Source organism: Streptomyces sp. NPDC018026 (genome assembly GCF_044327745.1).
GTDB classification, from domain to species: domain Bacteria; phylum Actinomycetota; class Actinomycetes; order Streptomycetales; family Streptomycetaceae; genus Streptomyces; species Streptomyces rubrogriseus.
This window is the reverse complement of the sequence record NZ_JBIRFY010000015.1, coordinates 1-55,869: the sequence shown is the minus strand read 5'-3', so window position 1 is coordinate 55,869 and position 55,869 is coordinate 1. Positions and strand designations below refer to the sequence as shown.

At 72.5% G+C, this 55,869-nt stretch carries 55 protein-coding genes and 1 riboswitch (1 of these 56 only partly in view); of the genes, 20 read left to right on the top strand and 35 right to left on the bottom strand.

What is annotated here, in order from left to right; all coding sequences use genetic code 11:
• Positions 1-231 carry the 3' end of an FxSxx-COOH system tetratricopeptide repeat protein gene (gene fxsT, locus ACH4D3_RS33720; RefSeq protein WP_398330212.1) on the top strand. 4,227 nt of this gene lie to the left of the window's left edge, so 231 of the gene's 4,458 nt are visible here — the last part of the coding sequence; its start codon lies off the left edge, out of view; its stop codon occupies positions 229-231.
• Here fxsT and ACH4D3_RS33715 read toward each other — a convergent pair.
• The 4 genes from ACH4D3_RS33715 to ACH4D3_RS33700 form a co-directional block, all read right to left on the bottom strand.
• Positions 162-2,018 carry an aKG-HExxH-type peptide beta-hydroxylase gene (locus ACH4D3_RS33715; protein ID WP_398330209.1) on the bottom strand — a complete coding sequence of 619 codons (1,857 nt, stop codon included), beginning with the start codon at positions 2,016-2,018 and terminating at the stop codon, positions 162-164. The two genes, fxsT and ACH4D3_RS33715, sit on opposite strands and share 70 nt — an antisense overlap.
• Positions 2,015-3,214, bottom strand: coding sequence for an FxsB family cyclophane-forming radical SAM/SPASM peptide maturase (locus ACH4D3_RS33710; protein WP_398330206.1), 1,200 nt, complete (start codon positions 3,212-3,214; stop codon positions 2,015-2,017). Before ACH4D3_RS33710 ends, ACH4D3_RS33715 begins: the two co-directional genes overlap by 4 nt.
• A complete protein-coding gene (locus tag ACH4D3_RS33705) occupies positions 3,177-3,347 on the bottom strand; it encodes a hypothetical protein (protein ID WP_385351481.1) in 171 nt (56 codons plus the stop codon). Before ACH4D3_RS33705 ends, ACH4D3_RS33710 begins: the two co-directional genes overlap by 38 nt.
• Positions 3,348-3,506: 159 nt before the next feature.
• Entirely contained in the window at positions 3,507-3,827 is a 321-nt protein-coding gene (locus tag ACH4D3_RS33700) for a CU044_2847 family protein (protein WP_398330203.1), read from the bottom strand.
• 95 nt (positions 3,828-3,922) lie between these two features.
• Here ACH4D3_RS33700 and ACH4D3_RS33695 point away from each other — a divergent pair, with 95 nt between their 5' ends.
• The gene (locus ACH4D3_RS33695; RefSeq protein WP_398330200.1) at positions 3,923-4,813 is read left to right on the top strand and encodes a deoxyribonuclease IV; all 891 of its coding nucleotides are present in this window, start codon (positions 3,923-3,925) and stop codon (positions 4,811-4,813) included.
• A 61-nt stretch (positions 4,814-4,874) separates the two neighbouring features.
• On the opposite strand, the gene ACH4D3_RS33690 is transcribed toward ACH4D3_RS33695, so the two are convergent.
• Positions 4,875-5,522 carry a sulfite oxidase-like oxidoreductase gene (locus tag ACH4D3_RS33690; protein ID WP_398330198.1) on the bottom strand — a complete coding sequence of 216 codons (648 nt, stop codon included), beginning with the start codon at positions 5,520-5,522 and terminating at the stop codon, positions 4,875-4,877.
• A gap of 191 nt (positions 5,523-5,713) precedes the next feature.
• Here ACH4D3_RS33690 and bfr point away from each other — a divergent pair, with 191 nt between their 5' ends.
• Positions 5,714-6,217: a bacterioferritin gene (gene bfr, locus ACH4D3_RS33685; RefSeq protein WP_007448529.1), complete on the top strand. Its 504-nt coding sequence runs from the start codon at positions 5,714-5,716 to the stop codon at positions 6,215-6,217.
• Between the two features lie 14 nt (positions 6,218-6,231).
• On the opposite strand, the gene ACH4D3_RS33680 is transcribed toward bfr, so the two are convergent.
• Positions 6,232-6,465 (bottom strand): bacterioferritin-associated ferredoxin, encoded by a 234-nt coding sequence (locus ACH4D3_RS33680; RefSeq protein ID WP_164883559.1) that lies wholly within the window; start codon positions 6,463-6,465, stop codon positions 6,232-6,234.
• Positions 6,466-6,631: 166 nt separating this feature from the next.
• Positions 6,632-7,984: a class II 3-deoxy-7-phosphoheptulonate synthase gene (locus tag ACH4D3_RS33675; RefSeq protein WP_398330195.1), complete on the bottom strand. Its 1,353-nt coding sequence runs from the start codon at positions 7,982-7,984 to the stop codon at positions 6,632-6,634.
• 104 nt (positions 7,985-8,088) lie between these two features.
• On the opposite strand from ACH4D3_RS33675, the gene ACH4D3_RS33670 reads away from it, so the two are divergent.
• Together ACH4D3_RS33670 and ACH4D3_RS33665 are read left to right on the top strand one after the other, a co-directional pair.
• A complete protein-coding gene (locus tag ACH4D3_RS33670; RefSeq protein ID WP_398330599.1) occupies positions 8,089-8,145 on the top strand; it encodes a trp operon leader peptide in 57 nt (18 codons plus the stop codon).
• Positions 8,146-8,250: 105 nt separating this feature from the next.
• A complete protein-coding gene (locus ACH4D3_RS33665; RefSeq protein WP_398330192.1) occupies positions 8,251-10,155 on the top strand; it encodes an anthranilate synthase family protein in 1,905 nt (634 codons plus the stop codon).
• On the opposite strand, the gene ACH4D3_RS33660 is transcribed toward ACH4D3_RS33665, so the two are convergent.
• From ACH4D3_RS33660 to ACH4D3_RS33640, 5 genes are all read right to left on the bottom strand, one after another.
• Positions 10,107-11,102, bottom strand: a complete 996-nt coding sequence (locus ACH4D3_RS33660) for a 2-hydroxyacid dehydrogenase (RefSeq protein ID WP_398330189.1) — start codon at positions 11,100-11,102, stop codon at positions 10,107-10,109. The two genes, ACH4D3_RS33665 and ACH4D3_RS33660, sit on opposite strands and share 49 nt — an antisense overlap.
• Before the next feature lie 83 nt (positions 11,103-11,185).
• The gene (locus tag ACH4D3_RS33655) at positions 11,186-12,214 is read right to left on the bottom strand and encodes a 6-phosphofructokinase (protein ID WP_165287451.1); all 1,029 of its coding nucleotides are present in this window, start codon (positions 12,212-12,214) and stop codon (positions 11,186-11,188) included.
• A 56-nt stretch (positions 12,215-12,270) separates the two neighbouring features.
• Entirely contained in the window at positions 12,271-12,978 is a 708-nt protein-coding gene (locus tag ACH4D3_RS33650) for a response regulator (RefSeq protein WP_398330186.1), read from the bottom strand.
• Positions 12,971-14,212, bottom strand: a complete 1,242-nt coding sequence (gene macS / locus ACH4D3_RS33645; protein ID WP_398330183.1) for a MacS family sensor histidine kinase — start codon at positions 14,210-14,212, stop codon at positions 12,971-12,973. The genes ACH4D3_RS33650 and macS overlap by 8 nt, the downstream gene beginning before the upstream one ends.
• Positions 14,213-14,240: 28 nt before the next feature.
• Positions 14,241-14,972, bottom strand: coding sequence for a lysophospholipid acyltransferase family protein (locus ACH4D3_RS33640; protein WP_398330181.1), 732 nt, complete (start codon positions 14,970-14,972; stop codon positions 14,241-14,243).
• Between the two features lie 150 nt (positions 14,973-15,122).
• On the opposite strand from ACH4D3_RS33640, the gene ACH4D3_RS33635 reads away from it, so the two are divergent.
• Entirely contained in the window at positions 15,123-15,926 is an 804-nt protein-coding gene (locus tag ACH4D3_RS33635; RefSeq protein WP_398330179.1) for an alpha/beta hydrolase, read from the top strand.
• Positions 15,919-16,536 carry a hypothetical protein gene (locus ACH4D3_RS33630; protein WP_398330176.1) on the top strand — a complete coding sequence of 206 codons (618 nt, stop codon included), beginning with the start codon at positions 15,919-15,921 and terminating at the stop codon, positions 16,534-16,536. Before ACH4D3_RS33635 ends, ACH4D3_RS33630 begins: the two co-directional genes overlap by 8 nt.
• Positions 16,537-16,561: 25 nt before the next feature.
• Here ACH4D3_RS33630 and ACH4D3_RS33625 read toward each other — a convergent pair whose 3' ends face one another.
• The 6 genes from ACH4D3_RS33625 to ACH4D3_RS33600 form a co-directional block, all read right to left on the bottom strand.
• On the bottom strand, positions 16,562-17,323 hold the full coding sequence (locus tag ACH4D3_RS33625; protein ID WP_398330173.1) for an endonuclease/exonuclease/phosphatase family protein: 762 nt from the start codon (positions 17,321-17,323) through the stop codon (positions 16,562-16,564).
• A 156-nt stretch (positions 17,324-17,479) separates the two neighbouring features.
• Positions 17,480-18,433 (bottom strand): ROK family glucokinase, encoded by a 954-nt coding sequence (locus ACH4D3_RS33620; protein ID WP_019327958.1) that lies wholly within the window; start codon positions 18,431-18,433, stop codon positions 17,480-17,482.
• Positions 18,434-18,487: 54 nt separating this feature from the next.
• Positions 18,488-19,063 carry a carbon catabolit repression protein gene (locus ACH4D3_RS33615; protein ID WP_398330169.1) on the bottom strand — a complete coding sequence of 192 codons (576 nt, stop codon included), beginning with the start codon at positions 19,061-19,063 and terminating at the stop codon, positions 18,488-18,490.
• A 71-nt stretch (positions 19,064-19,134) separates the two neighbouring features.
• On the bottom strand, positions 19,135-20,307 hold the full coding sequence (locus ACH4D3_RS33610) for an ArsA family ATPase (RefSeq protein WP_398330166.1): 1,173 nt from the start codon (positions 20,305-20,307) through the stop codon (positions 19,135-19,137).
• A gap of 154 nt (positions 20,308-20,461) precedes the next feature.
• On the bottom strand, positions 20,462-20,896 hold the full coding sequence (locus ACH4D3_RS33605) for an SRPBCC family protein (RefSeq protein ID WP_003976686.1): 435 nt from the start codon (positions 20,894-20,896) through the stop codon (positions 20,462-20,464).
• A 137-nt stretch (positions 20,897-21,033) separates the two neighbouring features.
• Positions 21,034-21,831: a metallophosphoesterase gene (locus ACH4D3_RS33600; RefSeq protein WP_398330163.1), complete on the bottom strand. Its 798-nt coding sequence runs from the start codon at positions 21,829-21,831 to the stop codon at positions 21,034-21,036.
• Positions 21,832-22,141: 310 nt separating this feature from the next.
• Here ACH4D3_RS33600 and ACH4D3_RS33595 point away from each other — a divergent pair, with 310 nt between their 5' ends.
• Positions 22,142-23,938, top strand: coding sequence for an AMP-dependent synthetase/ligase (locus tag ACH4D3_RS33595; protein ID WP_398330160.1), 1,797 nt, complete (start codon positions 22,142-22,144; stop codon positions 23,936-23,938).
• 119 nt (positions 23,939-24,057) lie between these two features.
• Here the strand turns inward: ACH4D3_RS33595 and ACH4D3_RS33590 are convergent, their stop codons facing one another.
• The gene (locus ACH4D3_RS33590; protein WP_398330157.1) at positions 24,058-25,200 is read right to left on the bottom strand and encodes a glycosyltransferase family 4 protein; all 1,143 of its coding nucleotides are present in this window, start codon (positions 25,198-25,200) and stop codon (positions 24,058-24,060) included.
• A 157-nt stretch (positions 25,201-25,357) separates the two neighbouring features.
• On the opposite strand from ACH4D3_RS33590, the gene ACH4D3_RS33585 reads away from it, so the two are divergent.
• Complete coding sequence (locus ACH4D3_RS33585) at positions 25,358-26,623, top strand: glycosyltransferase 87 family protein (protein WP_398330154.1); 1,266 nt, start codon at positions 25,358-25,360, stop codon at positions 26,621-26,623.
• Between the two features lie 36 nt (positions 26,624-26,659).
• Here ACH4D3_RS33585 and ACH4D3_RS33580 read toward each other — a convergent pair whose 3' ends face one another.
• From ACH4D3_RS33580 to ACH4D3_RS33560, 5 genes are all read right to left on the bottom strand, one after another.
• A complete protein-coding gene (locus ACH4D3_RS33580) occupies positions 26,660-27,853 on the bottom strand; it encodes a hypothetical protein (RefSeq protein ID WP_398330151.1) in 1,194 nt (397 codons plus the stop codon).
• Between the two features lie 94 nt (positions 27,854-27,947).
• On the bottom strand, positions 27,948-28,964 hold the full coding sequence (locus tag ACH4D3_RS33575; protein WP_398330148.1) for an NlpC/P60 family protein: 1,017 nt from the start codon (positions 28,962-28,964) through the stop codon (positions 27,948-27,950).
• A gap of 236 nt (positions 28,965-29,200) precedes the next feature.
• Positions 29,201-30,244 (bottom strand): NlpC/P60 family protein, encoded by a 1,044-nt coding sequence (locus ACH4D3_RS33570; RefSeq protein ID WP_398330596.1) that lies wholly within the window; start codon positions 30,242-30,244, stop codon positions 29,201-29,203.
• Positions 30,245-30,475: 231 nt separating this feature from the next.
• Complete coding sequence (locus ACH4D3_RS33565) at positions 30,476-31,819, bottom strand: NYN domain-containing protein (protein ID WP_398330145.1); 1,344 nt, start codon at positions 31,817-31,819, stop codon at positions 30,476-30,478.
• Positions 31,820-31,881: 62 nt separating this feature from the next.
• Positions 31,882-32,121: a hypothetical protein gene (locus ACH4D3_RS33560; RefSeq protein ID WP_398330142.1), complete on the bottom strand. Its 240-nt coding sequence runs from the start codon at positions 32,119-32,121 to the stop codon at positions 31,882-31,884.
• A gap of 156 nt (positions 32,122-32,277) precedes the next feature.
• Here ACH4D3_RS33560 and ACH4D3_RS33555 point away from each other — a divergent pair, with 156 nt between their 5' ends.
• From ACH4D3_RS33555 to ACH4D3_RS33525, 7 genes are all read left to right on the top strand, one after another.
• Entirely contained in the window at positions 32,278-33,048 is a 771-nt protein-coding gene (locus ACH4D3_RS33555; RefSeq protein ID WP_398330139.1) for a rhomboid family intramembrane serine protease, read from the top strand.
• The gene (locus ACH4D3_RS33550) at positions 33,045-33,326 is read left to right on the top strand and encodes an Lrp/AsnC family transcriptional regulator (protein WP_003976675.1); all 282 of its coding nucleotides are present in this window, start codon (positions 33,045-33,047) and stop codon (positions 33,324-33,326) included. The genes ACH4D3_RS33555 and ACH4D3_RS33550 overlap by 4 nt, the downstream gene beginning before the upstream one ends.
• A 179-nt stretch (positions 33,327-33,505) precedes the next feature.
• On the top strand, positions 33,506-33,802 hold the full coding sequence (locus ACH4D3_RS33545) for a small secreted hydrophilic protein (protein ID WP_398330135.1): 297 nt from the start codon (positions 33,506-33,508) through the stop codon (positions 33,800-33,802).
• Positions 33,803-33,860: 58 nt separating this feature from the next.
• Positions 33,861-35,225 carry an ATP-binding protein gene (locus ACH4D3_RS33540; protein WP_398330593.1) on the top strand — a complete coding sequence of 455 codons (1,365 nt, stop codon included), beginning with the start codon at positions 33,861-33,863 and terminating at the stop codon, positions 35,223-35,225.
• Entirely contained in the window at positions 35,222-35,887 is a 666-nt protein-coding gene (locus tag ACH4D3_RS33535) for a response regulator transcription factor (RefSeq protein WP_398330132.1), read from the top strand. The genes ACH4D3_RS33540 and ACH4D3_RS33535 overlap by 4 nt, the downstream gene beginning before the upstream one ends.
• A gap of 82 nt (positions 35,888-35,969) precedes the next feature.
• Positions 35,970-37,385, top strand: coding sequence for an SLC13 family permease (locus ACH4D3_RS33530; protein WP_398330129.1), 1,416 nt, complete (start codon positions 35,970-35,972; stop codon positions 37,383-37,385).
• 11 nt (positions 37,386-37,396) lie between these two features.
• A complete protein-coding gene (locus ACH4D3_RS33525) occupies positions 37,397-38,680 on the top strand; it encodes a glycerate kinase (RefSeq protein WP_398330127.1) in 1,284 nt (427 codons plus the stop codon).
• Here ACH4D3_RS33525 and ACH4D3_RS33520 read toward each other — a convergent pair.
• The 6 genes from ACH4D3_RS33520 to ACH4D3_RS33495 form a co-directional block, all read right to left on the bottom strand.
• The gene (locus ACH4D3_RS33520) at positions 38,572-39,987 is read right to left on the bottom strand and encodes an aminotransferase class V-fold PLP-dependent enzyme (RefSeq protein WP_398330125.1); all 1,416 of its coding nucleotides are present in this window, start codon (positions 39,985-39,987) and stop codon (positions 38,572-38,574) included. The two genes, ACH4D3_RS33525 and ACH4D3_RS33520, sit on opposite strands and share 109 nt — an antisense overlap.
• A 148-nt stretch (positions 39,988-40,135) precedes the next feature.
• Positions 40,136-40,252: riboswitch (SAM riboswitch) on the bottom strand.
• Between the two features lie 88 nt (positions 40,253-40,340).
• Complete coding sequence (gene trpD, locus ACH4D3_RS33515; RefSeq protein ID WP_398330122.1) at positions 40,341-41,405, bottom strand: anthranilate phosphoribosyltransferase; 1,065 nt, start codon at positions 41,403-41,405, stop codon at positions 40,341-40,343.
• A 133-nt stretch (positions 41,406-41,538) separates the two neighbouring features.
• Positions 41,539-43,176, bottom strand: coding sequence for a cytochrome bc complex cytochrome b subunit (locus ACH4D3_RS33510; RefSeq protein ID WP_398330119.1), 1,638 nt, complete (start codon positions 43,174-43,176; stop codon positions 41,539-41,541).
• A complete protein-coding gene (locus ACH4D3_RS33505) occupies positions 43,173-44,234 on the bottom strand; it encodes a ubiquinol-cytochrome c reductase iron-sulfur subunit (RefSeq protein WP_003976666.1) in 1,062 nt (353 codons plus the stop codon). Before ACH4D3_RS33505 ends, ACH4D3_RS33510 begins: the two co-directional genes overlap by 4 nt.
• A complete protein-coding gene (locus ACH4D3_RS33500; RefSeq protein ID WP_030186380.1) occupies positions 44,231-45,040 on the bottom strand; it encodes a c-type cytochrome in 810 nt (269 codons plus the stop codon). Before ACH4D3_RS33500 ends, ACH4D3_RS33505 begins: the two co-directional genes overlap by 4 nt.
• 74 nt (positions 45,041-45,114) lie before the next feature.
• The gene (locus tag ACH4D3_RS33495) at positions 45,115-45,735 is read right to left on the bottom strand and encodes a heme-copper oxidase subunit III (RefSeq protein ID WP_003976664.1); all 621 of its coding nucleotides are present in this window, start codon (positions 45,733-45,735) and stop codon (positions 45,115-45,117) included.
• Between the two features lie 209 nt (positions 45,736-45,944).
• Here ACH4D3_RS33495 and ACH4D3_RS33490 point away from each other — a divergent pair, with 209 nt between their 5' ends.
• Positions 45,945-46,346, top strand: coding sequence for a hypothetical protein (locus ACH4D3_RS33490; RefSeq protein ID WP_398330115.1), 402 nt, complete (start codon positions 45,945-45,947; stop codon positions 46,344-46,346).
• 106 nt (positions 46,347-46,452) lie between these two features.
• On the opposite strand, the gene ACH4D3_RS33485 is transcribed toward ACH4D3_RS33490, so the two are convergent.
• The 4 genes from ACH4D3_RS33485 to coxB form a co-directional block, all read right to left on the bottom strand.
• Positions 46,453-47,730 (bottom strand): Ig-like domain-containing protein, encoded by a 1,278-nt coding sequence (locus ACH4D3_RS33485; RefSeq protein ID WP_398330112.1) that lies wholly within the window; start codon positions 47,728-47,730, stop codon positions 46,453-46,455.
• 146 nt (positions 47,731-47,876) lie between these two features.
• Positions 47,877-48,275 carry a cytochrome c oxidase subunit 4 gene (locus ACH4D3_RS33480; RefSeq protein WP_398330109.1) on the bottom strand — a complete coding sequence of 133 codons (399 nt, stop codon included), beginning with the start codon at positions 48,273-48,275 and terminating at the stop codon, positions 47,877-47,879.
• Positions 48,272-50,008: a cytochrome c oxidase subunit I gene (ctaD, locus tag ACH4D3_RS33475; RefSeq protein WP_003976660.1), complete on the bottom strand. Its 1,737-nt coding sequence runs from the start codon at positions 50,006-50,008 to the stop codon at positions 48,272-48,274. Before ctaD ends, ACH4D3_RS33480 begins: the two co-directional genes overlap by 4 nt.
• Positions 50,005-50,964, bottom strand: coding sequence for a cytochrome c oxidase subunit II (gene coxB, locus ACH4D3_RS33470; RefSeq protein WP_271158602.1), 960 nt, complete (start codon positions 50,962-50,964; stop codon positions 50,005-50,007). The genes ctaD and coxB overlap by 4 nt, the downstream gene beginning before the upstream one ends.
• A 305-nt stretch (positions 50,965-51,269) precedes the next feature.
• On the opposite strand from coxB, the gene ACH4D3_RS33465 reads away from it, so the two are divergent.
• Positions 51,270-52,652, top strand: a complete 1,383-nt coding sequence (locus ACH4D3_RS33465) for a cysteine desulfurase/sulfurtransferase TusA family protein (RefSeq protein WP_398330105.1) — start codon at positions 51,270-51,272, stop codon at positions 52,650-52,652.
• Between the two features lie 97 nt (positions 52,653-52,749).
• Here the strand turns inward: ACH4D3_RS33465 and ACH4D3_RS33460 are convergent, their stop codons facing one another.
• On the bottom strand, positions 52,750-53,724 hold the full coding sequence (locus tag ACH4D3_RS33460) for a carbohydrate kinase family protein (protein WP_398330102.1): 975 nt from the start codon (positions 53,722-53,724) through the stop codon (positions 52,750-52,752).
• Between the two features lie 132 nt (positions 53,725-53,856).
• Here ACH4D3_RS33460 and ACH4D3_RS33455 point away from each other — a divergent pair, with 132 nt between their 5' ends.
• Positions 53,857-54,069: a hypothetical protein gene (locus ACH4D3_RS33455; RefSeq protein WP_398330099.1), complete on the top strand. Its 213-nt coding sequence runs from the start codon at positions 53,857-53,859 to the stop codon at positions 54,067-54,069.
• A gap of 113 nt (positions 54,070-54,182) precedes the next feature.
• Positions 54,183-55,724: a hypothetical protein gene (locus tag ACH4D3_RS33450; protein WP_398330096.1), complete on the top strand. Its 1,542-nt coding sequence runs from the start codon at positions 54,183-54,185 to the stop codon at positions 55,722-55,724.
• Positions 55,725-55,869: the final 145 nt, after the last annotated feature.

Genomic DNA, 55,869 nt, shown 5'->3' with positions numbered 1-55,869 from the left:
CACCTGGAGGCGCTGCGGGCCACCGTCGGGCCGGATCACCCGGTGACCCTGGTCTGCGGCGGCAACCTGGCGCACGACCTGCGCGCGCTGGGCCGGGGCGAGGAGGCCGAGGCGCTCCTCGACGACGTCCTGACCCGATTCGCCCGGACCCTGGGACGGGACTACCCGGTCGCCGAGGTCTTCGCCAGGGGCGAGCGGGCGTTCTGCGACATCGAGACCCCGGTCTTCTGACCGGTCCTCCGACCGGTCTTCTGATCGGCCTCGGCGGCATCGTCCGCCAGCCAGGCCGCCAGGGACAGTGGGTCGGGTGCGCGGGGCGGTGCCGTGCCGGGCGGAGGTGCCGTGCCGGGCGGCGGCTCCGTCCGCCGTGCGGTGAGCCGCAGGAGGAGGGCGCGGACGAGTTCGGTGCGTGTGCGCAGGACTTCCGCGCCGGGCCGGCCCTCCTCGGCGGCCGCGGCGGCGAGTTCCGCCCACCCCTGCGCAGGGTGCGGCGCGGCGAGCACCGCGTCCGCGGCCTCCCGGGCCGGCCGGGCCCGCTCGGCGCCACGCTGCCGTGCCGCCCACCGTCCGAACTCCGGCCCGGGTCCGGCCACCGCGCCGGTGGCCGCCCCTACGTCCGTCGCGGGCAGCGGTCCGGCGGGGCGGCCGGACCGCCACAGGGCGGCCAGCCGGTCGGTCCCGGCGTCGTCGGCGGCCGCCCAGCGCAGCCGCCAGACGGCCTCGTCGCCCGCCTGTACCCGGGCGACCGCCCGCGCGAGCCGCTCGGCCCCGCCCCCGCCTCCGTCCCCCACCGCGTCCGTGTCCCGCACGGTCCGGGCGAGCCGGTCGAGGAAGCGGGCGCCGAGGGCGGTGAGCCGGACGTGGGCCGCCGCCTCCGCGAGGCCGCGCTCGACGTGGGCCCGGGTCTGTGCCAGGCGCCAGGCGGCGTCGGCCTGGGCGGGCCCGTGCCGGCTGCCGCTGCGGTCCTGCCAGAACGCCAGGTCGCCGAGGTGGGCGTAGATGCCCTGGAGCAGCCCGCCGGGGGGCCGCGGGTCGGGCCGCCAGGGCGCGTACAGCCGGGGGCCGCCGCCGGGCTCGTACAGGGTGACCAGGTCGCTCAGCGCGCTGAGTTTGCTGTGCTGGAACTCGTGCAGCAGCGTCAGCGCCAGCCGCTCGGGATCGGCCGGCCAGGAGGTGAGGACGGTGCCGAAGGCGTGCCGTGAGGTGGCGGAGGCCACGCCGCGCGCCGGGGCGGGCAGCGGCACGATGCCGTTCAGCCCGGCGGCGAGCTCCTCGGCCCGGCGCGGATGGTTCTCGACGAGCAGTTCCCAGGCCTGCCGCAGGAGTTCCCGCCAGGCCGCGGGACCGGCGCTGGCCGTCTCCAGCGCGGGCAGTTCCGGTGCGGCGGTCTCCAGCGGCAGCCGGAGCGTCAGCCCCCGGTGCCGGGCGTCGAGCACGGCGACGGGCTGCCAGCCGTGTCCGGGCCGGGACGGGTCGCGCGGCAGGACGCGTTCCCCGGCGGCGGTCAGGACGCGTACCCGGCAGCCTCCGGCCGAGGCGCCCGGGGCTCCCTCGAAACCCGCCGCCTCGACGACGACCAGGGCCTCGCGCGCCTCGCCGAGCCCGGTGACCGTGCCGAGGCCGGGCAGGGCCAGCCGTCCCTCGCGCACCGGCACGGTGATCCGGGCCGGGTGGGCCGCGCGGACCGCGGCGAGGACCGCCAGGGCGGCGAGGTCCCGGCCGGCGCACCCGCCCCGGCGGTGTACCGGGCAGTCGCGCAGGGTGCGGGCCGCCCAGGTGCCGAAGGCGGGGCCGTCGACCACCGACCGGGCCGCCGCGGGGGCGACACGTTCGACGCCCGCCAGCAGGTCCGCGGCCGCTTCGGCGGTCCCGCCGCACGGTCCGTCCAGCGCGCGGCGCAGCAGCAGGAGGTTGCGGCTGCGCCGGGCGCGCCGCAGCAGAAGCACCGCGGACCGGCCGCCCTCCCCCGCGGCGAGGGCGTCGAAGACGTCGTCCGGCAGGACGCAGGGGCCGATCACGTCGGCGCCACGGTGCGGGCGAGCCGGCCTCTGATGTGCCCGATGAGCAGGAGCAGGTCGGCGCAGTACACGGTGGGCGCGCGGTAGCCGGAGCCGGGCCGGTAGCGGTGCCCGTACTCGCCGCCGCCGCACACGGACAGCTCCGGACAGCGCAGGCACTGCTCGGACAGGGCACGCTCCCCGGCCTGCCGGGCGGCGAACCCCGGGTGCAGCAGGACCTCGTCGAAGGAGTTCCGGAAGACGTCCAGGCCGCTCTCGGAGGAGCCGTCGGGTCCGGTGCGCAGCGTGTCGTTCTGGTGGACGGAGCCGTCGGCCTCGACGAACACGGAGACGCTGCTGGTGACGCCGACCCAGTCGAGCCTGCTGTGCCCGCCGAGCACCGTGTGCAGCAGCTCGTCGAGGATCCGCACCGAGGTCTCCTTGCGCGGCGCGCCGGCCCAGCGGTCGAAGACGGCGGCCAGCCAGCGCCCGTACGCCCCGGCCGGTGCGGGTGGCGGGGCGCCCCAGTGGCCGTGCGGCAGCAGGAAGTCGATCAGCGGCGGCCGGGTCGCCAGCAGCGACTCGTAGACGGCGACCGGGTCCCTGGCCGCGTCCACGGTGCACAGCAGCCCGGCGTACAGCTGCGGATAGGAGCCGGAGAGCAGCCGCAGTCCCGCCAGCACGTCGTCGTAGGAGCCCCGTCCGCCGCGGGTGCGGCGGTGGGCGTCGTGCGCCTGCCGGTCGCCGTCCACGCTGACGCCGACCCGCACCCGGTGCTCGGCCAGGGTGTCCAGCATGCGGGTGTCGAGGAGGGTGCCGTTGGTCTGGACGGTGAACTCGGCCTCGGTGCCGGTCTCCTGGAGGGTGCCGCGGACGGTGTGCACGGCCTCGGCGACGCCCTGGGGTCCGGCCAGCAGGGGTTCGCCGCCGTGCAGCACGATCCGGACCCGCGGCAGCCCGTGGTCCCGCGCGTGCTCCGCGATCCGCTCGGTCGTACGGCGCAGGGTCGCGGGGCTCATGGCGCGGGGCTGGCGCCGCCAGGTGCGGTCGCCGTGCTCGTAGATGATGCAGTAGTCGCAGGCCAGGTTGCACCGGCTGCGGGTCTTGAGGACGAACTGGCGCAGCGGGACCGGCCGCCAGCCCTCGTCCAGGAGTGCCGCGACGTCGACCGCGGGCCGGTCAGGCGCTCGCCTGCCAGCTGGTGTATTCGTCGTCATGGGACTGAGCGGCCTCCGTCTGCAGCCGCTCCAGGGCCACCGCGAGTACGGAACCGGGAAGCGCGCGCAGTTCGTCGACGGTGCATTCGGCGATGTCGGGCAGTGCGCACTCGACCCCCGTGGTCTCTTCCACGCCTCGGCCCCCTCCTGCGTCCGGGACGTCCGGCATCCGGCCCCGCGCCGCGGCACACCGCCGCCAGTGCATGGTAGGCGGATCCGGGTGCGGTGCGGGAGAGGGCCTCACTCCCCCGCGGCCGGATCCGGACACCCGGCCCCCCGGGCTGGGCGCCGCCTAGCTCTCCCACACGGCACGCACGATCAGGTGGGCCTCTCCCGTCGCCTTGGCCACGACGGCACCGGCCTCCCCGCTCAGCTTCACCCCGAACTCCAGTTCCAGCCGTTTCGGGGCGACGTCGAGGGACGTCATGCGGGTGTGCGCCTCGGCGGCCATGCGCCGGATGCCGTCGAGGGCCTCGCCGAGTCCCTCCTGGGCCCGCCGGACGACCGTGCTCCCGTTGACCGAGATCTCCTGCAGGCCGTAGACGTCCTCGTCGGCCGGTTCGACCATGACCCGGCCGCCGTCCGGCAGCGCGAAGCTGACGACGTCCCCCATGTGCACCCTCCCCTGGCTCGGCAGCGCCGGTGCGCTGGTGCAGTCGTACCCTGATCCGGGGCCCGTCCACACGTCCTGGCATCCTTGGTGCGGACATGAGCACCGCATCTTCCGCATCTTCCTCCCCCCTGCCGCGCAATCCCGTCGGCGGCCACGTCCCGGTGGCGGGCGGGCTGCACTCCGTCGGCCTGTCCTACGCCCGTGAGCTGAAGGCGGAGACCGTGCAGGTCTTCGTCGCCAACCCGCGCGGCTGGGCCACCCCGGCCGGCAACCCGAAGCAGGACGAGGCCTTCCGCGAGGCCTGCGCGGCCGGATCGGTCCCGGCGTACGTGCACGCGCCGTACCTGATCAACTTCGGCTCGCACACCGAGGCGACCGTGGAGCGGTCAGTCGAGTCGCTGCGGCACTCGCTGCGGCGGGGGCGGGCCATCGGGGCGCTCGGCGTGGTGGTGCACACCGGGAGCGCGACCGGCGGACGGGAGAGGTCGGTGGCGCTGAAGCAGGTGCGCGAGCACCTGCTGCCGCTGCTCGACGAGCTGACCCACGACGACGACCCGTACCTGCTGTTGGAGTCGACGGCGGGGCAGGGCGCCTCGCTGTGCTCGCGGACCTGGGACTTCGGGCCGTACTTCGAGGCGCTGGACGCCCATCCGAAGCTGGGCGTGTGCCTGGACACCTGCCACATCTTCGCGGCGGGGCACGACCTGACCGGGCCGTCCGGCATGCACCAGACCCTCGATCTGCTGGTGGACACCGTCGGCGAGGGGCGGCTGAAGCTGATCCACGCCAACGACTCCAAGGACGTGGCGGGCGCGCACAAGGACCGGCACGAGAACATCGGCGCCGGTCACATCGGCGAGGACCCGTTCCGCGCGCTGATGACGCACCCGGCGACCGAGGGCGTGCCGCTGGTCATCGAGACGCCCGGCGGCAAGGAGGGGCACGCGGCGGACGTGGCGCGGCTGAAGAAGCTGCGCGACGGCTGACCCGCGAGGGCCCGCGACGGCTGACCCGCGGGGGCCGTACGGCGGGTCGCGGCTCGGCGGGTCACGGCTCGGGGCCGTCTCCCGGCTCCTCCTGGTAGGAGTAGCGCTGCTCCCGCCAGGGGTCGCCGATGTTGTGGTAGCCGCGCTCCTCCCAGAAACCGCGCCGGTCGGCGGTCATGTACTCGATGCCGCGCACCCACTTCGGGCCCTTCCAGGCGTACAGGTGGGGCACGACCAGCCGCAGCGGGAAGCCGTGCTCGGCGGTGAGCAGCTCGCCGTCCTTGTGGGTGGCGAAGAGGGTGCGCTCGGCGGCGAAGTCGGACAGCCTGAGGTTGGAGCTGAAGCCGTACTCGGCCCACACCATCACGTGGGTGACGGCGGGCGCGGGCGGGGCCAGCTCCAGGATCGTGGCGGCCGGGACGCCGCCCCACTCGGCGCCGAGCATGCTGAACTTCGTGACGCAGTGCAGGTCGCCGACGACCGTGGTGTAGGGCAGGGCGCCGAACTCGTCGTGGGTCCAGCCGTGCTTCTCGTCGTCGGTGGTGGCGCCGAAGACCCGGAACTCCCAGCGCTCGGGACGGAACTTGGGAACCGGTCCGTAGTGCGTGACGGGCCAGCCGCGCTGCAGTCGCTGCCCGGGCGGGAGCTCGAACCGCGACGCTCCTTGCGAACCGTCCGCTCCCGATCCGTGTTCCACCGGCTGACCCATGCCTCCATCCTGACAGACCCGGACCGATGCCCCTGACCCACCCCACTTACATTCGGGCAAAAGCCCACAATGCCCACTAAACCAACTAAGCCTGTACTTACTTACTAAGTCGAGACTTACTGGACGATTTTCGATGCCGGTGCAATCATGCCGCGCAACACGCCTGTTCCCGTTCGAAGGAGCGTCAAGCGATGCAGGGCGACCCGGAAGTCATCGAGTTCCTCAATGAGCAGCTGACCGCCGAGCTCACGGCCATCAACCAGTACTTCCTGCACGCGAAGCTGCAGGACCACAAGGGCTGGACCAAGCTCGCGAAGTACACGCGCGCGGAGTCCTTCGACGAGATGCGCCACGCCGAGGTGCTCACCGACCGCATCCTGCTCCTGGACGGCCTGCCGAACTACCAGCGGCTCTTCCACGTGCGGGTCGGCCAGAGCGTGACCGAGATGTTCCAGGCCGACCGGGAGATCGAGCTGGAGGCGATCGACCGGCTGCGCCGGGGCATCGAGGTGATGCGGGCCAAGCACGACATCACGTCGGCCAACGTCTTCGAGGCGATCCTCGCCGACGAGGAGCACCACATCGACTACCTGGAGACCCAGCTCGACCTGATCGAGAAGCTGGGCGAGTCGCTGTACCTGTCGACGGTCATCGAGCAGACCCAGCCGGACCCGTCGGGACCGGGCTCGCTCTAGGGCGGGGCAGGCCCTCAGGCCGCCTCGGGAAGCTCCGAGAGGACCGGGGCGCCCTGGTCGGCCAGCTGCCGGCGGGGGCAGGCGCCGCGCCCGAGCAGGGCCTGGATGCGCCGCACGCAGCCGCCGCAGTCGGTGCCCGCCTTGCAGGCGGAGGCGATCTGCCGGGGAGTGCACGCACCGGCCTCCGCGTGGCTCTTCACCTGTTCCTCGGTGACACCGAAGCAGCTGCAGACGAACACGCGGTTCACCTCCCGGGCGGGGTACAAAGGTCGTGCCGTACCGACGACCGGAGGGCCCGACTGATCGGTGAGGCAAACCTAACCTTACCCATCGCGCAAGGCCGGCAAAAGTGGGAGGGGCGCGGATCCCGTGTGACCCGCGCCCCATTTCACCCGCCCGCCCGGGGGCGGACCGTCACTGGTCCCGGTACATCTCCGCCACCAGGAACGCCAGGTCGAGCGACTGGCTGCGGTTGAGCCGCGGGTCGCAGGCCGTCTCGTAGCGCTGGTGCAGGTCGTCGACGAAGATCTCGTCGCCGCCGCCCACGCACTCGGTGACGTCGTCGCCGGTCAGCTCCACGTGGATGCCGCCCGGGTGGGTGCCGAGCGACTTGTGCACCTCGAAGAAGCCCTTGACCTCGTCGAGCACGTCGTCGAAGCGGCGGGTCTTGTGGCCGGAGGCCGCCTCGTAGGTGTTGCCGTGCATCGGGTCGGTGATCCAGGCGACGGTGGCGCCGGAGGCGGTGACCTTCTCCACCAACTCCGGGAGCTTGTCGCGGATCTTGTCCGCGCCCATCCGGACGATGAAGGTCAGCCGCCCGGGCTCGCGCTCCGGGTCCAGCCGCTCGATGTACTGCAGCGCCTCCTCGGCCGTCGTCGTCGGGCCGAGCTTGATGCCGATCGGGTTGCGGATCCGCGAGGCGAACTCGATGTGCGCGTGGTCCAGCTGCCGGGTGCGCTCACCGATCCACACCATGTGACCGGAGACGTCGTACAGCTGCCCGGTGCGCGAGTCGACGCGGGTGAGGGCCGACTCGTAGTCGAGCAGCAGCGCCTCGTGCGAGGAGAAGAACTCGACGGTCTGGAACTCGGCCGGGTCCGTCCCGCAGGCCCGCATGAAGTTCAGCGCGTTGTCGATCTCCCTGGCGAGCTGCTCGTAGCGCTGGCCGGAGGGGGAGGACTTCACGAAGTCCTGGTTCCAGGCGTGCACCTGGCGCAGGTCGGCGTAGCCGCCGGTGGTGAAGGCGCGCACCAGGTTCAGCGTGGACGCCGAGGCGTGGTACATGCGCTTGAGCCGCTCGGGGTCCGGGATCCGGGCCGCCTCGGTGAAGTCGAAGCCGTTGACGGAGTCGCCGCGGTAGGTCGGCAGCGTCACGCCGTCGCGGGTCTCGGTCGGCTTGGAACGGGGCTTGGAGTACTGCCCGGCGATCCGGCCGACCTTCACCACGGGCACGGACGCGGCGTAGGTGAGGACGGCGCCCATCTGGAGGAGGGTCTTGAGCTTGCTGCGGATGTGGTCCGCGGACACCGCGTCGAAGGCCTCGGCGCAGTCGCCACCCTGGAGGAGGAACGCCTCTCCCTTGGCGACGGCCGCCATCCGGGCACGCAGCTGGTCGCACTCGCCCGCGAAGACGAGCGGCGGATACGACTCGAGGTCCGCGATCACTGCGCGCAGAGCCTCGGTGTCGGGGTACTCGGGCTGCTGCGCCGCGGGCAGGTCTCGCCAGGTGTTGCCAGCGCTCGGGCTGGTCTTAGCGTTCACGGTCACGGCCCCAACACTACGGGGTCGGGTAGGTGCTCAGGCCCGATGCCCAGAGAGTGAGACGGGCGTAACGCCCTGTGGACGGGGCGCGGTGGGGTAGGCTGCGCCCCATGTTCGCGCACTCGATCCAGAACTGGTGGTGGACCGCTCGTTTGGCGGCCCACTGACTGCGCGTACGCAAGACTTCGCGAAGGCCGCCCGAGGGGCGGCCTTCGGTGTTTTCGAGCCCGGGTCCGTTCCTCCTCACCGACGAACCGAGAAGGACACGGACCATGACGCCGCTCGACAGCCTCCTGACCGATCCCCGCCCCTTCGCCCTGCTCCGCCGCCGCGCCCCGGGCCACGACCACGACCTCGTGGAACTGCTGCTCGGCCCGGTCACGGAGCACGACGGACTGGCCGACCTGCCCGACGAGGGGCTGGCGCTCGTCCCCTTCCGGCAGATCCGCGAGCGCGGCTTCGACGTCCGTGACGACGGCACCCCGCTGCTGATGCTCACCCCCGAGGAGCGCCACGACATCCCGCTCGCCGAGGCGCTGGAGCGGCTGCCCGCGCACGAGGTGCGGGTCGAGGGCGGCGGCTTCGACGTCGGCGACGAGGAGTACGCGCGGATCGTCGGCCGGGTGCTCGACGAGGAGATCGGGCGCGGCGAGGGCGCCAACTTCGTGATCCGGCGGACCTACGAGGGGCGGATTCCCGGGTTCGGGCGGGCCGACGCGCTGGCCCTGTTCCGGCGGCTCCTGGAGGGCGAGCGGGGCGCGTACTGGACGTTCGTCGTGCACACCGGGGACCGCACGCTGGTGGGGGCCAGCCCGGAGGTGCACGTGCGGATGTCCGGGGGCACGGTCGTCATGAACCCGATCAGCGGCACGTACCGCTACCCCGCCGAGGGCCCGACCCCCGAGCACCTGCTCGACTTCCTGGCCGACGGCAAGGAGATCGAGGAGCTGTCGATGGTCGTCGACGAGGAACTGAAGATGATGTGCACCGTCGGCGACATGGGCGGGGTGGTCGTCGGGCCGCGGCTCAAGGAGATGGCGCACCTCGCGCACACCGAGTACGAGCTGCGCGGCAAGTCGTCCCTGGACGCGCGGGAGGTGCTGCGGGAGACCATGTTCGCGGCGACGGTCACCGGCTCGCCGGTGCAGAACGCCTGCCGGGTCATCGAGCGGCACGAGACCGGCGGGCGGGGCTACTACGCGGGCGCGCTGGCGCTGCTCGGCCGGGACCCGGGCGACGGACCTGGGCTGCCCGGCCCGCAGACCCTGGACTCCCCCATCCTGATCCGCACCGCCGACATCGACGCGGCCGGGCGGCTGCGGGTGCCGGTCGGCGCCACGCTGGTACGCGGCTCGGACCCGGCGGGCGAGGTCGCGGAGACCCACGCCAAGGCGGCCGGCGTGCTGGCGGCGCTGGGCGTACGCCCGTCCCGCCCGCGTACCGGGGCCGGGCGTCCGCGGCTGGCCGACGACCCCCGGGTGCGGGCGGCGCTGGACGGGCGCCGCGCCTCCCTGGCCCCGTTCTGGCTGCGGATGCAGGAGCCGTCGGCCGAGCTGTCCGGGCACGCCCTGGTGGTCGACGCGGAGGACACCTTCACGGCGATGCTCGCGCACCTGCTGCGCTCCTCGGGGCTGGCGGTGAGCGTACGGCGGTACGACGGGCCGGGGCTGCGCGAGGCGGTGCTCGGGCACGAGGGCGGCCCGGTGGTGCTGGGGCCGGGTCCCGGTGACCCCTCGGACCCGGCCGACCCGAAGATGCGTTTCCTGCGGTCGCTGACCGCCGAGGTGCTCGGGGCGAACCGGCACGGCGTCCTCGGCGTCTGCCTCGGGCACGAGCTGATCGCGGCGGAGCTGGGGCTGGACATCGTCCGCAAGGAGGTGCCGTACCAGGGTGCGCAGACCGGGATCGACCTGTTCGGGCGGCCGGAGACGGTCGGCTTCTACAACAGCTTCACCGCGCGCTGCGACGACGGGACGGCCCGGGAGCTGGCCGCCCGCGGCATCGAGGTGAGCCGCTCGGCGGCCGGCGAGGTGCACGCGCTGCGCGGCGGCGGCTTCGCGGGCGTCCAGTTCCACCCCGAGTCGGTGCTGACGCTGAACGGCACCGCGATCGTGCGGGAGCTGGCCGGTCAGCTGCGCGGTACGAGCACGTTCTCCGAGCGGCGGCCCGCCCGGTAGTCGAGGACGTTGCGCACCGTCGTGTCGACGATCTGGCCGACGGCGTCCTCGGTGTAGTAGGCCTGGTGCGAGGTGACCAGGACGTTCGGGAAGGTGACGAGGCGGGCCAGGGTGTCGTCCTCGACGGCCTCCAGGGACTTGTCGAGGAAGAACAGGCCCGCCTCCGCCTCGTACACGTCCAGGCCGACGCCCGCGAAGCGGCCCGCGCGCAGTTCGCCGACGAGGGCCGCGGTGTCGATCAGGCCGCCGCGGCTGGAGTTGATCAGGATGGCGTCGTCGCGCATCGCCTTCAGGGCGGCCGCGTCGATCAGGTGCCGGGTCTCGGCCATCAGCGGGACGTGCAGGGTGATCAGGTCGGAGCGGGCCAGCAGCTCGTCCTTCGGGACGTAGCGCATGCCCAGCTGGGCGCAGGCCGGGTTCTCGGCGACGTCCCAGCCGAGCAGCCGCATGCCGAAGCCGTGGGCGATCCGGGCGAAGGCCTCGCCGATCTTGCCGGTGCCGAGCACGCCGGCGGTGCGGCCGTGCAGGTCCCGGCCCATCAGGCCGTCGAGCCGGAAGTCGAAGTCGCGGGTGCGGATGGAGGCGCGCACGATCCGCCGGTTGACGGCCATGGCGAGGGCCCAGGCGAACTCGGCGACCGAGTGGGGCGAGTAGTACGACACCCGGGCGACGGTCATGCCGAGCCGGTCGGCCGTGTCCAGGTCGACGTTGTTGAAGCCGGTGGAGCGCTGGGCCACCATCCTGGTGCCGCCGGCCGCCAGGATCTCCAGGACGGCCGCGCCGAGGTCGGCGTTGACGGACGTGGAGACGATCTCGTGTCCCGCCGCGATGGGGGCGGTGTCCTCGTTGAGGAAGACGTCCAGGCAGCGGACGTCCCCGTGGTCGCGGAAGGCCCGCTCGATCAGGGGCTTCTCGTCGGCCTGGACGCCGAAGGCAAGGATCTCCATGACCGCTCCCGTCGTGGTGGGCTCCGGGCCGAATATACGGCCCTCGGCCCACCGTCGCCGGTCGGCGGCAGGTCCCTCGGCGGTCAGCCGAAGAACACACCGACCTCCTCGTACAGCGCCGGGTCGACGGTCTTCAGCCGGGCCGTGGCCTCGGCGATCGGGACGCGGACGATGTCCGTGCCGCGCAGGGCGACCATCTTGCCGAAGTCCCCGTCGTGCACGCAGTCGACGGCGTGCAGTCCGAAGCGGGTGGCGAGCCAGCGGTCGAAGGCGCTGGGGGTGCCGCCGCGCTGGACGTGGCCGAGGACGGTGGTGCGGGCCTCGTTGCCGGTGCGTTTCTCGATCTGCTTGGCCAGCCACTCGCCGACCCCGGACAGCCGGACGTGCCCGTAGGAGTCCAGCGACTCGTCCTTGAGCACCATGTCGCCGTCGCGCGGCATCGCGCCCTCGGCGACGACCACGATCGGGGCGTAGGAGGCCCGGAAGCGGGAGGTCACCCAGGCGCACACCTGCTCGACGTCGAAGCGCTGCTCGGGGATGAGGATGACGTTGGCGCCGCCGGCCAGGCCCGAGTGCAGGGCGATCCAGCCGGCGTGCCGGCCCATGACCTCGACGACCAGGACGCGCATGTGGGACTCGGCGGTGGTGTGCAGCCGGTCGATGGCCTCCGTGGCGATGCCGACGGCGGTGTCGAAGCCGAAGGTGTAGTCGGTGGCGGACAGGTCGTTGTCGATGGTCTTGGGGACGCCGACGCAGGGCACGCCGTACTCGTCCGCGAGACGGGTGGCGACGCCGAGGGTGTCCTCGCCGCCGATGGTGATGAGGGCCTCGACGCCGAGTGCGGCGAGGTTGTCCTTGATGCGCCGGATGCCGTCCCGCTGCTGGAGCGGGTTGGTGCGCGAGGAGCCGAGGACGGTGCCGCCGCGGGGCAGGATGCCGCGGACGGCCGGGATGTCGAGCGGGACGGTGTCGCCCTCCAGGGGGCCGCGCCAGCCGTCCCGGAAGCCGGTGAAGTCGTAGCCGTACTCCTGGACGCCCTTGCGGACGACGGCCCGGATGACGGCGTTGAGCCCGGGGCAGTCGCCGCCTCCGGTCAGTACTCCGACCTTCATCGCGTAATCCCCTTGCCACAGTGGGTGGTTGAGGCCACTCCACTGTCCCGCGCGGGTCACGCGTCGTCCAGACCCCGTTCTATCGCGTACCGCACCAGCTCCACCCGGTTGTGCAGCTGGAGCTTGCCGAGGGTGTTCTGGACGTGGTTCTGCACGGTGCGGTGCGAGATGACGAGGCGTTCGGCGATCTGCTTGTAGCTCAGGCCCTTGGCGACCAGGCGCAGCACCTCGGTCTCCCGGTCGGTGAGCCGGGGCGCGCCGGGGTCGTCGGTGCCCGCGGCGGGGGCGGGTTCGGAGGCCAGACGGCGGTACTCGCCGAGGACGAGTCCGGCGAGCCCCGGGGTGAAGACCGGGTCCCCTGCGGCCGTGCGGCGCACCGCGTCGCGCAGCTCCTCGGTGGAGGCGGACTTCAGCAGGTACCCGGTCGCGCCGGACTTGACCGCCTCCAGCACGTCGGCGTGCTCCCCGCTCGCCGAGAGCACGAGCACGCGCAGCTTCGGGTCGGTGCCGACGACCTCCTTGCAGACCTGGACGCCGGGCTTGCCGGGCAGGTTGAGGTCGAGCACGAGGACGTCGGGGGCGGCGGCCCGGGCGCGGCGCACCGCCTGGTCGCCGTCGCTCGCGGTGGCGACCACGTCGAAGCCGGCCTCGGCGAGGTCCCGGGCGACCGCGTCGCGCCACATCGGGTGGTCGTCGACCACCATGACCCTGATCGGGTCCTGGCCGCCGGGGTCGTGTCGTTCTGGGTCCTGTCGTTCACTCATGGTCCGCTGCCTTCCCCCGCGCGGTGGTGCCGGCGTTCTTCTTCGGTGCCTTCAGTTCGACCTCCGTGCCCTGTCCGGGCACCGAGATCAGCTCGGCCGTGCCGCCGAGGTCGCGCAGCCGCCCGCGGATCGACAGGGCCACGCCGAGCCGTCCCTCGCCCTCGGCCTCGGCGAGCCGCCCCGGCGGGATGCCCGGCCCCTCGTCGCGGACGGTGACGATCACCTCGTCCGGTTCGTCCTCGACCAGGATCCAGGCGCGGGCCCGCTCGCCGACGTGCTCGCGGACATTGTCCAGCGCGGCGCCCACGGCGGCGGCCAGTTCCCGCGCGGCACCCGGGGCCAGGAGGACCGGGGCGCCCGGCTCGGCGAGGTTCACCAGGGAACCGGCGTACGGGGCGAGCAGGGCGCGCAGGTCGACGGGACCGTCCGGGTCAGCCCCCTCCCGTTCCTCGACCATCCGTACGACCGCGCCGTCGGCGGCGTCCTCGGACACCCGGGAGACGGGCACCAGGCCGCCGGAGACCAGGGTGCGCAGGGCCACCTCCTGCTCACCGGCCAGCCGGCCCAGTTCGGCCGCCTCGCCGCCGATGACGGCGCCCCGGCGCTGCACCATCGCCAGCACCTGGAGGACGCTGTCGTGGATGTCCCGGGCCAGCCGCTCGCGTTCCCTGGTCGCCGCCTCGATCTCCAGGGCGCGCGCGAGGGTGCGCTCGGAGGCGCGGGCGACCTCGACGACGTAGCCGATCGCGATGGAGGCGACCCAGACGAGGATGACGTTGTGGACGGTGTCGCGGGCCGGTGTGCCGCGTTCGACCAGGTTGGCGGCGGCGACGAGGGTGGAGGCGACGGCCGCCCAGCGCCAGCCGCCCTTGATGGCGAAGGCCAGCACGGACCCGGCGGTCCATATCGACGGCAGGGTCGGGCCGCCGTCCGCGACGCGTTCGTGGGCGTCGGCCAGGGGCGTGAGCAGGATGCCGACCAGCGCGACCGTGAGGTCGGCGGTGAGGAACCGCTTGGTGCAGCTCGCCGCGTTCGCGACCTTGGGGAGGGTGGCCAGGGTCCAGACGAAGAGGACCGCGTAGTAGGCGACGGCGAGCCAGGGGCGGGCGAAGCCGGAGTAGGCGGTGGCGAAGAAGCCGATCGCGTACAGCATGGTGAGCACGCGGTAGCCGGCGAGCGCGCGCCACAGTGGCTGCTCGACCGACATCCTCATGACTCTCTCGCGCCTGGCCATGTCCCCCCCTCCCCGGGCCCTTCCCGGGCTACGTCCCGGCCCGGTCCTTCCCGGCCTTCGCCGCCTTGCCCGCTTCCTTCTCCGCCTTCGCCGCCTCCGCGAGCTGCCGCTTCATGGCGGTCGCGTACATGTCGACGTACTCCTGGCCGGAGAGCTTCATGATCTCGTACATGACCTCGTCGGTCACCGCGCGGAGCACGAAGCGGTCGTGCTCCATGCCCTGGTAGCGGGCGAAGTCCAGCGGCTTGCCGATACGGATGCCGGGCCGCATCAGCTTCGGCATCACCTGGCCGGGCGGCTGGATCTTCTCGGTGTCGATCATGGCGACCGGGATCACGGGCGCTCCGGCGGCGAGGGCCACGCGCGCCAGCCCGCCCGGCTTGCCGCGGTAGAGGCGGCCGTCCGGGGAGCGGGTGCCCTCGGGGTAGATCCCGAACAGCTCGCCGCGCTCCAGGACCTCTATGCCGCTCTTGATGGCGGCCTCCCCCGCGCCGCGCGCGCCGGAGCGGTCCACCGGGAGCTGGCCCACGCCCTTGAAGAAGGCGGCGGTCAGCCGGCCCTTGACCCCGGGGGTGTTGAAGTACTCGGCCTTGGCGATGAAGGTCACCTTGCGGTCCAGGACGGCCGGCAGGAAGAACGAGTCGGAGAACGACAGGTGGTTGCTCGCCAGAATGGCGGGGCCGTCGGCCGGGATGTGCTCCAGGCCCTCCACCCAGGGCCGGAAGGCGAGCTTCAGCGACCCCCCGACGGTGACCTTCATCGCGCCGTACAACAACCCAGTGCCTCCCGTGTCCGTGGGTCAGACCCTATCCCGGGACACCGTCAATGGCCCCGACGGCCCTGGTCGGTGTCCGTGCGGTCGCGTACGGTGAAAGACCCGCGAGTACCCCCGACGACAGGAGACCGAGACGTGTCGGTCCTGCCCGGAGCCGAGCCGTTCCGCCACGAGGGCGGTGAGGTCGGCGTCCTCCTCTGCCACGGTTTCACCGGTTCCCCGCAGTCGCTGCGGCCCTGGGCCCGGTACCTTGCCGCGCGCGGCCTGACCGTGGCCCTGCCGCTGCTGCCCGGGCACGGCACGCGCTGGCAGGACATGCAGGTCACCGGCTGGCAGGACTGGTACGCGGAGGTGGACCGCGAGCTGCGGGCCCTGCGCGAGCGCTGCGAGCGCGTCTTCGTGGCCGGTCTGTCCATGGGCGGCGCGCTGGCGCTGCGGCTGGCCGCCAAGCACGGGGACGCGGTGTCGGGCATCGTCGTCGTCAACCCGGCGAACAGGATGCACGGCGTCGCCCAGCACGCCCTTCCGGTCCTGCGCCACCTGGTGCCCGCGACGAAGGGCATCGCCAGCGACATCGCCAAGCCGCACAGCGCGGAGCTGGGGTACGACCGGGTGCCGCTGCACTCGGCGCACTCGCTGCGCGCCTTCTTCCGTCTCGCCGACGGCGACCTGCCGCAGGTGACGCAGCCGCTGCTGCTGCTGCGCAGCCCGCGGGACCATGTGGTGCCGCCGGCCGACTCGGCGCGGATCCTGGGCCGGGTGTCGTCGACGGACGTGACGGAGATCCTGCTGGAACAGAGCTACCACGTGGCGACGTTGGACCACGATGCGGACCGGATCTTCGCGGAGAGCGTCGCGTTCATCGGCCGGCTCGCGCCCGGTTCCATGGGGGAACCGGAGCCCGGTCTCGGCAAGGAAGGGACGACCGCAGGTGGCTGAGCACGACTCCGACCGCGAGGACCGCGAGGAGCGGGACCTGGAGCGGGAGCACCGCGAGGGACGGGAGCGCGCGGCGGACGGCGGGCCCGGGGCGCAGGACGCGCCTTTCGACGAGGACGCCGCCTGGGCCTCGATCGTCGCCGGGTACGGGGAGGAGCCCCCGGACCCGCCGGGCGCCAAGCCGTTCAAGTCGGTCGAGGACCTGGCGCTGCTCGAGCCCGAGGTGAACGACGAGAAGCCCGCGGCGGACCGGCCCTCCTCGGACCGGCCGCTGGGGAGTTCCGTCGCGTTCGCGCCCGGCATCGGCCCCCGCGACCACACGCCCGCCGAGCCGTCCGACGACGACTTCGACGCGGACGACGAGGGCCACTTCGTGCCGCCCGAGCCGCCGCCGCTGCCGGAGAGCGACCCCACCTCGAAGTTCGCCTGGCTGGGCGTGCTCGGCGGTCCGGTGCTGCTCCTGCTGGCGGTGGTGCTCGGCTGGGACATGACCTGGTGGCTGACGACCCTGAGCATCGGCGGTTTCCTGGGCGGCTTCGCCACCCTGGTCGTGCGGATGCGGACGGGCGACGAGGACGACGACGATCCGGGGCGGGGCGCGGTGGTGTAGCCGGGTGGCCGGCCGGGCCCCGGGGTCAGGCGGTCGCGGGCACGCGGAGGGCGGTCAGGACCGGAAGGTGGTCCGTGGCCGCCCTCAGGTCGTCCTCGGCCACCCCGGCCAGTCCCGACGGCACCCCGCAGCCCAGCACCTTGATGCCCTCGGTGACGAAGACCGCGTCGATACGGCGGTCCGGGGCGGTGGCCGGGAAGGTGTACTCGCCGCCCCAGGGCGCGGCGGTCCAGCAGTCGCGCAGCCCCTCGCCGAGCCGCCGGAAGGTGCGGCCGCCGGGGCGCTCGTTCAGGTCGCCGCCCGCCACGGCGTGCGGCACACCGAGGCCGGCCAGCCGGTCGAGGAGCATCCCCGCCTGCTCGTGGCGCTCCTCCGGCGTCAGCGACAGGTGGGAGCTGAGTACGCCGATGCGGGCGCCGCCGATCCGGACCACGGCGGTGGCCAGGCCCCGGCGGTGCCGGCCGGGGGTGAGCGGGAGCAGCACGTCCTCGGTGCGTTCCACGGTGGCCCGCAGGGAGCAGAGCAGCGCGGGGCCGGCGGCGGTGGCGCCGCCGGAGAGCAGGACCAGGTCGGCGGCACGCGCCAGGCGAGTGATCTTCTTGCGCCAGCGGAAGAAGCGGGGGGCCTCCTGGAGGAGGACCAGGTCGGGCGCGCATGCCTTGATGACGCGGGCGAGGGCGTCGGTGTCGTCGCGCAGCGAGCGGATGTTGTAGCTCAGGACGCGGATGACCGCGGAACCGTCGGGTTCGGTGCGGGAGTTGGGGAGCGCCGGGAGGGATGTTGCCATGCCGTCAATTTACGGGAACGCATGATCAGGCGCCTCATGGGTCGGGGCGCGGGGTTCGTGGGCGACTGCCGGTTCGTCGTGGCTGGTCGCGCCCGCGGGGCGGAGCCCCAAATGGACTCCGCCCCGCGCCCCTTCGGCTCGTACAGTGAGCCTTTCTTACATGATCGGGTCGGGTTCTCTCGCCAGGTCGGCGGCGCCGACCAGGCCTGCCTTGTTGCCGAGCCGGGCGGCGATCACGTCGGCGACCGGGCGCCAGTTGCCGCCGACCAGCCAGCGCTTGTACGACTTGCGGATCGGGTCGAGGACCAGGTCGCCCTCGTCCGAGAGGCCGCCGCCGACGATGAAGGCGGACGGGTCGAAGAGCGAGGCCAGGTCGGCGAGACCGGCACCGGCCCAGCGGGCCAGCTCCCGGTAGGAGTCGACGGCGACCGGGCAGCCCTGGCGGGCGGCGACCGAGATGTGCTTGCCCTCGATGCCGTCGGGGGTGCCGTCGCCGAGCGCGAGCAGCACCTCGGCGCGCTCGGGGGTGGCGTTGGCGCGCTGCTTGGCGTACCGCACCAGCGCCCGTCCCGACGCGTACTGCTCCCAGCAGCCCTGCGAGCCGCAGCCGCACAGCAGGCCGTCGGGCACCATGCGGATGTGGCCGAACTCGGCGGCGACGCCGAAGTGACCGCGGCGCAGCTTGTTGCCGATGATGATGCCGCCGCCGAGGCCGGTGCCGAGGGTGATGCAGATGACGTTGCGGTGGCCCTTGCCGCCGCCGAACTTGTACTCGCCCCAGGCCGCGGCGTTGGCGTCGTTCTCCACCACGACCGGGAGGCCGACGCGGGCCTCGACCTTCTCCTTGAGCGGCTCCTGGCGCCAGTCGATGTTGGGCGCGAAGTAGACCGTGGAGCGCTGGCGGTTGACGTATCCGGCGGCACCGATTCCGACGCCGACGATCTCGTGCCCCACACGCGCGCCCTCCACCGCGGAGGCGATTGCGTCCACGATGGCCTCGGGTGTGGTGGGGGTCGGCACCTTGTGGGTCGAGAGGATGTTGCCTTCCTCGTCGACCACGCCGGCCGCGATCTTCGTGCCGCCGATGTCGACGCCGATGGTGAGTCCCATGAATCCCTCAGTTCGGTCGAGCCCCGCTAGGGGCAACCGTACCCGAGGAGGGGCTCAGTCCAGGTCGATGCGCTGCCCCGGGCCGGTGCCCCCGTCGTCCTCGTCGCGGCCGTCGGTGTCGCGTTCGTCCAGGTCGCGGGGGTCGCGCGGGTCCTTGGGCGCGGTGTCGCCGGTGGTCCAGCGGCGTTCCTGGTTCTGGACGGCGGAGCGGTAGGCGGCGAGCAGTTCGCCGCCGGCGGCGGCGAGGTGGTCGAACAGGTCCGGGTTGCGCTCGATGACCGGTTCGACGGCGGCCTTGGCCTGCTGGACGACCTGTCGGACCACCTGCTGGGCGGCGGGTCCGGCGACCTGGCCGAGCAGAGGGGACTGGAGACCGGACAGCTTGTCCGCGACGGTGTCGACGAGCCGGCGCAGCTCCTCGGCGGCCGAGCCGGGCTGCGGCCCGTACGCGGCCCGGCGGCGGGCCTTCTCGGCCTCCAGGTCCTCGGCGCACGCGGTCGCCCAGGCGTCGGCGTCGCTCGCCCGCGGCTGCTCTGCGGCCCCGCGGGTCTCTTCGGTCGCTCGCGTCTCGTCGACCGTGTCGGCCTCGTCGGGGCGGGGGGCCTCGGACGGGGGGAGCTCTTCGCTCATGACGGACTCCTGACTACGGTTCGTCCTTACGACGTTACCCGAACGGGCCGGTGCTCCGGGGCCCCCGCCGGTCATCGCCCCCGCGGCCACAGCCCCGGGTCGGGCGCGAACCGGACGGCGAGCGTGCCGTCGCGCAGGGCGGCCCCCTCGACGGTGCAGCGGCGCAGCGCCGACGGCAGCGGGACGGTGCGGCGGAACGGCCCGGCGGCGACGACCAGTTCGTCGCCGCGGCGGACCAGGTCGAGCTCCTCGCGTACGGCGCCGGGCAGCGGGATGTGCCAGACCAGCACGCCGTCCTCGGCCAGCCGGTCGGTGACCGGCCACTCGACCGGGGAGGCGTCCGGGTCGACGCCGGGCACGGCGAGGGCCGCGAGGTCGTCCGTGCCGCGCGGGTCGTGGCCGAGATGGCCGACGGCGCGGACGTCGTACGCCCCCCGCCACTCCTCCAGGGTCTTGCGCTGCTGGGCGAGGGGGCCGCTGAGCCAGCTGTCCGCCGGGGTGTCCTCGGGCAGCACGCGGTTGGCGATCAGCAGGTCGGTGCGCAGGCCGCGCAGGGCCAGGCCGAGAGTGGTGGTGCGGACGGCGTCGGCTCCGGCCGGCCCGGGCTCGGCGACCAGCCGTACGGCGGTGTTCCGGTCGGCCAGGACGGACTCGGCGGCGGCGAGCTCCAGGTCCCAGCGGGCGGTGGCCTCGTACAGCGCCTCGGTCGGCATGGGGACGCCGGCGAGCCGGCCGAGGACCGGGCGCAGGGCGCGGGCGGCCTGCCGCTCGGGCGGGAGCAGACGGCGCAGGCCGCGGCGCAGTTCCTCGGGCGCGGCCAGCAGGGCGAGGGCGCGCGGGGCGGGCGGGAGGTCGACGACGAGGAGGTCGTGCGCCTCGGCGAGGGCGGCCTCGCGCAGGGCGCGCAGCAGGGCGAGGTCGTCGGCCCCGGGCAGCGGGGTGAGTTCCCCGGGGTCGAGGCGGGAGGCGCCGAGCAGGTCGAGCGCGGAGGCGGCGCGGTCCTGGAGGGCGGCGAGGGCGTCCCGGAAGCCCTGGGCGGCGTCGGGGCGCCAGGCGGTGAGGCCGGGTTCGACGGGGGTCGGGGCCGGGCCGGTGCGCACGCCGAGTGCGGCGCCGAGGGTGTCGTCGCGGTCGGTGCCGAGGAGGAGGGTGCGGGTGCCCTGCCGGGCCGCGGTGAGCGCGGTGGCGGCGGCGACGGTGGTACGGCCGGTGCCGCCGGGGCCCGTGATCAGGAGGGTGCGCATGGGGGTGAACGGTACCTGGGGGCTCCGCCGGTTGGGCTGGTGACCGGGGGATGCGCTGCCCGGCGTTGCGGGGTGCCGCCTGCGCCCACCCGTGCCGCCCCAGCGGCACGACTGCCCGCAGCTACGTCGGCGTCGGCGACTGCCCGCGGCTGGGTTACTTCGACTCGACGCGCTTCTTCAGGCCTGCCAGGGCTCGGTCGATGATGACCTTTTCCGCCTTGCGCTTGATCATGCCGAGCATCGGGATCTTGACGTCCACCGTGAGCCGGTAGGTGACCTCGGTGCCCGTGCCCGCCGGGCGGAGCAGGTAGGAGCCGTCGAGGGAGCGCAGCATCTGGGACTTCACCAGCGTCCAGGACACCTCGTGCTCACCGGTCCAGGTGTACCCCAGCGTCTGGTCGTCCTTGATCGCCCCGGCGTCCATGACGAGCCGGACCTGCTCGGCACGCCCCTGCTCGTCGGTCGCGAGGACCTGCGCCTCCTTGACCTCGCCGGTCCAGTCCGGGTAGCGGGCGAAGTCGGCGATCACCGCCATGACGTCGGCCGGTGCCGCCTCGATGGTGATGCTCGAGCTGGTGTGTTCCGCCATCGCCGTGGCTCCTCCGGATGCGGGCCGCTACTGAGGTCGTCGTGCGCCCGTCGCGCGCACGTGTGTGCCGCGTGAAGGCTATCGCGCACGGAGAGGGCTCATGCCACCACCCACCTGCGCGGCCGGACCGCACCCGGTCACCACTCCAGCGCCCACGGCCGCCCCGTCGACGCGAAGTGGCCGACGTTCACGCATTCGGTCGCCCCGACGCGCATCCGCCGGGCCAGCGGCTGGTGCACGTGCCCGAACAGGGCGTAGCGGGGGCGGGTGCGGCGGATCGCGTCCAGCAGCGCGAGGCTGCCCCGCTCGAAGCGCCGGGCCACCGTGTCGTAGACCAGTTCCGGCACCTGGGGCGGGATGTGGGTGCACAGCACGTCCACCTCGCCGACGGCCTCGATCTTCGCCGCGTACTCCTCGTCGCTGATCTCGTACGGCGTGTTCATCGGGGTCCGCAGGCCGCCGCCGACGAAGCCGAAGACACGGCCGCCGATCTCCACCCGCTCCCCGTCGAGCACGGTGGTGCCGGGCCCGGCGTACTGGGGCCACAGCGGGGGCACGTCGACGTTGCCGTAGGTGGCGTACGTCGGGGTGGGGAAGGCGGCGAACAGCTCGGCGTACTGCTTGCGCACCGCCCGCTCGATCAGCTCGCGCGGCTCCCCGCCGGCCTCCGCCCACAGCCGCCTGCCGAACTCCCGCGCCTCGTCGAAGCGGCGGGCGGTGCGCAGCGCGACGATGCGGTCGGCGTTCGCGACGCCGAACAGGTCGGGGAAGATGCCGCGCGAGTGGTCGGCGTAGTCGAGGAAGAGGACCAGGTCCCCGAGACAGATCAGGGCGTCGGCGCCGTCGCCGGCCCGGGCCAGGTCGCGGGCGTTGCCATGGACGTCGCTGACCACGTGGACGCGCGTGCTCGTGTTACGGGGCGGTGTGGGTGCCATGGCGATCAAGCGTAAGCAGCGCGCGCGTGATGTGAACAGTGGCGGTCGGACCTGCGGTTACTGGCTGGTCCGTTGATCCGTCGACTACTGTGCGCAAAGCAAACCCCATCCGTGTGACGCAGCGAACATCTCGCGGGGACCCCCTGTCGGAGAACGCATACCGGCGGGTAACGTCCGGGCAGTCCAGTCGTGCTCTGGATTTCAACATGTGAATCCCGCATGAGTCCTCCGGAGCCACAGCCCGAGCCTTGGACCGCACCGTCGCATCACACAACGTCGTGGCGCCGGCGCCCTATGAGGAGCAGCAGTCTTGCGCGAGTTCAGCCTTCCGGCCTTGTACGAGGTCCCCGCGGACGGAAACCTGACCGACATCGTCCGCAGAAACGCCGCGCAGCATCCCGACGTCGCCGTCATCGCCCGCAAGGTGGACGGCGTCTGGCGGGACGTGACCGCGCGCGCCTTCCTCGCCGAGGTGCACTCCGCCGCCAAGGGCCTCATCGCCTCCGGTGTCCAGCCGGGCGACCGGGTCGGCCTGATGTCCCGCACGCGCTACGAGTGGACGCTGCTGGACTTCGCGATCTGGAGCGCGGGCGCGATCACCGTGCCGGTGTACGAGACCAGCTCGCCGGAGCAGGTGCAGTGGATCCTCGGTGACTCCGGCGCCACGGCGTGCGTCGTGGAGTCGGCCGGGCACGCCGCCGCCGTCGAGTCGGTGCGCGAGCGGCTGCCCGCCCTCAAGAACGTCTGGCAGATCGACGCCGGCGCCGTGGAGGAGCTGGGGCGTCTGGGCCAGGACGTCACGGACCGGACCGTCGAGGAGCGCGGCTCGATCGCGAAGGCCGACGACCCCGCGACCATCGTCTACACCTCGGGCACCACGGGCCGCCCCAAGGGCTGCGTGCTCACCCACCGCAGCTTCTTCGCGGAGTGCGGCAACGTGGTGGAACGGCTGCGCCCGCTCTTCCGCACCGGTGAGTGCTCGGTCCTCCTCTTCCTGCCGCTCGCGCACGTCTTCGGCCGCCTGGTCCAGGTCGCGCCGATGATCGCGCCGATCAAGCTGGGCAACGTCCCCGACATCAAGAACCTCACCGACGAGCTGGCTGCCTTCCGGCCCACGCTGATCCTCGGCGTGCCGCGCGTCTTCGAGAAGGTGTACAACTCGGCGCGCGCCAAGGCGCAGGCGGACGGCAAGGGCAAGATCTTCGACCGGGCCGCCGACACCGCGATCGCGTACAGCAAGGCCCTGGACGCCCCGTCGGGCCCGTCCGTCGGCCTGAAGATCAAGCACAAGGTCTTCGACAAGCTCGTCTACAGCAAGCTCCGCACGGTCCTCGGCGGGCGCGGCGAGTACGCCATCTCCGGCGGCGCCCCGCTCGGCGAGCGGCTCGGTCACTTCTTCCGCGGCATCGGCTTCACGGTCCTGGAGGGCTACGGCCTGACCGAGTCCTGCGCGGCCACCGCCTTCAACCCCTGGGACCGGCAGAAGATCGGCACGGTGGGCCAGCCGCTGCCCGGCTCGGTGGTGCGCATCGCGGACGACGGCGAGGTGCTGCTGCACGGCGAGCACCTGTTCAAGGAGTACTGGAACAACCCGGGCGCGACCGCGGAGGCACTGGCCGACGGCTGGTTCCACACCGGCGACATCGGCACCCTCGACGAGGACGGCTACCTGCGGATCACCGGCCGCAAGAAGGAGATCATCGTCACCGCCGGCGGCAAGAACGTCGCCCCGGCCGTCATGGAGGACCGCATCCGCGCGCACGCGCTGGTCGCGGAGTGCATGGTGGTCGGCGACGGGCGGCCCTTCGTGGGCGCGCTGGTCACCATCGACGAGGAGTTCCTGGGCCGCTGGTGCGCGGAGAACGGCAAGCCGGCCGGCTCCACGGCGGTGTCGCTGCGGGAGGACGCGGAGCTGCTGGCCGCGATCCAGGACGCGATCGACGACGGCAACGCGGCGGTGTCCAAGGCGGAGTCGGTGCGGAAGTTCCGGGTGCTGGGGGCGCAGTTCACCGAGGACTCGGGGCATCTGACGCCTTCGCTGAAGCTGAAGCGGAATGTTGTGGCGAAGGACTACGCGGACGAGATCGAGGCGATCTACTCCAAGTAGGGGCGCCTTCCGGGGTGCCGGGTCCGGTTCGTCGGCGGCTTCACGTTCGTCGTGGCTTGTCGCGCAGTTCCTCGCGCCCCCAGGTGTCTTCAGTCCCCGGTGCTGCGAAGGGGACCGTGTTACAACAACGCCTTCAGGTGCTCGGCCAGTAGGTCCCAGCGCCATTTCTCCTCCACCCACTCCCTGCCCCGCTCGCCCATCCGGCGGCGCAGTTGCGGGTCGGCGAGGAGGGTGGTGATGCGGTCGGCGGACTCGTTCGGGTCCTCGCCCCGGACCACCCAGCCCGTCTCGCCGTCGAGTACCGCGTCGGGTGCCCCGCCCGAGTCGCCGGCGACGACGGGCAGGCCGGTCGCCGAGGCCTCCAGGTAGACGATGCCGAGGCCCTCCACGTCGAGGCCTCCCCGGCGGGTGCGGCAGGGCATGGCGAAGACGTCCCCGGCGCCGTAGTGCGCGGGCAGTTCGGACCAGGGCACGGCGCCGGTGAAGTGGACGGCGGCGGCGACCCCGGTCTCCTCCGCGAGACGGCGCAGGTCCTTCTCGTAGGGGCCGCCGCCGACGATCAGCAGGACGGCGTCCGGCTCGGCGGCGAGGATGCGCGGCATCGCGCGGATCAGGGTGTCCTGGCCCTTGCGCGGGACCAGGCGGGAGACGCAGACCACGACGGGGCGCTCGGTGAGGCCGAGGCGGGCGCGCACCTCGTCGCCGCCGCTGGCCGGGTGGAAGGTCTTCTCGTCGACGCCGGGCGGCAGTTGCACCATCCGGGCGGCGGCCTCGGGGGTGAGGGCGCCCGCGATCCGGGAGCGCGTGTACTCGCCGAGGTAGGTGATCGTGTCCGTCGACTCCCCGATCCGGCGCAGCAGTTGCCGGGCGGCGGGCAGCTGGGCCCAGCCCGCCTCGTGGCCGTGGGTGGTGGCGACCAGGCGCTCGGCGCCCGCCCTGCGCAGGGCCGGGGCCATCAGGCCGAGCGGCGCGGCCGCCCCGAACCACACCGACGTGCAGCCGTGCTCGCGCAGCAGCCCCACCGCCCGCCGGGTGGCGCCCGGCGTCGGCAGCAGCATCGTCGTGCGGTCCCGTACGACGGTGAAGGGCTGCTCGGCGTCGAAGGCGGCGGTCGCCTCGATGCCCTCGCGGCCGCGCTTCCAGGTGGAGGCGTAGACGACCAGCCGCTCGGGGTCCAGGCGCAGCGCCATGTTGTGCAGGAAGGCCTGGATGCCGCCCGGGCGGGGCGGGAAGTCGTTGGTCACGATCAAGGTCTTGCGCACGCCGCCGACCCTACCGAACCGTCCGGCGGGTGCCGGGCCCCGGCCGCGTCCTGTGGCAGGCCCACAGGTGCCCGGGTCATCATGGCCGCACCGGCGGACGAGCGGGTACGCGGCGGGGACAGGCAGGTACGGACGGGCACGGACGGGCAGGGAGCGCGTGGAGACGAGGGACGCGGGGCGGTCACGGGTGTGGCTGCCGACGGTCTGGGGCGCCACGCGGCTGGTGCTGCTGCTGTTCGTGCTGAAGGTGCTGGTCTTCCCCGGTCCGGACGTCACCGGCGACGTGTCCGTCATCTACCGGGACTGGGCCGACGTGCTGCGCACCGGAACGTTTCCGCTGGACGACGTCACCTGGCAGTACCCGCCGGCGGCGGCCTTCGCGGTCCTCTCCCCCGGCCTGCTGCCCTTCCTGGAGTACGCGACGGCCTTCTTCGTCCTCGCGTGTGTCACGGACGCCGCCGTCCTGGCACTGCTGTGGCGGGCCGGCCGGGGGACGGGGCGGTCGCCGCGCGGGGCGTGGGTGTGGGTGGCGGGCGTACCGCTGCTCGGCCCCACCGTGTACGCCCGCTACGACGTGATGGTCACGGCCGTGGCGGTGGCCGCGCTGCTCGCCGCCGGGCGGCATCCGCGCGTGGCGGGGGCCCTGGCGGCCCTCGGCGCGCTGCTGAAGGTGTGGCCGGCGCTGGTGCTCGTCGGGATGCGGGGGCGCGGCCCGTGGGTCGCCGCCGCGGTGGGCGGGGCCGGGCTGGCCGCGCTGTTCGCCGTGTCGATGCCCGGGGCGTTCGCGTTCCTGACGTTCCAGCGCGAGCGGGGCGTCGAGGTGGAGTCGCTGGGCTCGCTGGTCTTCCACGTCGCCCGGCACTTCGGCTGGGAGGGCGGGGTGCTGCTGAACTACGGCTCGATGGAGTTCCTGGGCCCGCACGTGGACACCGTGGGCACGGTCTCGCTGGGGCTGAGCGCGGTGGCGTTCGGCTGGCTGCTGCTGTGGCGGGTGCGGGCCTCGCGGTCGGCGTCCCACCGGTTCGCGGCGCACACGGCGGCGGACGCGGCCTTCGTGGCGGTGCTGATGTTCACGGTGACCAGCCGGGTGATCAGCCCGCAGTACCTGGTGTGGCTGGTGGGCCTCGGCGCGGTCTGCCGGTGCTTCCGGGCGAGCCGGATGCGGGTGCCGGTCGCCCTGGTGCTGGCGGCGACCCCGCTGACGGCGCTGGAGTTCCCGCTCCTGTTCGGGGACGTGGTGGCGAGCACCCCCGTCGGCATCACGCTCCTGTTCGTCCGCAACGGCCTGCTGGTGGCCGCCACCCTCCTCGCCGCCCGCGGGCTGTGGCGGGGCACGGTGCGCCGCGGGACCCCGGCCCGCGCCGAACCGCCCGCCCCCCTCACCCGAGCCGCACCCGCGGACACACCCACCGGGGCGCCCTGACGCCCTACGGCGGAGAGCCCACGCGGGCTCGTCCGCTCAGCCGAGCCGGGTCCGCAGGTACGCCCGCCAGCGTTCCGTGAAGTCGTCCGGTGTCGTTCCGAGCACCTCGTGCAGCGCGGCCCGCACCGCGCCGGCGCGGTCGTCGTGGGTGCCCACGGAGCGGTAGAACGCGTCCAGCCGGTCCTCGCCCCACTGCTCGGCGATCATCCGGCAGGCCAGCCAGCCGCCCTCGTAGGCGCGGGCCAGTGCCTCCGCGTCGGCGGTGAAGCCGAAGTCCTCGTCGGTCGGCAGCCGCGCGGGCATCCGGCCCTCGGCGACCGCATCGGCCAGTTCGGGGGCGGCCTGGGCGGCGGTGCGCCCGCTGCCGCGGTAGCCGACCCAGTCGGCGTAGCCCTCGGAGAGCCACAGCGGGGTGGCGGAAGTGGTGTCGGCGCGGGTGGCGACGTGCGTCGTCTCGTGGGTGAGCACGACCTGCTTGCCCAGGCTGCCCAGCAGGCCGTACGCGTCGGGGTTGACGATGATCCGGTCCGCGGGGGCGTGTTCCCGGCCGCCCGTCTCCCCGGTGGTGACCGCGGCGATGCCCCGGTAGGACGAGGCGGGCGAGCCGAGCAGGCCCGCCATGCCCTCCAGCGACCGGGGGACGACCACGACCACCCGGCGGGACCAGTCGCCGTCCCAGGCGTCCGAGACGGCGGGCACCGCCCGGTCGGCCAGGTCGGCGAAGCGGCGCAGGGCGGCGGTGGACTGCCCGACGCCGAGGACGAGGCTGTGCGTGCCGCGCACGACCCGGACCGCGCCCTGGTCCCAGGGCTGCTGGCCGGACTCCTCGGCGGGGCGGTCGGAGTCGACGGTCCAGGTCCCGGCCGTGCCGTCCCGGCTCAGCCGCACGGTGCGGCCCGCGGCGACGGGGCCCCGGTCGTAGCCCTCGACGCGGTAGCGCAGCTCGACGTCGGCGGTGGCGGTGTCGCCGCTGCGCTCCACGTCCCGTACCCGGTAGGACCAGGCGGCGAGCGGGATCGCGCTCAGGTTGCCGAAGCCGGTGCCGCTGCCGGTGCGCGCGTAGGCGGCCGCGTCGTGGGCGAGGACGGCCGCCGCCCGCCGGTCGAGCACCCGCTGGACGTCGGTCGTGGACGGGTCGGTCGCGGTCCGGCCGCCGCAGCCCACGAGCGCGACCAGCAGCAGGCACAGCGCCACCACCGAGAACCCCGACACCCGCCTTCGACCAGCCACCTTCCCGATCGTACGGGCGCCGGGCCGCGGAAGGCACCGGACGATGCGGACGCGGTGGACTCGGCGGGCTCGGCGGGCCGCAGGGGCCGTGGGGTCACACCCTGGTGACCGAGGAGATCGGCATCATGCCGACCGGGTCGTAGCGCACCGGCGCGCCGGGGTAGGGCGCGTGGATCACCTGGCCGTTGCCGGCGTACATGCCGATGTGGCTGGCGTCGTCGCGGTAGGCGACCAGGTCGCCGGGGCGCGCCTCGGCCAGCGACACGTGCCGCCCGGCGCCGGTCTGGGCCTGGGAGGTGCGCGGGATGCCCACTCCGGCCTGCGCGTAGGCCCACTGGGTCAGGCCCGAGCAGTCGAAGCCGGAGGGGCCGTTGGCGCCCCAGACGTAGGGCTTGCCGAGGGCGGAGCGGGCGGCGGCGAAGGCGGCTCCCGCCCGGCCGGAGGCGGGCGCGGCGGCACCGGCGAGGGCGGTCAGGTCCTCGCGGCCGGAGCGGGAGCCGCGCAGGTGGGCGGCGCGTTCGTCGTCCGGCAGCGCGGCGAGCAGCGCGCGGGCCTTGGCCAGCTTGCGCTCGACGGTCTTCTTGTGGGCGGCCACGGCCTTGCGGCCCTGCTCCAGCTCGGTGAGCTTGCGGGCCGCCTCGGCACGGTCCTGGGCGAGGTCGCGCATCGCCTGCTGGAGCTCCCTCAGCTCGCCCGCCCGGCGGGTGGTGATCCGGTCGAGCACGGAGGCCCGGTCGAGGTAGTCGTCCGGTCCGGCGGAGAGCAGCAGCGCCAGTGACGGGTCGATGCCGCCGGAGCGGTACTGCGCGCCGGCCAGCGAACCGAGCGCGTCCCGCATGGTGTTGACGCGTTCCTGCTGCCGGGCGATGGACTCCTGCGCGGTCGAGACCTCCTCGCGCAGCGCGTCGGTGCGCGCGTCGGCCTTGTTGTAGGCCTCGGTCGCCTGCTCCGCCTCGGTATGCAGCCGGTCCACCTCCGCCCGCCGGTCGTCGTGCGGGGCGGCCGTGGCCGGTACGGCGCCCAGGAGTGCGGCGGCCACGGAGAGCAGGCCGACGGCGGCGGTGGAGCCACGGTCGAACCCGGATGGTGCAAGGCGGCGATGGGACCCCACGGGAAGCCGCACTCCTTCCGCTGGCGGACAGGGAAACGCGGCAGACAGTAACCCCCCGGCGGGGCACCGGCCAACGACCTCGGGCGCCGCGCAACCCGACGCCCCGCCGCTGACGCAGGTCACCGGCGGGGCGGGGGGTCACAGGGCCCGGACGTGATTCGCCCGAACGGGCGGCACGGCGGGGACGACTTCGGGTGGCGCTGGTCGTCCGGGTCGGCCCCGGACGCGGGGCACGGTCAGACCCGTACGCCGAACATGAACGGACCGCCGATGGTGCTCATCGACTCGTAGCGGACGTTCGTGCCGGTGCGCGGCGCGTGCAGGATCTGGCCGTTGCCGGCGTAGAGGCCGACGTGGTGCAGGTCGCCGAAGAAGAACACCAGGTCGCCGACCTGCAGCTGGCTCGCCGAGGAGATGCGGGTGCCGGCGCCGGTCTGGGCCTGGGAGGTGCGCGGGATGCCGACGCCGGCCTGGGCGTAGGCCCAGGAGGTCAGGCCCGAGCAGTCGAAGGAGGACGGGCCGGTGGCACCGTAGACGTACGGCGTGCCTATCTTGCTCTGGGCGGCGGCGAAGGCGGCGGCGGCCCGGCCGGAGGCGGGGGTGGACTTGCCGCCGGTGAGGACCTGGCGCTCGCTGGCGCGGTTGGAGCGCTGCTCCTCCTGCTGGAGGGCGGCCTTCTCCTGCGCGGTGAGCGTGTTGAGCAGCTTCTGCGCGGAGGAGAGCTTGCCCTGGACTTCCTTCTTCTTCTTGCCCAGTTCGGTGCGGGTGGCGGAGAGGTCCTTGAGCTTCTCGGAGGCCTCGGAGCGCTGCTGCGCGAGGTCGCGCTGCTTGACCTGGATCTTCTTCAGCGCCTCGACCTGCTGGCCGCTCAGCTGGTCGAGGGTGGAGGCCTTGTCCAGGTAGTTGTCCGGGTCGGCGGACAGGAAGAGCTGGAGGGAGGGGTCGATGCCGCCGGAGCGGTACTGGGCGCTGGCCATCGAACCGAGGCCGTCGCGCAGGTCGTTGAGCTCCTCCTGGCCGCGGGCGACGTTGTCCTGGATGGTGGAGATCTCCTTCTGGAGCTTCTCCTGCTTCTCCTTGGCGCCGTTGTACTTCTCGGTGGCCTGCTCGGCCTCCTCGTAGAGCTTGTCGACCTTGGCCTTGACCTCGTCCTTGCTCGGCTTCTCGCTCGGGGCGGCGTTGGCGGCCTGGGAGCTGAGAGCGACGGCGGCGGCGGCAGCGGTGGTGAGCACGGTCACGCGCGTGCGGCTCGGCTGCTTGGGACGACGGTGGGACGCCACGGAGACGAGCTCCTTCTTGAGAGGGATCACCCGTTCGAGGGTTCGAAGGGTGACCCTAGTGACCCACTCGTGATCAGTTCAAATCCTCCGCCGAAAAATCACGGTTACGCACCGCGTTTTCCGCCACAACTCACCTGCAGTGACGTCCACCTGACACTACGTTGCGTGACGGTTCCGTCAATTCGGGCATAGGGCGCCTACGTTGCGGTTGGTACGGAAGTGAATGAGGGGCTAGGAAAGCCGCTTGAGGAGCACCACGGACGCCACCGGGCGTGCGCCCGCGCGCGCCACGCCGTCGGCGACCTCGCGGTCGGTGGAGACGACGATGACCGGCCGGCCCGGCGGCTCGGCCCGCACCAGCTGGCGGATCAGCTCGTCGGCGGTGACACCCGGCTTGGAGAACAGCACCCGCACCCCGCGCGGCGGCGCGAGCAGCACCGGCGCGACGAGTTCGGCGCCGTCGAAGACACAGGTCATCTCGGCGCCGGTCTGCGCGGCGAGCTGGGAGAGCTGGCCGAGCAGCCGCAACCGCTGCTTCTCCAGGGGCATCTGCGGATAGCCGGTCTTGGTGACGTTGTACCCGTCGACGACCAGATGGGCCTGGGGCAGCGCCAGCAACTGGTCGAGGATCGCCGGGTCGTTCTCGGACAGGGCCCGGTTGGCGATGTCCTTCGGCGTCATCCGGCCGGGCTCGACCGCGTCCACGGTCTCGGCGGGCCGCACCGACACCGGCGGCAGCGCCAGCTCGCGGCGCAGTCCCTGGGTGGCGTCGAGGAGGGTGTCCAGGAGCAGCCGTACGCGCATGTCCTCGACGCTGCGCCCCTCGCGGGCGGCCTTGCGGGTGGCCTCCAGGGCCGCCTCGGCCTCCCCCAGGCGGGCCTTGAGCCGGCGGGTCTCGCTCTCGGCCGCGGACACCTGGGTCTGCCCCTCGGCCCGTACGGCCTCCAGCTCGGCCTGGACCTTGCGCAGCGCCGCCTCGCCGCGCTTGACGTCGCTGACGGCGGAGCGCAGCTTGCGGTGCAGCGACTCGGTCTCCCGCTTCGCCGCGTCCAGCTCGCCGCGCAGCCGCTCGGTCTCGGCCCTGGTGTGCTCCCGGGCCCGGGACAGCTCCTCGTGCAGCCGCTCCAGCTCCGCGCGGCTCTCCTCGTCGGCGCGCTCGGCGTCCGCGCGCTGCGCCTCCTCACCGGCGGCGGTGACCAGCTTCACCCAGCCGTGCGGGCGCAGTACGTAGGCCGCGGCGGCCACGTCCAGCGGGTCGGCGGCCGGCAGCGCGGACCCGGCGTCCAGCGCGTCCGCCAGCTCGGGCTGGGCGTCGCGGTACTTCTCGCCGATGCGCTGGCGGAAGAGCGGGTCGGTCTCCACCGCGGCGGCCATCGCGTTGCCGGCGAACTTCACCCGGCGGTTCGGGGCGAACCTGGCGTACTGCCTCAGCTGTGCGGGCAGCTCGCCGAGGGTGAGCGAGCCGAAGCCGTCGGACACGATCTGCACGACCCGGCGGCGCACGCCGTCGGGCAGCGGGCGGTCGAGCACCTCAGCGGCGCCGTCGCCCGGCCCCCCGCCGTGTGTCTCCACCATCCGTCACCCCAATGTCTCAGGGCGATCCCGGGCCGGAATCGCCTGGTGCGGGGCCGCTTCCCTCAGGAGGCGGCACCCGGCCTGTCCACGAGTTCCACCTGGTCCACGGCGTTGCACCAGCGGCACCGCACCGACTCGACGGTCTCACTGACCACCTCGCGCTCCTCGACCGTGGGCTCACCGGCCAGGTCGAGGTGCACGTACTCGACGACCTTCGAGGCCCGGGTCACGTCGAAGCGGGTGAGGTTGCCGCAGAGGGTGCAGCGCCACCGCGTCGTGTCGGTCGGCAGGGGAACCGTCATCGTGGCTGTTCACTCTCTTCCAGTGTCGGTGACGCGCCGGGCTCCCCCGGTGCGTGTGGCACGTAACCCTACGGCCTGGCGGGTACCCGACGCCCGCGTGTCCACGGCGGCGAGGCGCTATGAGCCCTCGCGCCCGTTACGTCATGCTCTGTGTCCATGATCCGCAACTGGAGCAGGGCGGTCCGCAGAGCGGTCACGGCGGTGGCGGGGCTCGCCCGGGCCCACCCGTCCCGGCGCCGGACGGCGCCCGTGACGTACACGCTGATCACGCTGTGCTGTCTGCTGTTCCTGATCAGCCCGGCGGCGGGACTGAATCCGGTGTACGGCACCGGGGAGGAGGTGCTGGCGGCGCAGCGCGCCTACTTCCGGCGCTGGGGCGTGATCCCCGCAGAACTGTTCGAGGACTCCCCCGGGTCGGCGCTCACCCCGGCCACGGCGCTGTTCGTCCACGGCAGCTGGGTGCACCTGCTGGGCAACATGCTCTTCCTCTACGTCTTCGGCGCCATGACCGAGGAGCGGATGGGCCGGCTCCAGTTCGCCCTGTTCTACCTCGGCTGCGGCTACCTGGCCCTGGTGGGCTACGCGGGCGCCAATGCCCACTCCCAGGAGTCCCTGGTCGGCGCCTCCGGGGCGATCTCCGCGGTCCTCGGCGCGTTCCTGTTCCTCTTCCCGCGGGCCCGGGTGACCAGCCTGCTGCCCTTCCTGTTCTTCCTGCCGCTGCGCTTCCCGGCCTGGGTCGTGCTGCCGTTCTGGGTGTCCCTGCAGTGGCTGGCGGCGGGGCGGGCCGGTGACGGCCCGGGGGTGGCGTACCTCGCGCACCTGGTGGGCTTCGGCCTGGGCTTCGCCTTCGCCTGGGTGCGGTTCGGGCGTACGACTACAGTTGGTGGCGTTCCAGTGGCGGCGCCCGAGGGAGAGAAACAGCCGTGATCAGCGCGATCGTCCTCATCAAGACCAGCGTGGACCGCATTCCCGAGATCGCGGAGCAGATCGCCGCGCTGGAGAGCGTCAGCGAGGTCTTCTCCGTCACCGGCACCTACGACCTGATCGCCATGGTGCGGGTGAGCCGGCACGAGGACCTGGCCGACGTCATCCCCGGCCGGATCAGCAAGATCCCGGGCGTGGAGGGCACGGACACCCACGTGGCCTTCCGCACGTACTCCCAGCACGACCTGGAGGCGGCGTTCGCCATCGGCCTCGACAACTGATCGCCCCGAGCGGGAAGCGCCCCAAAGGGGCGCGGGGCTGTATCGATTTGCGGCTCCGCCGCGTGGGCGCGACCAGCCACGACGATGCCGCAGCCGACGGACGGCCCGAGGAAGCACATGAAGGGTTCTTCATCCGGCACTCATCCGGCCCGCCGAAATCCCCGCGCAGAATCCACCGCATGGTCTTCTCCCGCCGGATGGCGGCCCTCGCGGCCGTCGTCCTGATCCCACTCGGCATCGCCGCGACCAGCTTCGCCCTGACCGACAGCCCGCAGGAGCCCAAGGTCCCGGCCAAGGTGGAGCTGGAGAGCGGCTCCCCCACCCCGGCGCCGACCTCCTCCTCGCCCGAGCCGACACCCAGCGACCAGGTGGTGACGCGGCCGCCGGTCACCGACGGCCCTTCGGATGACGACGATGACGACGACCGGGGCGGGGACGCCGACGACGGAGCGGGCGACGGAGCCGGCGACGGGTGAGCGCGAGCGCCGCCGGGTCTCGGCCCGGGTCCGCATCCTGCTGTGGCTGCTGCTCGTGATGGCGGTCGCGCTGGCCTCGGTGGCGGCGACCACCCGCTCGATCCTGCTGCGCGACACCGACCAGCGGATCAGCGGCCTGCTCGCGCAGGAGGCGGGCGAGTTCGCCAACTTCGAGGAGCAGGGCTTCGACCCGGAGACGGGCCGCCCGTTCACCGACCCGGGCCGGCTGCTGCGGGTGTTCCTGGAGCGGCAGTACGCCGACCTGGACGAGGAACTGGTCGGCCTGGTCGGCGAGGTGGGCAGCCGGCCCACGCAGATCATCCAGCAGCGCGAGATCCCGGTCGGCCGGCCCCTGCACGAGGACGCCGACGCCCGGCGCCGCATCTACGCCTCCCCCGACTCCTCCGGCACCCTGGACCGGCCCGAGGGCGAGATCCGCTGGGCCAAGGTCACCGTGGCCCGCTACGGCGGTGAACCGGCGGCCGCCTTCGTGGTCGCCTTCCACCCGGGCCGCGAACAGGCCCGCGCGGACGAGGTGTTCCGCGTCCTGCTCGCCATCTCCGGCGTCGCCCTGCTGATGACGACCGGCATCGCCTGGGTGGTGGCGGGCCGCATCCTGAAACCGGTGCGGCTGGTGCGCACGACCGCCGCCCAGCTCACCGAGCAGGACCTGACCCGGCGCATCCCGGTGCACGGCCACGACGACGTGGCGGCCCTCGCCGAGACGTTCAACGCGATGCTGGACCGGCTGGAGCGCGCCTTCGCCACCCAGCGCAGGTTCGTCGACGACGCGGGGCACGAGCTGCGCACCCCGATCACCATCGTGCGCGGCCACCTGGAGCTGATGGGCGACGATCCGGCCGAGCGCGAGGAGACCGTCCGCCTCGTCACCGACGAACTGGACCGGATGAGCCGCATCGTCGAGGACCTGCTGCTGCTGGCCAAGGCCGAACGCCCCGACTTCGTCACCCCCGAGCCGGTGCAGCTCGCCGAACTCACCGCCGACGTCTACGTCAAGGCCCGCACCCTGGGCGAGCGGGAGTGGGTGCTGGACCAGGTCGCCGACCGGGAGGCCCACCTCGACCCCCAGCGGATCACCCAGGCCATGGTGCAGCTCGCGCAGAACGCCGTGCAGCACACCACGGCCGGCCAGCGGGTCCGCATAGGCTCCCGCGCCGACGGTTCGCGGATCGAGCTGTACGTCGCCGACTCCGGGCCCGGCGTCCAGCCGCAGGACGCCGAGGTGATCTTCGAGCGGTTCCGCCGCGGCACGGCCCGCCGCGGGGTGCGCGGCACCGGCGCCGGGCTCGGCCTTTCGATCGTGCGGGCGATCGCCGAGGGCCACGGCGGCCGGGTCGACCTGCGCACCACCGCCGGCGGCGGCGCCACCTTCGTACTCACTCTGGAAGAGGCACGACCATGAACCGCATCCTCATCGTCGAGGACGAGGAACGCATCGCCTCCTTCGTCCAGAAGGGCCTGCGCGCCAACGGCTTCACCACCACCGCGGTCGCCGACGGCGACGCCGCCTACGAGTACGCCCTCACCGGCGGCTTCGACCTCGTCGTCCTGGACATCGGACTGCCCGGCCGGGACGGCTTCACGGTGCTGCGCGAGCTGCGCGAGGCCCGGGTGACGACCCCGGTGATCGTGCTGACCGCACGGGACTCGGTACGGGACACGGTGGCCGGCCTGGAGGGCGGCGCCGACGACTGGATGACCAAGCCGTTCCGCTTCGAGGAGCTGCTCGCCCGGGTCCGGCTGCGCCTGCGGACGGCGGCCAGGGCGCCGGAGGTGACGGTGCTGAAGTCGGGGACGCTCAGCCTCGACCTGCGCACCCGCCGCGCCCGCGCCGAGGGGCGCACCGTGGACCTGACGGCCCGTGAGTTCGTGCTCCTGGAGCTGTTCCTGCGCCACCCGGGGCAGGTACTGTCCCGCGAGCAGATCCTGTCGCACGTGTGGGGCTACGACTTCGACCCGGGCTCCAACATCGTGGACGTCTACGTGCGGGCCCTGCGCAAGAAGCTCGGCGCGCAGCAGGTGGAGACCGTGCGCGGGATGGGGTACCGGCTGCCGTCCTGGTGAGGCCCGCCTCCCGCGCGGCCCGGTGAAGTTTCCTTCATGTGACCCTCATTGAGGGCTCACCGCGCCCGTGGACGCTCGATGCGTGACGTTGAACCTCCGCCTCGCGGCGGCCCTGTGCGCGGCGCTGTCCCTGTGCGCGCTGCTGGCGGTCCCCGCCAACTTCCCCGCCCTGGGCGGCGACGCGCGCCTCACCCTCGCCGTGTTCGCGCTGGCCACCTGCGCCTGGATCGGTACGCCGATCGACGACACGTACATCGCGCTGGGCGCCGGACTCGCGCTGACCGCGACCGGGGTCATCAGCAGCGACACCCTGTTCGGCACCCTCGGTGAGGACACGGTGTGGCTGCTGATCTGCGCCTTCGTGCTGGCCGCCGCGGTCGCCCGGACCGGGCTCGCGGGGCGGGCGGCGGCGTTCCTGGTGGGCGGGGCGCGCACGGTGCGGCAGCTGGTGCACCTGACGACGGCCGCGCTGGTCGTCACGGCCTTCGCGGTACCGGCCACCTCGGGCCGGGCGGCGCTCGCGCTGCCGGTGTTCCTCGCCCTCGCCAAGGCGCTCGCCGACCGGAAACGACTGGTCGTGATGCTGGCGCTGCTGTTCCCGACCGTCATCCTGCTGTCGGCGGTGGCGACCCTGATCGGGGCCGGTGCGCATCTGATCACGGTGTCGGTGCTGTGGGAGGCGACCGGGGACCGGATCGGGTTCACCCAGTGGCTGCTGCTCGGACTGCCGCTGGCGGTGGCCTCCTCCCACCTCGCCGCGGAGACCGTCCTGCTGACCACCACCCGGCGGGCGGACCGCGCGGGCCCGGTCCGCATCACCGCCGAGGAGATACAGCGGCACAGCGAGCGCCCGGTCACCGGCCCCTGGACGCAGGCCGAGAAGCGCTGCGCGCTGCTGCTGGCCACGGTGGTGGCCCTGTGGTGCAGCGAGCCCCTGCACCGGGTCTCCCCCGCCGTGGTGGCGCTGATCGGCGCGGTCGTCGCCTCGTCCCCCGCGCTGGGCACCGTACGGCTCAAGGACGCGCTGAAGACCGTGCCGTGGTCGCTGCTGCTGTTCATGGCGGCGACGATGGCGATGGGCGTCGCGCTGGCCGACTCCGGCGCGGCGAAGTGGCTGGTGTCGGGCCTGCCCGCGGACGTCGCCCCGGCCGTCTTCCTCGGCGCGGTGGTCGCGGTGAGCACGGCGGCCCACCTGGTCCTCCAGTCCCGGTCCGCCCGCTCCTCGGTGCTGGTCCCGCTGGTGATCGCCGCGGCCGTCGGCGCCGGGGTCAACCCGGTCGCCGCCGCGCTCGCCTCCACGGCGGCCGCCGGGTTCTGCCACACGCTCCCGGCCTCCGCCAAGCCGGTCACGCTCTTCGCCGACGTGCCCGGCGTCCCCACCTACACCCCGCGCGACCTGCTGCGGCTGTCCGCCGTACTGGCGCCGCTGACCGCCCTGCTCGTGCTGTTCTTCGCCGCCGCGGTCTGGCCGCTGCTCGGCGTGCCCGTGACCCGCTGAAGGAGCCCACCATGTCCTCTCCGTCCCCCGTGCTGAACCGCGTGGTCGTGGCCCCCAGCGGATTCAAGGAGTCCCTGTCCGCCCGGGCCGCCGCCGACGCCATCGCGGCGGGCGTCCGCCGGGTGCTGCCGGACGCCGAGATCGACCGGATCCCGCTGGTGGACGGCGGCGAGGGCACCGCCGTCGCGCTGGCCTCGGCGACCGGCGGTCGGCTGGTGGCACTGGCCGCCACCGGTCCGGTCGGCGATCCCGTCGGCACCCACTTCGCGCTGCTCGGCACCGGGGACACCGCGGTGGTGGAGATGGCGGCGGTGGCGGGCCTGTCCCTGGTCCCCCGCGCGCTGCGCGACCCCGGCGCCACCACCACGTACGGCGTCGGCGAGCTGATCCGCGCCGCCCTGGGCACCGGGGTGCGGCGCGTGCTGGTCGGCTGCGGCGACTCCGGTACGTCCGACGGGGGCGCGGGCGCGCTCCAGGCGCTCGGGGCCCGGCTGCTGGACGCGGACGGCTTCGAACTCGGCCCCGGCGGACGGGAGCTGAACCGCCTCGTGCGCATCGACCCGTCCGGTCTCGACGCCCGGCTGAAGGACACCGAGCTGCTCGTCGCCTGCAACCCGTACAACGTGCTGTGCGGCGAGCGGGGCGTGGCCCGGGTGTTCGGCCCGCAGAAGGGGGCGACACCCGCGCAGGTCGAGGAGTTGTCGGCCGGGCTGGAGAACTGGGCGCGCGTCCTCACCCGCGACCTCGGCGTCGTCGGCACCGACCTGCGGACGGGGTCCGGCACCGGCGCCTCCGGCGGGCTCGGCGCGGGGCTCGCCGCCGTCGGGGCCCGGCTGCTGCCCCGCTTCGACGTGCTCCTGGGCCACCTCGACCTGGACGCCCGCCTCGCCCGGGCCGACCTGGTGCTCACCGCCGAGGGCGCCCTGGACCACCAGACGCCGCGCGGCAAGGTCCCGGCCGAGGTGGCCCGCCGCGCCAAGCTCTCCGGCCGGCCCGTCCTCGCCCTGGCGGGCACGCTCGGCGAGGGCGCGCACGACGTGCCGGGGGTGGACGCCTGCCACGGGATCATGCCGGCGCCGATGGCCCTGGCGGACGCGTTGCTGCGCGCCTCCGAGCTCCTCACGGACGCCACGGAACGGGCGCTGCGGATGGTGCTGCTGGGGGCCCGGTTGCCGGCCGGGCCGGCTCAGGCGGCGGTGCCGGTCACCGGCGCCGTGCCGCCGGACGCTGTGCCGCCGGGCGCCGTGTCGCCGGACGTCGGGTCGGGCACGCAGCGGCCGTCCTCGGTGCGGTAGTTCCAGCGGGCGCCGTCGCTCACCAGCTCCCGCACGGCGCTCACGAACCGCTCCACGTGCTCGTCCGGGGTGCCCGCGCCGAAGCTGACGCGGATGGCGTTGAGGGACTTCTCGCCGGGCGCCGCCTCGGGCGCGCCGCACTCGCCCTGCGTCTGCGGGTCGCTGCCGAGCAGGGTGCGCACCAGCGGGTGGGCGCAGAACAGGCCGTCGCGCACGCCGATGCCGTACTCGGCGGAGAGCGCGGCGGCGAAGTGCGAGCTGTTCCAGCCCGCGACGACGAAGGAGAGCACCCCGACGCGCGGCGCGTCGTCGCCGAAGAGGGACAGGACGCGCACCTCGGGCACCTCGGCGAGGCCCTCGCGCACCTTCCGGATCAGGTACTCCTCGCGGGCGACCAGCGTGTCGAACCCGGCCTCGGTGAGCGCCTTGCAGGCGGAGGCGATGGCGTAGGCGCCGATGACGTTGGGCGAGCCGGCCTCGTGCCGGGCGGCGCTGTCGTGCCACCGCACGTCCACGCCGCCGTCCGCGCGCCGGGAGACGCTGCGGCTGGCGCCGCCGCCGGCCAGGTACGGCTCCGCCTCGCGCAGCCAGTCGGCCCGGCCGGCCAGCACGCCGGAGCCGAAGGGCGCGTACAGCTTGTGCCCGGAGAAGGCCACCCAGTCCACGTCCAGGTCGCGCACGTTCACCGGGTGGTGCGGGGCGAGCTGGGCGGCGTCCAGCACGATCCGGGCGCCGTGCGCGTGCGCGGCGGCGGCCAGTTCCCGCACCGGCCACAGCTCGCCGGTGACGTTGGAGGCGCCGGTGACGCAGACCAGGGCGGGCCCGTACGGCTCGCGGGCGGCGAGGGCCCGCTCCAGGGTCTCGACGGCCTCGGCGGGGGTGCGCGGGGCGTCCAGGTAGGTCACGTCGGCGTCGCGCCAGGGCAGCAGCGATGCGTGGTGCTCGGTCTCGAAGACGAAGACCCGGCAGTGGGCGGGCAGCGCGGCGGCGAGCAGGTTCAGGGAGTCGGTGGTGGACCGGGTGAAGACGACCTGGTCCTCGTCCCGGCAGCCGAGGAACCCGGCGACGGTCCGGCGGGCGTTCTCGAACAGATCGGTCGACAGCTGCGAGAGGTACCCGGCGCCCCGGTGCACGCTGCCGTAGTACGGGGCGTAGGCGGCCACGTCGTCCCAGACCCGCTGGAGCGCGGGCGCACTGGCGGCGTAGTCGAGCGCGGCGTAGGTGACCTGCCCGCCGGTGACGAGCGGCACGGTGACGTCCCGGCCGAGGACGGGCAGCGGGGTGGCGACAGCGGTGGGTACGGACATGGCGGACTCCCGTGAGTACCAGCGCGCGGCGGGGCGCTGTGAATGAGAAGAAAAAGGGGTGTGCGGAGGCGGGGCTCTGCGGCCCTATCGCATTCGCTGGTTCACGGGAGACTCCCTCGGACGACCCAGGACCCCTGGTTCCGCGAGGGGTCCGCGCTTGCCGTGGACCTTGCTGTCCACGACCTGGTCTTCACCCGGGGCACCCCGCCACGGACGGAGGGTTGCCGGACAGTCGGCCGGGGCCTCATGACTGTCACTCATGACCTGACGAAAAACCTAGGGGAAATGATCGGCGTCCCGCAACCCGGGTCCGGATCGCGGGACGCACGTCACATGTACTGCCGTACTGCTGCTCAGGCGTTGCTGACGGCCACCCAGCGCTCCAGCACCCGCCGGGCCGCCCCCGAGTCGATGGCCTCGGCCGCGCGGTCCATCCCGGCCCGCAACTGCGCCGCCAGGGGCTCCTCGCCGGGGTTCAGCGCCGCCAGGGCCGCCGCCGAGTTCAGCAGGACCGCGTCCCGCACCGGCCCCTTCTCGCCGGCCAGCAGGCGGCGGGCGACGTCGGCGTTGTAGGAGGCGTCGGCCCCGCGCAGCGCCTCGACCGGCACCAGCTCGATGCCGACGTCCCGCGGGTCGAAGGTCTCCTCGGCCACCCGGCCGTCGCGCACGACCCAGACCCGGGAGGTGGAGGTCGTGGTCAGCTCGTCGAGTCCGTCGTCGCCGCGGAAGACCAGCGACGAGTGCCCGCGCTCGGCGAAGACACCGGCGACGATCGGCGCCATCCGGGCGTCGGCGACCCCGACCGCCTGGGCCTTCACCCGGGCGGGGTTGGTCAGCGGACCCAGGAAGTTGAACACCGTACGGATGCCGAGCTGGCCGCGGGCCGTCGCCACGTGGCGCAGCGCCGGGTGGAACTTCACCGCGAAGCAGAAGGTGATGCCGGCTTCCTCGGCCACCTCCGCCACCCGCTGCGGCGTCAGCTCCAGGTTGACCCCGAGCTTCTCCAGGACGTCGGAGGCCCCGGACGCCGAGGAGGCGGCCCGGTTGCCGTGCTTGACGACCTTCGCCCCCGTGCCGGCCAGGACGATCGCCGACATGGTGGAGATGTTGACCGTCTTGGCGCCGTCGCCGCCGGTACCGACGATGTCGACGGTCTTCCCCGGCACCTCGATCACGTTGGCGTGTTCGTACATGGTGCGGACCAGTCCGGAGATCTCCTCGACCGTCTCCCCCTTGAACCGCAGGCCCACCGCGAACCCGGCGATCTGCACGTCGGTCGCCTCGCCGCGCATGATCACGTCCAGCGCCCAGGCGGTGTCGTCCGCGCCCAGGTCACGGCCGTCCAGCAGTCCGTTCAGCAGGGCGGGCCAGGAGCGGGCCGCCGTGGTGTCGCCTCCAGCGGGGGTCACAGCGCTCATAGCCGCTCCTGAATCGTGTGTGTGTCGTCGACGGGGATCGTGCTCCCACCCTATCCAGCCCCGGACACGGCGAAGGGCCCCGTCCGCAGAACGGAACGGGGCCCTTCGACCGTGGTGTGGCGACGCCGGAGGGTCAGTGGTGGCCGTGGCCGCTCGTGATCTCCTTGTACTCCTCGACGGTCGGCTTCGGAATCTGCGACTCCTCGCCGTAGTACGACTCGCTGAGCTTGGCACGGAGCTTCTGCGTGCCGCTCACCTTGCGCTCGACGCCGTTCTCGTCGACCGTCGGGCCGATCTCGGTCGGCGCGTACTGCTCGTGCGCCGTGAGCGTGTGCAGCTGCTCCTGGCTGAGCGGCTCGTGCACCTCGATGAACTCACCGTGCGGCAGCCGCTTGATGATGCCGGACTCGCGTCCGTGCAGCACCTTCTCCTTGTCCCGGCGCTGGAGGCCGAGGCAGATCCGCTTGGTGGCGATGAAGGCGACGACCGGTCCGACGAAGAACGCGACGCGGACGAACCAGGTGATCGCGTTGATCGACAGGTGGAAGTGCGTGGCCCACAGGTCGTTGCCGCCACCGATCAGCAGCACGAAGTAGACGGTCAGCCAGGCGACACCGAAGGCCGTACGGGTCGGGGCGTTGCGCGGGCGGTCCAGGATGTGGTGCTCGCGCTTGTCGCCGGTGACCCAGGACTCGATGAACGGGTAGACCGCGATCGCCGCCAGGACCAGCGGGAAGATCAGCAGCGGGATGAACACGCCCAGGACGAGTGTGTGACCCCAGAAGTTGATCTCCCAGCCGGGCATCACCCGGATCAGGCCCTCGGAGAAGCCCATGTACCAGTCCGGCTGGGCGCCGGTGGAGACCTGGTCGGGCCGGTAGGGCCCGATGGCCCAGATCGGGTTGATCGTGGCGATCGCCGACACGACGGAGATCACACCGAAGACCAGGAAGAAGAAGCCTCCGGCCTTCGCCGTGTACACCGGCAGCAGCGGCATGCCGACGACGTTCTTGTTGGTCTTGCCGGGACCCGCGAACTGCGTGTGCTTGTGGTAGAAGACCAGGATCAGGTGGCCCACCAGCAGTCCGAGCATGATGCCCGGCAGCAGCAGGATGTGGATCGAGTAGAACCGGGACACGAAGTCGTGGCCGGGGAACTCGCCGCCGAAGAGGAAGAACGAGATGTACGTGCCGACGATCGGCACGGACAGGATCGCGCCCTCCATGAAGCGGATACCGGTGCCCGAGAGCAGGTCGTCCGGGAGCGAGTAACCGGTGAAGCCGGTGAACATGCCGAGGACGAGCAGCAGGAAGCCGAACAGCCAGTTGACCTCGCGCGGCTTGCGGAACGCGCCGGTGAAGAAGACGCGCATCATGTGCACGAACATGCCGGCCAGGAAGATCAGCGCGGCCCAGTGGTGGATCTGCCGGATCAGCAGACCGCCGCGGACGTCGAAGCTGATGTCCAGAGTGGAGGCGTAGGCCTCACTCATCATCTGGCCCTGCAGCGGCACGTACGAGCCGTGGTACTCGATCTCGGCCATCGACGGGTGGAAGAACAGCGTCAGGTACACACCCGTGAGGATGATGATGATGAAGCTGTAGAGGCAGACCTCACCCAGCATGAACGACCAGTGGTCGGGGAAGATCTTGCGCATGTTGGCCTTGGCCAGGGAGTAGATCCCCAGTCGGCCGTCGGCCCAGTCGGCGACGCGCTCGCCGGCCGGTGCCTTCCCGCGCGAGCGGGAAGGTTCGTTTGCTGCAGTACTCATCCGCGCTCCCAGTAAGCAGGACCGACGGGCTCCTCGAAGTCGCCGAGCGCTTCGAGGTAACCCTCGTCGTTCACGCCGATGCGCAGCTGCGGCAGGGCGTGACCGGCGGGACCGAAGATGACCCGGGCACCGTCGGCAAGGTCGAAGGTGGACTGGTGGCAGGGGCAGAGCGCGTGGTGCGTCTGCTGCTCGTACAGGGAGATCGGGCAACCGACGTGGGTGCAGATCTTCGAGTACGCCACGATGCCCTCGTGCGACCACTCGAGCTCGCGCTTGTCCTTGATGGAGTCCGGCTCCAGCCGGATGATCATCAGGGCGGCCTTGGCGATCTCGTTCTGGAAGTCCTCGTCGTGCTCCTCCAGGCCCTCGGGCATGGCGAAGGTGAGCGAGCCCACCGCGACGTCGGAGGGACGCAGCGGCTCGTTGGTGTTCATGTTGACGAGGAGCTTGCCCTTGGACCACAGGGTGTGGCGGAGCTTGGTCCCGGGCAGCGGACCGAGGTCGCGCAGCAGGACGACGCCGGAGAGCGGCACCAGGGTGAGCGCGCCCAGCATCGTGTTGCGGATCAGCTTGCGGCGCCCGATCACGGACTCCTTGGCGCCCTGCTTGAAGTCCGCGTGGACCTTGGCACGGACCTCGGGGGACGCCTCGATCGGGTGACGCTCGTCGGCGACCTCCTCGTCGGACATCAGGGTGCGGGCCCAGTGGACCGCGCCCGCGCCGATGGCGAACAGCGCGACGCCGAGCGTCATGCCGAGCGCGAAGTTCAGCGCACTGATGTGACCGAGCGGGAAGATGTAGACCGACTTGTCGACGTCGATCGCCACGAAGGCGGCGATGAAGGCGATGGTGGCCAGCATCGACAGCGTGAACAGCAGGGCGACCGTGCGCTCGGACCGCTTGGCGGCCCGCTCGTCGACGTCCTGGACCCGCGGCTCGTGGGGCGGCAGACCCGGGTCGGCGAACGGGTTCGTCTCGTCCGCGGGCCGGGCGGCCGCGCCGTGCGGGCGGTCCTGCTCTGCCGGCAGGTTCTCTTCTGGAATGTCTTGGCTACTCATGACTTCTTGGCCTTTGCGGTCCGAGCGGCGACCCAGACGGCGACGGCGATCAGCGCGCCCAGTCCGAACACCCAGGCGAACAGACCCTCACTGACCGGGCCGAGTCCGCCGAGGCTGAGACCACCGGGGCTCTCGGTGTCGTCACCGTTGACCGCGTCCAGGTAGGCGATGATGTCCTTCTTGTTCTGCTCCGACAGCGTGGTGTCGGGGAAGGAGGGCATGTTCTGCGGGCCGGTCTGCATGGCCTCGTAGATGTGCTTCGGGTCGACACCCTCGAGGCTCGGCGCGAACTTGCCGTGCGTCAGGGCGCCACCCTTGCCGGTGAAGTTGTGGCACTGCGCGCAGTTGGTGCGGAACAGCTCACCGCCCTTGGCGATGTCCGCGCCCTCGGGGCCGTACTTCTCCTCCGAGGGGATCGCCGGACCGGCACCCAGCGACGCGATGTAGGCCGCGAGCTGGTCGATCTCCGCCTGGGAGTAGATGACCTTCTTCTTCGGGACCTGCGCGCCGGGCTGCTGGGCCGGCATGCGGCCGGTGCCCACCTGGAAGTCGACGGCCGCGGCGCCCACGCCGACCAGGCTCGGACCGTCGCTGGTGCCCTGCCCTCCGGTGCCGTGGCAACTGGCACAGCCGACGGCGTAGAGCTTCTTGCCCTCGTCGATGGCGAGGGACTGGGCGGATTCATCGGCCTGCGCCTTGCTCGCGGGTGCGAACGCGGCGTACAGCCCCCCTGTGCATGCCAGCGCGAGGAGTAGGACGACGAGGGCCGCCAGCGGGTGGCGTCGTCGTGCGGAGAGCTTTTTCACGGATTACCCCGGTGTCAGGATCTTCTGCGTCGATGCTGTCGATGCTTCTGGTGTTGCGCGGGTGCGCGCCGCGACTACTTGATCAGGTAGATCGTGGCGAACAGGCCGATCCAGACCACATCGACGAAGTGCCAGTAGTAGGACACGACGATGGCGGCGGTCGCCTGCTCGTGGGTGAACCTCCGGGCCGCGTAGGTGCGGCCGAGGACCAGCAGGAAGGCGATCAGTCCGCCCGTCACGTGCAGTCCGTGGAAGCCGGTGGTCAGGTAGAACGCCGAGCCGTACGGGTCGGACGAGAGCGAGATGCCCTCGTGCTTGACCAGCTCGGTGTACTCGAACACCTGACCGCCGATGAAGATCGCACCCATCACGAAGGTGACGATGAACCACATCCGGAGCTTCTTCACGTCACCGCGCTCGGCCGCGAACACGCCGAGCTGGCAGGTGAGGGAGGAGAGCACCAGGATCGTGGTGTTCGTCGCGGAGAACGGGATGTTCAGCGCGTCGGCCTTCTCGGACCAGAAGTCCGGGCCGGTCACCGATCGCAGGGTGAAGTACATCGCGAAGAGGGCCGCGAAGAACATCAGCTCGGAACTCAACCAGATGATGGTTCCGACGCTGGTGAGGTTCGGCCGGTTGACCGACGGGTGCGCGTGCCCGGTTTCTACTGTCGTTGCTGTCGCCACGACCGACATTATGTCGGTCGCTTATCCCGCCCTCACCCCGGGGGGTGCCGTTCGGTGTGTTCCCCCTGCTTGTACGGCCCGGATGGCCCATCGAACGGCCCGTCGGAGGCTTGTCGAAGGCCTGTCCGAACCAGTGCTGACGGGACGTTCGAGGGAGTAGCATCCGCCCCAACGGGCTACGACAGCCTTCACCGGTCTCACCGCGTATCGGAGGAAGCATGCAGGCGACCGCCACGGTGCTGGTCTACAGCGACGACTCCAACACCCGCGAACAGGTGCGGCTCGCGACCGGCCGCCGGCCGGCTCCGGACGTGCCCGTGGTCGAGTTCGTGGAGTGCGCCACCCCGGCCGCCGTGCTCAAGGAGCTGGACCGGGGCGGGATCGACGTCTGCGTCCTGGACGGCGAGGCCGTGCCCATGGGCGGCATGGGCATGTGCCGCCAGATCAAGGACGAGGTCTTCCAGTGCCCGCCGGTGCTGGTGCTCATCGCGCGGCCGCAGGACGCGTGGCTGGCCACGTGGAGCCGGGCGGAGGCGGCTGTGACGTTGCCGGTGGAGCCGGTGGAGTTCGCGGGTGCGCTGGCCGCGCTGCTGCGGGAGAAGAGGCTGCAGGGGGTTTAAGGGCGCCTTCCGGCTCGGGGGTGCGGGTCCTTGCAGCGAGTGCCGCGCCGTCGTGGCTTGTCGCGCAGTTCCCCGCGCCCCTGAGGTCGGCTGCCACCAGGCATCCCTACACGCTCTCCGGCCGTAGCCTGGCCTGCTCTGCCGTGCCGGAGGCGTTGCCCGTGCCGCCCGTCAGGGCGCTGCCCGTGCGCCACTTCGTCCAGTCCATGTTCCAGTCGCCGAAGCCGTTGCCGAAGGGTTCCATCGTCTCGCCGCCGGAGTTGACGACCTCGACGAGGTCGCCCTCCTGGACGGTTTCGAAGAACCACTCCGCGTTGTCGGTGCTCATGCCGACGCAGCCGTGGCTGACGTTGGCGATGCCCTGGGAGCCGACGGACCAGGGGGCGGCGTGCACGTACTCGCCGCTCCAGGTCACCCGGGTGGCCCAGTAGACCGGCAGGTCGTACGACTCCGAGGAGCCCTCGGCGATGCCGACGGTGCTGCTGCGCATGCGTACGAAGGATTCCTTGCCGAGGACGACCTTGACGCCGTTGCGGGTCTCGAAGCCGGGCTTGCCGGTGGTGACCGGAATCTCCCGGATCGCCTCGCCGTCCTGGTAGACCGTCAGCGTGTGCGCGGCGGCGTCGGTGACGGCCACCACCCGGTCGTCGGTGGTGATCTTCAGGGGCTTGGCCTTGCCGCCCCACATCCGGTCGCCGATCTTGATGCCGTCCAGGGTGCTGCGGACCTCGACGGTGGCGTGGGCGGGCCAGTACTCCTCGGGCCGGTAGTGGAGCTTCTTGTCGTCCACCCAGTACCAGGCGCCCCGCACGGCGGGGGTGGAGTCGACCTTCAGGGCGCGCTCCACTATGGCCCGCTGCGCCGGGTCCTGGACGGGCCGGCTCAGTTCCGCCGTGATGGGCTGACCGACGCCGTACGCGCCCGCCTTGGGCCCGAAGGTGACGTCCAGGGTCTTCTTCGCGCCGGGCTTGCCGGTCTCGAAGGTGAGCACCTTGCGGCCGGGCGCGCCGCCGCCGTCCTCGGTGCTGACGCGCACCGTGTAGCTGGCGTTGGCCGCCAGGGGCGAGGTGCTGTGCCAGCGGGCGCCGTCGGCGGACAGCTCGCCCGCGACGTGGCGTCCGGCCGCGTCCATGGCCGTGACGTCCGTGATGCGCCCGTCCGCGCCCTCGGCGACCACCTCCAGGGGTTTGTCCGGGTCGGCCTTCTTCCCGGCGTCCGTGGGGCCGTTGAAGGAGATCTGGCCGGCCGCGTCGTAGGGCGTGGCGGACAGCGGGTTGTCGTCGTCGCCGAGGCAGGCGGTGCCGCTCGCGCCGAGGGCGATCACCAGCAGGGTGCAGCCGACGACCGTACGCCCCCGCGCCTGGAAGTGAACCGTGATGCTCATGGCCTCACGCTAGGGAGAGACGTCAACAGCGGCACGGTGGGTAAGCCGGAAGAGTGAGGGGCGGTACGGCAGACGAAGGGGCCCGGACGCTCCTGACGGAGTGTCCGGGCCCCTTCGCGCTCGACGCGTGCTACTGGGTCCGCGTGCTACTGGGTGCGGTTCTCACCGCGGTAGTACTCGAAGACCCAGCCGAACAGGCCGATCAGCAGGATCGGTGCCGAGAAGTACATGATCCACCAGCCGACGGCCACGCCCAGGAAGGCGAGGGCGCCGCCGAAGGCGAGGGACAGCGGCTGCCAGCTGTGCGGGCTGAAGAACCCGACCTCGCCGGCGTCGTCCGCGACGTCCGCCTCCATGTTGTCCTGCGCGCCCACGTCGACCCGCCGCGCCGTGAAGGCGAGGTAGAAGCCGATCATGATGGCCAGGCCGAAGGCCAGGAAGAGCGCCGTGGTGCCGGCCGGCTCCTTGGACCAGTAGCCGTAGACAACCGCCACGGCGAGGATGAAGACGCTCAACCAGATGAACATCTTGCCCTGGATCTTCACTTCCCGGCCTCCTTGCCGCCGGCGAGGGCCTTCTCACCGTGGCCGACGTTCTCCAGCTGGTCGATCGCGGAGATCTCGGGGTGGTGCAGGTCGAAGGCCGGGGATTCACTGCGGATGCGCGGCAGCGTGAGGAAGTTGTGCCGCGGCGGCGGGCAGGAGGTCGCCCACTCCAGCGAACGGCCGTAGCCCCACGGGTCGTCCACCTCGATCTTCTTGCCGTACTTCGCGGTCTTCCAGATGTTGTAGAAGAACGGCAGTATCGACATGCCGAGGAGGAACGAGCTGATCGTCGAGATCGTGTTCAGGGCGGTGAAGCCGTCGGCGGCCAGGTAGTCGGCGTAACGACGCGGCATGCCCTCGGCGCCCAGCCAGTGCTGGACCAGGAACGTGCCGTGGAAGCCGACGAACAGCGTCCAGAAGGTGATCTTGCCCAGGCGCTCGTCCAGCATCTTGCCGGTGAACTTCGGCCACCAGAAGTGGAAGCCGGCGAACATCGCGAACACCACGGTGCCGAAGACCACGTAGTGGAAGTGCGCCACCACGAAGTACGAGTCGGAGACGTGGAAGTCCAGCGGCGGCGAGGCGAGGATGACACCGGTCAGACCACCGAAGAGGAAGGTGATCAGGAAGCCGGTGGACCACAGCATCGGTGTCTCGAAGGACAACGAGCCCTTCCACATGGTGCCGATCCAGTTGAAGAACTTCACACCGGTCGGTACCGCGATCAGGAAGGTCATGAAGGAGAAGAACGGCAACAGCACGCCGCCCGTGACGTACATGTGGTGGGCCCACACCGTCACCGACAGACCCGCGATCGCGATCGTCGCACCGATCAGACCCATGTAGCCGAAGATCGGCTTGCGGGAGAAGACCGGGATGATCTCACTGACGATGCCGAAGAACGGCAGCGCGATGATGTACACCTCTGGATGCCCGAAGAACCAGAACAAGTGTTGCCACAGCAAGGCCCCGCCGTTGGACGAGTCGAAGATGTGGGCACCGAACTTGCGGTCGGCCTCCAGCGCGAACAGGGCCGCGGCCAGCACCGGGAAGGCCAGCAGGACCAGCACACCGGTCAGCAGCACGTTCCAGGTGAAGATCGGCATGCGGAACATGGTCATGCCGGGCGCGCGCATGCAGATGATCGTGGTGATGAAGTTGACCGAGCCGAGGATGGTGCCGAAGCCGGAGAAGGCCAGACCCATGATCCACAGGTCACCCCCGATACCGGGCGAGTGCACCGCATCGGACAGCGGCGAGTAGGCGAACCAGCCGAAGTCGGCCGCGCCCTGCGGGGTCAGGAACCCGCCCACCGCGATCGTCGAGCCGAACAGGTACAGCCAGTAGGCGAACATGTTCAGCCGGGGGAACGCCACGTCCGGCGCGCCGATCTGCAGCGGCATGATCCAGTTCGCGAAGCCCGCGAACAGCGGCGTCGCGAACATCAGCAGCATGATCGTGCCGTGCATCGTGAACGCCTGGTTGAACTGCTCGTTCGACATGATCTGCAGACCAGGTCGAGCCAGCTCGGCGCGCATGAAGAGCGCCATCACGCCGCCGATCACGAAGAACGCGAACGACGTCACCAGGTACATCGTGCCGATCGTCTTGTGGTCAGTGGTCGTGAGCCACTTGATCACGACGTTGCCGGGCTGCTTGCGCCGTACCGGCAGCTCGTTCTCGTACGAGTCCTCCGCTGCCGAGGCACCCTGGGGTTCGTTGAGGATGCTCACAGGTTGTTCGTCTCCCGGTTCTTCTCGTGGCTCGTCTGAGCGATGCCCGCGGGAACGTAACCGGTCTGCCCCTTCTTCGCGAGGTCCTGGAGGTGCTGCTCGTAGCGCTCCGGGGAGACGACCTTGACGTTGAACAGCATCCGGGAGTGGTCCACGCCGCACAGCTCGGCGCACTTGCCCAGGAAGGTCCCCTCCTTGTTGGGGGTCACCTCGAAGGCGTTGGTGTGGCCCGGAATCACGTCCTGCTTCATGAGGAACGGCACCACCCAGAAGGAGTGGATGACGTCACGCGAGGTCAGGACGAAGCGGACCGTCTTGCCCTTGGGGAGCCAGAGGGTCGGGCCGGGGTTGCCGGTCTGCGGGTTCTCCGTGCCGGGGGTACCGCAGTCGTAGACACCGCCGGCGTCGGCCGGGAAGTCCTCGATGAACCGGTCCGGGATGCCGGCCAGTTCCTTGGAGGTCTTGGCGTCGCCGGTGGAGCCCGGGACGTCCTCGATGTGGTTGAAGCACCAGCTCCACTGGAAGCCGACCACGTTGACCGTGAGGTCGGGCTTCTTGTTGAGGCTCATGAGATCGGACTCGTCACGTGCGGTGAAGTAGAACAGCACCGAGACGATGACGAGCGGAACCATGGTGTACAGCGCCTCGATGGGCAGGTTGTACCTGGTCTGCGGAGGGACCTCGACCTTGGTGCGGCTGCGCCGGTGGAAGAAGACACTCCACAGGATCAGGCCCCACACCAGCACGCCGGTGGCCAGCGCGGCTGCCCATGAGCCCTGCCACAGGGAGAGGATCCGCGGAGCCTCTTCCGTGGTGGGGGTGGGCATGCCGAGGCGGGGGAAGTCCTCGTATGTGCAACCGGTGGCGGTCGCCAGGACCAGGCCCGCGGTCAGTGCCTGCAGCAGCTTCCGCCGCATCGGGCGCCGCGGCGAGCGGTCGGAGCCGTTGGGACTCACGTAGCGCCTTCCCGAGAGTCTCGCCCGCGCGGTTGGCTGCGGCCTGCCTTCTCGCTGGTCGGTCGCCGCCCTGCGTCGGGCAGGGGTTTGATGTTTATGCGGACCAAACCCTAGCCGACGCCCTCCGGGGGGTCGCGGGGAGGGTGGCATACGCGCCGGGGGTCACTCTTTAAGGGTGGAATGGGGGCGCCTACGGGACGGGGAGGTGCGGTTTCGTGGGCGGCTGACGGTGCGTCGTGGCTTGTCGCGCCGTTCCCCGCGCCCCTGGCGGGGCGCTACAGCCCCCGGCGTTCTAGCGTTGGCGTGTGGCTTACTTCGACGCAGCTTCCGCCGCTCCCCTTCATCCCGTTGCCCGGCAGGCGCTGTTGGCGTCTCTTGACGAGGGGTGGGCCGATCCTGCTCGGCTGTACCGCGAAGGGCGGCGGGCGCGGTTGCTGCTCGATGCCGCCCGGGAGGCGATGGCCGAGTGCGTGGGGTGTCGGCCGGACGAGTTGGTGTTCACTCCTTCGGGGACACGGGCGGTGCATTCAGGGGTGGCGGGAGCGCTGGCCGGGCGGCGCCGCGTCGGACGTCACCTGATCGTGTCAGCCGTCGAACACTCCTCCGTGCTGCATGCGGCCGAGGCCCACGAGGCCGACGGCGGGAGTCTCACGCAGGTGGACGTGGACCGCACCGGCGCGGTGGACCCCGCGGCGTACGCGGCCGCCCTGGGCGAGGACACGGCGCTGGCCTGTCTCCAGTCGGCCAACCACGAGGTGGGCACCGAGCAGCCGGTGTCCCGGGTGGCGGAGGCCTGCCGGGCCGCCGGTGTGCCGCTGCTGGTGGACGCGGCCCAGTCGCTGGGCTGGGGCCGGGTCGAGGGCGACTGGTCGTTGCTCACGGGCAGCGCCCACAAGTGGGGCGGACCCTCGGGGGTGGGGCTGCTCGCCGTACGCAAGGGTGTCCGGTTCGCGCCCCAAGGGCCCGGGGACGAGCGGGAGTCGGGGCGGGCGCCCGGGTTCGAGAACCTGCCGGCGATCGTGGCCGCCGCGGCGTCGCTGCGGGCGGTGCGGGCCGAGGCCTCGGCGGAGGCGGCCCGGCTGCGGGAGCTGACGGAGCGGATCCGGTCCCGGGTGCCCGGGCTGGTGCCGGACGTGGAGGTGGTCGGCGACCCCTCGCGCCGGCTGCCCGGAGTCGTCACCTTCTCCTGTCTCTATGTCGACGGGGAGACTTTGCTGCACGAGCTGGACCGCGCCGGCTTCTCCGTGTCGTCCGGATCGTCCTGCACGAGCAGCACGCTGACGCCGAGCCACGTCCTGCGGGCGATGGGGGTGCTCAGCGAGGGCAACGTCCGGGTGTCGCTGCCGGCCGGGACCCCGGACCAGGACGTCGAGCGGTTCCTGGAGGTGCTCCCGGGCGCGGTGGCCGCGGTGCGCGAGAAGCTGGGGGCGCCGACCGCGACGGAGAACGTCCGCGCGGCCGGCCCCGACCTCGTGGTGGACGCCATCGGCCGGCGCTGCCCCATTCCGGTGATCGAACTGGCCAAGGTCATCGACGACGTCCCCGTCGGCGGCATCGTCCGCGTCCTCTCCGACGACGAGGCAGCCCGCCTGGACATCCCTGCGTGGTGCGAGATGCGGGGCCAGGAGTACGTGGGCGAGGAGCAGGCGGAAAGAGGATCGGCGTACCTGGTCCGCCGGACCAGGTAGACCCCCTAAGGGGCGCGGGGAACTGCGCGAACGACCCCCACGCACCCGCACACGACGCCGCACATCAAGGGGCACCCCCGTAGTCGCACCCTCCGCTTCAGCCCAGGTGCGCCTGAACCTCCCCCGCGGCCTCGTCCCCGTACGCCTTCGTGAACCGCTCCATGAAGTGCCCGCGCCGCAACTGGTACTCCTGCGTCCCCACCGTCTCGATGACGAGCGTCGCCAGCATGCAGCCGACCTGCGCCGCCCGCTCCAGCGGCACGCCCCACGCCAGTCCCGACAGGAACCCCGCGCGGAAGGCGTCGCCGACGCCCGTGGGGTCGGCCTTGCGCTCCTCGTCGGGGACGCCGACCTCGATGGTCTCCCCGCCGGCCCGCTCGATGCGCACGCCCCGCGCACCGAGGGTGGTGACGCGGTGGCCGACCCGGTCGAGGATCTCGGCGTCGCTCCAGCCGGTCTTGGTCTCGATGAGCCCCTTCTCGTACTCGTTGGAGAAGAGGTAGGTCGCCCCGTCCAGCAGTATCCGGATCTCGTCGCCGTTCATCCGGGCGATCTGCTGCGAGAAGTCGGCGGCGAAGGGGATGGACCGGGTGCGGCACTCCTCGGTGTGCCGGAGCATCGCCTCCGGGTCGTCGGCGCCGATGGAGACCAGGTCGAGGCCGCCCACCCGGTCGGCGACGGTCTTGAGCTCGATGAGGCGGGCCTCGCTCATCGCGCCCGTGTAGAAGGAGCCGATCTGGTTGTGGTCGGCGTCGGTGGTGCAGACGAAGCGGGCGGTGTGCAGGGTCTCGGAGATGCGGACCGAGCCGGTGTCGACGCCGTGCCGGTCGAGCCAGTCCCGGTACTCGTCGAAGTCCGAGCCGGCCGCGCCGACCAGGACCGGACGGGTGCCGAGCTGTCCCATGCCGAAGGCGATGTTCGCGGCTACGCCGCCCCGGCGTACGTCCAGCTGGTCGACCAGGAAGGAGAGCGAGACCGTGTGCAGCTGGTCCGCGACGAGCTGGTCCGAGAAGCGGCCGGGGAAGGTCATGAGGTGGTCGGTGGCGATGGAGCCGGTGACTGCGATGCGCACGGCGTGGACTCTCTCCTGAGGGGAGGCGGGTTGACGGTTCACGCTACCCGGCGGCGCCGCCAGGCTGAAGCAGGCGAAACTACCCGTTAGTACAACTTTCTTCGCGGCGCGGGACGTGTCTACGGTTCTGTTATGACGAACCTGAGGACCGTCGACCCCGCTCCGGCCGACCTGGACGGCGACCTGGCGTCGCTGCGCGGTGACTGCGCCCGGATGACTCCGCGCTGGTCGGCGCCCGCCGGCGTCTCCGCCGCCCGGCCCGTGCCGCTCGCCCTCATCCACGGCGTCCGGGTGCCGCCGGCCTCGGCCCGGCTGCTGGACGCGATGTCCGACTACGGCGACTGAGCGCCGCCGGGCGGCCGCACGGCCGTTCGGGCGACGCGCGCCGCCACCGGGAACCGGATCCCGCCCCACCGCGTCCCATCGCTGTCCCCAGTAACAGCCGAAGGAGCGATGCGGTGAACACCGAGCGACCCGACAACGACGACGCCGCCGACGAGGCCGGCGGCGGGCGTCCCGCGCGGCGGCGCCCCCGGGCGGCCGCGGTCGCGTCGGTCGCCGCCGCCGTGCTGCTGCTGGGTGGCGGCGGCGCCTACCTGGCCACGTCCGCCACCGGGGACGACACGGACGGCGGTACGGCGTCCGGCGCCTCGGGCGACGACACTCCCCCGCCGCTCCCGCTCGACGACCAGGGGGCGTCGTCCCCGGACAGCGGCTCGAACGGCATCGCACCGGGCGAGCCCAACCCGTACGGCCTCACCTACCGCGCCGACGGGCCGCTCCCGGAGGGCCCCGGCTCGGCACCCGTGTACCGGGCGAAGGGCGACGTCACCGAGGCCGAGGTGGCCCGGCTGGCCGAGGCGCTGGGGATCGAGGGCGCGCCCCGCACCCAGGGCGGGGCGTGGCAGGCCGGCAACGCGAAGGACGGTTCCGGGCCGCTGCTCACGGTGAGCCTTCGGGCGCCGGGCACCTGGACCTTCCACCGCTACGCACCCGGCACCGACAACTGCAAGAAGGGGCCCGTCTGCAAGGCTCCCTCCGCCGACGGGAACCCGGTGGGCGAGGCGGCCGCGAAGAAGGCGGCGGCACCGGTGCTGAAGGCGCTGGGCCAGGACGACGCCAAGCTCGACGCGAGCCAGGTCATGGGCGCCGGACGGGCCGTGAACGCGGAACCCGAGGTGGGCGGGCTGCCCTCGTACGGCTGGACGACGGGGATCGTCGTCGGGGCGCAGGGCGAGGTGGTCGGCGGCAGCGGCCGGTTGAAGGCGCCGGTCAAGGGGGACACGTACCCCGTCCTGAACGCGGAGAAGACGCTGGCGCTGCTGAACGCGCCGGGTGCCGGTCCCGGCGCGGGCGCGGGTGGCGTCGGGGGCATCGGCGGCTGCGCGAGTCCCGTACCGCATCAGGACGGGGCGGACACGCCCTGCGGGCCGCCGACCGGTGCCCCGGAGCGGCCCGGGACGGGGAAGCGGCAGACCGCCACGGTCGAGGACGCGGTGTTCGGGCTGGCCGCGCATCCGGTACGGGGGCAGCAGACGCTGGTGCCGTCCTGGCTGTTCGAGGTGCGGGCGCCGGGGGCGCGGGACGCGGTGACGGTCACCTATCCGGCGGTCGAGCCGCGGTTCCTGACCGCGGCGGCCCCCGCCACGCCGCCCGCCTCCCCGTCGCCCTCGGACGAGCCGACCGGCAAGCCCGGGGAGCCGCGGGACGTCCGCGTGAGCGGCTACACGGCCGCCGACGGCGAGCTGACCGTGCACTTCACGGGCGGGGTGTGCTCCGACTACGACGCGAAGGCGGAGGAGAGCGGCGGGAAGGTGACCGTCACGGTGACCGAGACCCCGCATCCGGACCAGGTCTGCATCCTGATCGCCAAGGAGTACGAGCGGACGGTGCCGCTCGACGAGCCGCTCGGCGACCGGACGGTCGTGGGCTCGGACGGCAAGGACGTCCCGGTGCACAAGCCGGGCGCGCGGCTGCCGGCTCCGTCCGGGGCCGGGTGACACCGCGCCCGGGGGTGACAGAAGGGGGGGGGGGCGGGGGGGGGCCCCCCCCCCCCCCCCCCCCCCCGCCCCCCCGGGGGGGGGGGGCCCGGCCGCGCCCCCCCCCCCCCCCCCCCCCCCCCCGCGGGGGGGGCCCCCGCCCCCC

Coding starts and splice junctions, on each gene's coding strand:
- ACH4D3_RS33710 (WP_398330206.1), bottom strand. CDS start 3,214: ATGACGACGAATACACCAGCTGGCAGGCGAGCGCCTGACCGGCCCGCG.
- ACH4D3_RS33700 (WP_398330203.1), bottom strand. CDS start 3,827: ATGGGGGACGTCGTCAGCTTCGCGCTGCCGGACGGCGGCCGGGTCATG.
- ACH4D3_RS33695 (WP_398330200.1), top strand. CDS start 3,923: ATGAGCACCGCATCTTCCGCATCTTCCTCCCCCCTGCCGCGCAATCCC.
- ACH4D3_RS33690 (WP_398330198.1), bottom strand. CDS start 5,522: ATGGGTCAGCCGGTGGAACACGGATCGGGAGCGGACGGTTCGCAAGGA.
- bfr (WP_007448529.1), top strand. CDS start 5,714: ATGCAGGGCGACCCGGAAGTCATCGAGTTCCTCAATGAGCAGCTGACC.
- ACH4D3_RS33665 (WP_398330192.1), top strand. CDS start 8,251: ATGACGCCGCTCGACAGCCTCCTGACCGATCCCCGCCCCTTCGCCCTG.
- ACH4D3_RS33660 (WP_398330189.1), bottom strand. CDS start 11,102: ATGGAGATCCTTGCCTTCGGCGTCCAGGCCGACGAGAAGCCCCTGATC.
- ACH4D3_RS33655 (WP_165287451.1), bottom strand. CDS start 12,214: ATGAAGGTCGGAGTACTGACCGGAGGCGGCGACTGCCCCGGGCTCAAC.
- ACH4D3_RS33650 (WP_398330186.1), bottom strand. CDS start 12,978: ATGAGTGAACGACAGGACCCAGAACGACACGACCCCGGCGGCCAGGAC.
- macS (WP_398330183.1), bottom strand. CDS start 14,212: ATGGCCAGGCGCGAGAGAGTCATGAGGATGTCGGTCGAGCAGCCACTG.
- ACH4D3_RS33640 (WP_398330181.1), bottom strand. CDS start 14,972: ATGAAGGTCACCGTCGGGGGGTCGCTGAAGCTCGCCTTCCGGCCCTGG.
- ACH4D3_RS33625 (WP_398330173.1), bottom strand. CDS start 17,323: ATGGCAACATCCCTCCCGGCGCTCCCCAACTCCCGCACCGAACCCGAC.
- ACH4D3_RS33620 (WP_019327958.1), bottom strand. CDS start 18,433: ATGGGACTCACCATCGGCGTCGACATCGGCGGCACGAAGATCGCGGCC.
- ACH4D3_RS33615 (WP_398330169.1), bottom strand. CDS start 19,063: ATGAGCGAAGAGCTCCCCCCGTCCGAGGCCCCCCGCCCCGACGAGGCC.
- ACH4D3_RS33610 (WP_398330166.1), bottom strand. CDS start 20,307: ATGCGCACCCTCCTGATCACGGGCCCCGGCGGCACCGGCCGTACCACC.
- ACH4D3_RS33605 (WP_003976686.1), bottom strand. CDS start 20,896: ATGGCGGAACACACCAGCTCGAGCATCACCATCGAGGCGGCACCGGCC.
- ACH4D3_RS33600 (WP_398330163.1), bottom strand. CDS start 21,831: ATGGCACCCACACCGCCCCGTAACACGAGCACGCGCGTCCACGTGGTC.
- ACH4D3_RS33565 (WP_398330145.1), bottom strand. CDS start 31,819: ATGGTGGAGACACACGGCGGGGGGCCGGGCGACGGCGCCGCTGAGGTG.
- ACH4D3_RS33560 (WP_398330142.1), bottom strand. CDS start 32,121: ATGACGGTTCCCCTGCCGACCGACACGACGCGGTGGCGCTGCACCCTC.
- ACH4D3_RS33555 (WP_398330139.1), top strand. CDS start 32,278: ATGATCCGCAACTGGAGCAGGGCGGTCCGCAGAGCGGTCACGGCGGTG.
- ACH4D3_RS33545 (WP_398330135.1), top strand. CDS start 33,506: ATGGTCTTCTCCCGCCGGATGGCGGCCCTCGCGGCCGTCGTCCTGATC.
- ACH4D3_RS33540 (WP_398330593.1), top strand. CDS start 33,861: ATGGCGGTCGCGCTGGCCTCGGTGGCGGCGACCACCCGCTCGATCCTG.
- ACH4D3_RS33535 (WP_398330132.1), top strand. CDS start 35,222: ATGAACCGCATCCTCATCGTCGAGGACGAGGAACGCATCGCCTCCTTC.
- ACH4D3_RS33525 (WP_398330127.1), top strand. CDS start 37,397: ATGTCCTCTCCGTCCCCCGTGCTGAACCGCGTGGTCGTGGCCCCCAGC.
- ACH4D3_RS33520 (WP_398330125.1), bottom strand. CDS start 39,987: ATGTCCGTACCCACCGCTGTCGCCACCCCGCTGCCCGTCCTCGGCCGG.
- trpD (WP_398330122.1), bottom strand. CDS start 41,405: ATGAGCGCTGTGACCCCCGCTGGAGGCGACACCACGGCGGCCCGCTCC.
- ACH4D3_RS33510 (WP_398330119.1), bottom strand. CDS start 43,176: ATGAGTACTGCAGCAAACGAACCTTCCCGCTCGCGCGGGAAGGCACCG.
- ACH4D3_RS33505 (WP_003976666.1), bottom strand. CDS start 44,234: ATGAGTAGCCAAGACATTCCAGAAGAGAACCTGCCGGCAGAGCAGGAC.
- ACH4D3_RS33495 (WP_003976664.1), bottom strand. CDS start 45,735: ATGTCGGTCGTGGCGACAGCAACGACAGTAGAAACCGGGCACGCGCAC.
- ACH4D3_RS33490 (WP_398330115.1), top strand. CDS start 45,945: ATGCAGGCGACCGCCACGGTGCTGGTCTACAGCGACGACTCCAACACC.
- ACH4D3_RS33485 (WP_398330112.1), bottom strand. CDS start 47,730: ATGAGCATCACGGTTCACTTCCAGGCGCGGGGGCGTACGGTCGTCGGC.
- ACH4D3_RS33455 (WP_398330099.1), top strand. CDS start 53,857: ATGACGAACCTGAGGACCGTCGACCCCGCTCCGGCCGACCTGGACGGC.